The organism is Paenibacillus oenotherae (genome assembly GCF_019443105.1).
Lineage (GTDB): Bacteria > Bacillota > Bacilli > Paenibacillales > Paenibacillaceae > Paenibacillus_Z > Paenibacillus_Z oenotherae.
In genome coordinates this window covers 288,356-346,026 of sequence record NZ_JAHZIJ010000002.1, presented here as the reverse complement: position 1 = coordinate 346,026, position 57,671 = coordinate 288,356, and the positions used below count along the sequence as shown (strand labels likewise).

Sequence of the window (57,671 nt, the reverse complement as noted above, 5' to 3'; positions counted from 1 at the left end):
TTAATGAAAAAGGGTATTATCGCTTTGAAACCATTTCAGGTTTATATGCTGGGGACTATGAGGTTTGGGACGGAAAGAAATTGTTTCAGTATACTAAAATTATAAATGACTTAACAATTAGGAATTTTGAGGATAATGGTTCAAATGGTCTAGTTATTCCACATAGTTATTTTTCAAGCCGTGCGTTTGAATTAGTTAAGAAGGATGAAAAAACGGGTAAATTAAAGAAAATTGAAAAAGATGGTATTCAGGAATATACAAAAAAGGAAGGAGAAAAAGTAATTTCTTACACATTTAATGACGAAAATCTACTTTTAGAATCTAAATTAGAGAATTCTAACGAAGTGCTTCATAATCAAAAGTTAGTTAAAATGGATGAAATTATAAACTTCGATGAAAATATTTTATTCATTGATACTAACAATGTAAATGTAACTTATATGAAATGAAAATGAGACAGGGTCCTGGAAAGGACCCTATTAACTTTGAATAAAAGGAGGGTCAAAATGAAAGCGTGGTTATGTTTAATATCGATGATAATTATTTCTCTTTTATCGGGATGCACCGGTCCGCAAGCCATCACTGACACGAGGACTTCTCAGGAAATTGGCAGCATACAGAAGATGGATGACAATATTGTTATCCATTACAGCAGCGATGGTATGGCAAGAAAGAATCTTGAGTTTGTGGATAAAGATATTGTGATCGTTCCCAATTATTACACCGACAACGATCTACAACGGGGGGATATTATTTACTTTAGGCCGCCGACAACACATGCTGATGAAGGTGATCAAACTGCAAATGAGATCTCCAGAGTTATCGCACTGGAAGGCGAAAGGATTTCCATAAGCAGTGGCCAAATCTATATTAATGGCAGTAGATTGGAAACATTTTACGGTAAACTCCTTGCCAGCGGCATGGATGCGGAAGCGTTTCAAGATTTAACGAATATTCACTGTGATGAACAATGCAGAGACACCCACAAGGAATATTTTGACACGGATATGGAGGAATTTGAAATCCCGTCGGGCTCCGTGTTCGTATTGGGCGATAATGTATTAAGAAGCTTAGGGAGCCTGAACTTCGGTACGCTGCCTAAAGAACAGATAATAGGCAAAGTAACGGGATATTTGGCTCCATAGCATCTAGCTGTGCACATCAACATTTGCCGTGCTGACGCGATTGCGCCCGCCTCTCTTGGCTTCGTACAACGCAGCATCTGCATCGCGCAGCAAGGATTCGAGTGTATCATCGGGCCTGAAGGATTGTGCGGCACCGAAGCTGGACGTAGTACGGATCTCTCCGTGCACCGTCTCCAACGGCGTGCGTTCTAATGACGTCCGAATCCGCTCTGCCAGCTCGCCGGCTTCGCGAAGTGTGGCGGACGGCAGAGCAAGGACGAATTCTTCACCGCCGTAGCGGGCGAAAAGCATATCCGGCTCGATAATCCGCTGGCACACGGCTACGACATGCACGATTACCTGGTCGCCTGTTTCATGTCCATAGGTATCGTTGATCCGTTTGAAGTAATCAATATCGAACAGTATAAACGACACTGGGTCGCCCTGCTGCTCCGCTTGCTGCAGCATCTCTTTGCTCCGGTGGATAAATTGCGTGCGATTATAGATTTTCGTCAGGCCATCATAGTAGGCCAGCTGCTTGAGTTGATTCTGGAGCTGTGTTTGCTCTGTCACATCAATTAACATCAGAAGGCTGCCCGCCAGCTCCCCGTTCCTGCCTCTTACAAGGGATGAACGGATCTGATAGCAGGCGGCGGCTCCGGCCGTATGTTCGATTCGAATCTCCTGCATACTGTCCGGGCGCCGGACATCCGGGAAAGGAGCACCGGTCAAATGCGGCCAGCACTCTTCGAGCTTTCTGCCAATCCATCCCGTATGAAGGCCGGGAAGCATTCTGCTGACCGCTCTATTGAAGTCAATGAGCCGATCCGCAGAATCAAGGACGATTACCCCTTCTCTCATGCTTTCAAAAATGTGTTCCTTGGCGATCGGCACGATAGTCAGCAACCGGGTCGTCAGAATGGCCCAAATGTACATGGCGGAGGTGATGCACATGACATAAGGCACGGGATCCATCCCGCCCGGCGAAAGTCCCATCAGATAGATAAAGGCGGAGATCATCGGGATGAATTGACCGCAGATAAGCGTGACCAACTGCTTGCGATAAGCTTTCTTGGTCTTGTTCCACTGCATGGAGAGCAGGATGACGCCTGCCAGCAAGCAGCTGAACGTGAAAGTGCCGTGCACGATATACCATTCCCCGATGACGACTTCGGTTGAGAGGAGCAGTGTGTTTTCCCTTAATTCCAATGATTTGTAGAACAAATGATGCCAATCATTTGTGATTACCATCACCATGGTTATGCTGGGAATAACGAACATGGCTGTCAAGACGAGCCGTGAGACCTGCTTGCCGATGTATCGCAAGATGAGCTTCAAGCCAAGCACGGGAGCGAAGGCGATGCCGATATATTCCGCAACAGTCCAGCGTTTGATTTCTTCAAGGGTATCGCTGGATAGCTGGAAAGCATAAGCGAATATATAAATCGCTTGCACAGCGATATAGATCATAAATGTGCGGGCTCCCGGGATTTCTTTCCTCCTGAAATAAGCATAGAAACCAAGGAAAGAGCAGAGGACGCCCGAGACTGCTACAAGTGAAATGTACATTGTTACCTGGGAACCCATCGTAACTTCCTCACGATCATGTAAGATTGTTTGTCATGAATTGTTGTAGTTGTTGATGTGACGTTAAATCCAATTGTAACATTTCTGCCACTATTCCTGATAGCTGAAGAACATACTCCTTCTCTAAAAGAGGATCGTTAACTATGCGTACGCCCGGCATGGGCGTCATCTATAAGGGGAAAGTGTTGAATGGGGCTGGCGAACGCTTGCCATTAGCCAAGAGCAAGGGCGTCCCGCCGCGAGGCAGAATTTGAAGGAAACTGGAGGCAATTGCACGAGCCAAGGTATACGAACTGAACTCGAGGCAGGTAAGGAGAGAGGAAACCGATTCATTCGTATGAAGAGCACAGACAGCAGAATATTTCACGAGAGAGCTCGCGGCATAGAGAAGCGGTGAAGCCGTCAGGGTATGCCGGAGCGCCGAGTTCTTCCTTATTATTCAGCTTTTATAACCGCAGCTTTGCCGAATGACCAGTTCGGTACCAACGGTGACATGCAGAGGGACGGTCCGTCCTTCAAACCGATCCAGCAAGAGCTGAACCGCTGAGCGACCCAGCTGTTCCGTGAATACTTTCACTGTGGTTAGCGGAGGGTTCACATAGGCCGAGACTTCAATGTCGTCGAAACCAATTATTGCCATATCATCCGGACCTTTATTCCGTTCTCACTTAATGCTCTGAGCGCTCCGATAGCCATGGGGTCACTCCCGACAAAACATGCAGTGGGCTTGTCCGGCTGACTGAGCAGCTTCAGCATCATTTCATATCCGCCGGAAGTCGACCACTCGCCAACATGAATATAGGAAGGGTTAAAGAGGTTCTTTTCTTTCAGGATGCTTTCAAAATACGCTGACCGTGGATCTTTAAGCTTACTTGTTGTATTAGCAGGTTCCTTCAGCTTATAAACGTATTCTGATCCGCCAATAAAACCGATGGAAGTATGATTCAGTTGAAGGAGATGGGTCAAAACATCCGTCATGGATTGTCTAAAATCAAGATGCACGGTATCACAGCAAAAATGAGGCAGCAAATTGTTAATCAAAACGATATTATTGCTCAGATCATAATAGTGGCGTATATCCTCAATATCTATTGTGCCAACAACAATCAATCCCTCAATCTCCTGCAATGATACATTTTGAATATGACTTCCACGAATAATAGGGGACAAAACCAACCCCAATTCCCCACAAACCTTCTCAACCCCATCCCTTACTTGTTTGATATAAGGGTCCAGCAGCTCATCTTCGTCCGATGCGGTGATCAGCAATGCGATTTGTTTATTGGACAGTTGGCTTTCTTTCTTCAGACGCTGGACTCTGACAGGCTTGTATTGCATCTGTTCTGCAATTGAAAAGATCCGTTCACGCGTCTCGTGGCTGACAGATAACGTCTTATCGTTGTTCAACACTCTCGACACTGTGGCCTGGGAGACTCCAGCGTGTTTCGCAATATCTTTAATGGTAGCCATATGCCGCTCCTAACGATCCTTAATAAAATTCAAGCTATCACTCCTGGCGATTCTATGGCAATATTACCATAATGGCAAACGAAAAAGAAAGACCCGGGAAGGGAGCCCCGGGACTTGCAGGATAGAAGGTGTGCAGCTTTATAGCACTTCTTGAAAAACGAATAATTGACTTTGAAAATCACCTTTTAGATCCCCAAGAGGGAGGCCATAGTGGATCAATGTGTCTCCTCCGTATATGTCCCCGGTTTCAATCAATCGGTATACTTTGGAGGGATCCAACCCTTTAAATTTGAGTCTGCGCAGCGGCGCATTAGGTTCACTGAGCACCTTGAAATAAGCGGCAAAGGCTTCTTGCTTATTCTCCGAGACAAACATCCATGCTGTAACGTTCCCCTCGAATGGGCTCAACAACCGGTAAAAGTCCCCAAATTGAATCAGGTTTCTTAATTCTTTATATTGCTTGGTCTGTGCCATCACGATCGATTTTTCACTCTCGCTCAGCTTGGTTAAGTCAAGCTCATAGCCGAAATTTCCAGACATAGCAACGTGACCGCGCATTTCAATGGAAGTGATCCGGTCTACCTGATGGTTCGGCACTGCGGATACATGAGCTCCCATGGCGCTAGCTGGATACACAATACTTGTTCCATACTGGATCTTCAATCTTTCCACAGCGTCTGTATCGTCGCTGGTCCAGGTTTGAGGCATATAATACAGCATTCCAGGGTCAAAGCGACCCCCGCCCCCGGAACAGCTCTCAAACAAAATATGCGGGAATTGAGCTGTAATCCGTTCTAACACATCGTAAAGTCCCAGCATATAACGATGCGCTGTTTCCCGTTGGCGATGCGCGGGCAATAGAGCCGATCCAATTTCGGTCATATTACGGTTCATGTCCCATTTGACATAGCTGATTGGCGCGGAAGAAAGCACCTTGCCCAGCGCATCCACGATATAATCACATACGTCCTTACGGGATAAATCCAGAATGAGCTGTTCTCTAGCCACGGTCCGATTCCGCTCCGCCACATGCAGGCACCAATCGGGATGTCTTCTATACAGGTCGCTGTCGGGCGAAACCATTTCAGGTTCAAACCAGAGCCCAAACTTCATCCCGGTTGACGTAATTTTGCGGCCTAATCCTTCCAGTCCGTCAGGGAGCTTATGTCTGTTCTCGATCCAATCCCCAAGAGAGCAGTCGTCATGATTCCGTTTGCCAAACCAGCCATCATCCAGAACAAATAATTCGATTCCCAGCTCACGACCTGCAAGCGAGATGGCTTCAATCGTTTCGGAATTAAAGTCAAAATAAGTAGCTTCCCAGTTATTAATTAGTATAGGACGCGCTTGATCCCTATATTCTCCTCTGCAAAGTCTCGTACGGTATAAACGGTGATAAATGCGAGACATTCCGCCCAATCCTTCACCGGATCGAACCAGTACTGCTTCTGGCGCTTGAAGGGACTGGCCCGGTTCCAACGTCCAATTAAAATCGAAGGGCTGAATTCCGATACCCACTCGAGCGGTACCATATTGATCCACCTCGGCTTGAGCGAGAAAGCTGCCGCTATAAACCAAGCTGAATCCATATACCTCGCCATTGTCTTCAGATGCACCCTTGGACAGCAGCGCCAAGAAGGGATTTTGTTGATGGCTGCTCGAACCGCGTTTACTGTCTATGCGGTGGATGCCCGGGGTCAAGGAGCTCTTATAAAGATGACGTTCCCGGGCCCATGCGCCGGATAGCTGAAGCATATCATAATCCGAAGAATGAAAGTCGATACTGCTGCTTAATATCCGATTCAAAATAATGTTTTCTTCTCCGCTATTTTCTACGTGGACGGTACGCGTAACCGCGTCCATATTGTTATAAACACTATAGATCAAAGTCACTTTCAGACCGCTTTTTTCATCCAGCATATGCAATTCCAGCGTATCGGCTTCGAGATCGCTTTCCACGTAGGTGGAGGGTAAGCCTTGCAAACTCTGCTTGCCTTTCTTAATAGCATGATGCTGATATTTCAGGTCCATGACCGTCGAACCGTCTTGAAACTGCACTTCAATAGCAGGCTCGCGGTAATCCCCTGTTCCGTAAGAAGGATATTCCTGGGGCAGGGTATCAAAAGAGAAGGAGCGATCTTCTTTAATAAAATTCGGGCTGAACGAACCTCGTTCCACACGATGCAGTTGCTCTTTAAAGAGAGAAGTGTTTAATCGGGGGCCCCAGTACAGGTGGGCCGGGTACGCCGATTTTACAAGCTGAATGATATAACTGGAATCCTTGGACTGCAAATGGAACAACTGCTGCTCTGAAATATAATGGATAGCCATTGCTCTCTCTCCTCCAAAATTCTCATAATGTGCCGATCTTTGTGCTTTCTTACTTCACAGCTCCTTGAACGACTCCATTAATAATCCAACGCTGCGCAACAAGATAAACCAGAACCATAGGCAACAACGCCATTAAATAGGAGGCAAAGGCAACATTGTAATTCACGCTGAACCGGGATTGAAAGATGTACTGAGCCAGCGGCAGCGTCGCCATATCCGGTTTGCTTAATATGATTAGCGGCAGCAGGAAGTCGTTCCAGGCCCATATACAGGTCAAAATACCGACTGTTGCATTAATGGGGCCGAGCAGCGGGAAAATCACTTTCCAGAACGTTTGCCATACGCTCGCACCATCAATCATAGCTGCCTCATCTAGCTCGGTCGGGAGGCTCCTTAAATAACCGACATACAAAAACATGTTAAAGGCAATCCCGTAAACGACGTATAAAACAATAAGTCCGGTATGGTTATTCAGATTGAAATAAGCCATCTCTTTCACGATAGGCAACATAATGATGGGAAAGGGGACAAACAACGCGCTCACAAAATAATAGTATAAAAATTTGAAAAACCTTTTCTTTATATTTCTTGCAACGGCATACCCGACAAATGAATTCGTAAGGATCGTTAACACAACGGCAAGCGACGTAATAATAAAACTATTTTTAAACACATGTCCAAAATTCGTCATCCGCACCGCTTCGGCAAAGTTGCTCCAATGCCATTCTGCAGGGATAGCCAGTACAGATTCGGCGATCTGTGCAGGACTTTTTACAGCAATCATGACCGTCATGTAGAGTGGAAACAGGACAATCAGAGAGCCGGCTGCAATCAATAGCGTGATCGTCCAATTGGCCGTTTTGGCTCGTGTTATCATTACAGATTCATCTCCCTTCTCTGCAGGTATTTGAGTTGGACAATCGAGATGATTACGATCACAACAAAATAAATAACAGAGTTAGCAGACTGATAGGCGAACGAACCCCCGGAGAAACCATCGGTATAGATTAAATAAGAGATCGACATGGTCGATTTCGCTGGCCCGCCGCTTGTCAAAGCTACAATTTGATCGAATACCATCAAGAAGTTTTTCATCGAAAGCACCATGTTAATCGTAAAAAATGGCGCGATCATGGGGAACGTGATATGCCAAAATTCCTTCCATTTGCTTGCCCCGTCGATGCTGGATGCTTCATACATATCGGTCGGTATCGTCTGCAGTCCTGCCAGGTACAAAATAATATTGAAAGCCGTAGCCTGCCATACAGTTACGATTACGATACCTAACCAGGCCCATTCGGTGGTGCCTAGTATGTTAAAGGCCCAATCCTTCATCTGAATGTTTTGAAAAAAATTCGGAAGCATATTGGAGAAGATGTAGTTAAAGATATAACCGACAATCAGAAGGCTTAATACATTCGGAAGAAAATAGACGCCTCTGAAAAAGTTTTTAAATTTGATTCTCGCGTTGAGCCCCATAGCTATCGTTAAACTGACCACATTCACAATAACGGTTGTTAGAATGGCAAATTGAAAGGTGAAGCCATAGGCCGCATAAATGGACTCGTCCTTAAAAACATGGAGATAATTTTTAAATCCTACAAAATCGTAATTTTGGGCGAAGCCGTTCCAATTTGTAAAACTATAAAAGATTCCAAGCAAAACGGGAAACGTATGGAAAGCGAAGAACATTACAAATGCAGGGATGACCATCATATAAAATGTTCGTGCGTTCTTTTTCATAATCCAAACTCCTTTATTAATTAAAAGGATAAATCGGATGAACCGGACGAGGGGCCCGATTCATCCTTTTTTCAAAGCGTTTATCTATTTAGCGAATTGTCGTATGCTTCATCCATCGACTGCAGGAACGGCTCGGTTTTTTGTTTGAGGATTAGTTCTTGAAGCAATTGATCCAGTTTCATGCTGCTTGGAATATAATGATCCGGGAAGTCGGACACGAGTCCTTTCTCAAAGACCGGAATCAATTCCGCTACAGATGGATCGTCCTGAGTGACCCCTTTGATCGCGGAAAAAGTGTTCACTCCTTGAACATAGTTTTTGGCGTTGTCAGGATTCATCAGAAAACGAATAAACAGCTTTGCTTCATCAGGATGTTCGCTCTTCGCTGATATAGACAGGAGCTGATCCACGCCGGAAATCAATTTGTTCTGGTCAGGATCATTCGTTACCGGATAAGGGAAGACCCCTAACTCGATCTCGGGATTTATCTTCTTGATCTCGCTGATCGCCCAGACCCCTTGAGCGTACATGACAGACTCTCCGTTAGCGAAAGCCGCATTGCCGTCGTTATACCCTTTTCCAAAGCTGTCCTTTTGACCAAACGAGATGAATTGCAAGTATTTCTCCGCAGCTTCTTTATACCCTTCCGCAAAACTGGTCTGCTTTTCTTTCCGTTTGGCAAAGTATTGATCTCCTTGCGTGCTTGCTCCAAAGGCATTAAAGGAAGGCAAGGTCGTCCATGAATCTTTAAAAGTGAAATAGAATGGAAGGCGGCCGGCTTCTTGAATGGTTTGGCTTAGCTTCACAAATTCGTCCCATGTCGCAGGAACAGTAAGTCCGAGCTCTTTAAACAAGGCCTTGTTATAAATTACACCATTGGCGTTAACGCCATAAGGGATTGCGTACACTTCATCGGTTCCAGTAATGTCTTTAAGAATTTGAATGTAGCTCTCCGTAATATTTTTCAATTCCGGTGCGGCACTCAAATCAGCAAGCACGCCGGATGTAGCGAGCATAGCGTGAACATTGTCTCCGCCATTGGCGATCACATCTGGAATCTCGCCCGCAGCGATCTTAGTTTTCAAAACCGTAGAAGCATCCGGCGGGTTATCCTGAACCACCTTAATATGGGGATATTGTTCTTCGAATTTGGCAATTAACTTATCGAACGTATCTCTGGCTTCAGGTTTATATTGGAAAAACTGCAATTCGACCTGCTGAGCATCTTTTGTTTCGCCGCTCTTATTGGAGTTAGAACTTGAAGCACAACCGGCTAAGATCGAAATCATAAGTACGGCAACCATGAGAATAAACAACGTTTTCTTCATTGGAAAATCCCCCTAATCGTTTAGTGTTGCCCGAAATCCCTCACTACTTTTGCAATTACTGCAAAAAGCTACGCCTCTCCTTTTTAGTAAATTTATTAACTAAATAAAATGTATCATAGCGCTTTCATTTTTACAATAACCAAATTTATGTAGTGTCATTTCTATCGAAAAACGTCCCTGTGAATGACTGAAATACTGATTATTTCAGTATTTTAAGATCAAGAGGAAGGGTGGGGGCAATCATGCATATATTATTCAGTCATTCTTTTTAAACAAGTAAATTTATTAACTAAAAAATGAAGTAGTTAGAGGGAGCTGATCGCCTTCGTTTATTGTAAATTCAATATGTCGGCCCATACACGCCAGAAGGGGCTGTCCCCAAAGTCTTTTTTTGTTTTCAGAGTCCCCGCTAAGCCCCCATACGAGGAAAAAGATGCGCCCAGCCCCACTTTTATCGTGGTTTTGGCGGCATCTTTTCACATCATTTGGGACTGACTCATTGGATAGTGGACTTTAACTGTACGCCAGAAACCGGCCTTGCGTTTGCAAGGCCGGTCTCTGTATCGTATTATGCGATTTAGAAAATACCAGCACGAAGAACAATTACGAGCAAAATGTAGAGAACAAGAATGACGCCCGCACTAGTCCACAAGCCGCAGCCTATGCCCACGCCGCCAACGGCCGGTCCGCAGCCTGCACCGCCGACACCACCTGGTAGGTATCCCACTGAACATACCTCCTGAAAGGTTGATTTTTGTGATGTTGTATATCACATTATTAATGTATGACGGGGTCTGCAAATCGTTTGGACGTTTGTACCGGGTCATTTGTGATTTGCGCATCCGCCTAATCGGGAATGCCGACTCTATAAGGGGGCATACACGGATCCGCGTCAATGGCCCGTCTTGCAAATTGCCGGATGTTGCTGATGCGGGATTCTGCGGTAGCTGTGCTGCCAAGACCGATTAGCATTAATGCTGTACCGCTCATAGCAAGCACTTTAATGCCTCCTACACGAATGCAAGGGGCAAAATTCTGCTTGCGGATCACAACGCTATTGTCTTCAGCGGGTGATTCGATCAGGCTGGGGAGAGGCCGATCGAAGATCGCATAGGATTCGAAATAAACATCGCCGCCCTCCGTATGAGGGACTTCCCGCTGTACGGCAAGACCGAGAAGCTTTGCGGCCACTTCCTTGCGGTCTCCGAGCTGGATGATAGAAGAACCTGAGATGCTGTTCACGATAAGCGCTCCCAGCTCTGAAGTGCGAATCGGATAATGCTCGCTGTCATACGGTTCCGCATCGCTTGCCGGGAGCTGAGTGGGGTACGTATCGTCAGTCCGTTTGGGCTTCAACCTCTGATTCCCCCTCTCCCTCCGGAATACCAAGCGGAACTAGCGGGCCAACGATGACGGATTCCGGCGGAGTATCGAACATCGAGTAGAGTGTAATCTGCTCCGAATCCCCGACCTGCAGCATGGATGCACTTGCTATCGCCGTCATCTGGATACAGCCCACTTGAAGACCATAGTTCACAAGATTGAATTGAATCACAATGAGAGACCTCCTTTGAAAACGGTTGTTAACCGCTGCTCTTCAGTTTCGTTACATATCCGCGCAGCGCGGTATCAATATCTCTGGTCGTCTTCGCAACGACATCGGAATGGATTTGCTCGATAGTTGGCTCATTCGATATACCGCCAGATTTTTCTTTCTTGGAAGCGGCTTGAATGTAAAAGTTGATTCGCGTGCTTATTTGTCTGCGAATATCTTCGATAATAAGGTTGCGATGATGCTGGTCAAGGGTCAGTCCAAGCTCCGCTTCGAGCTGAGCTAATTTTGCAGGAGCAGCTGTCGTTAAGTATAGATCCACATCCCGCCGGATTTCGGGGTAGGGGGGCTGAGACAATGCGCCGTCCGCCCCGGTGGAAGCATTCATGCCAAGAAACGGGGCTGCATCGCCCGATTGCTTGTTGTGGTCAGTTAATCCAAGTGGCGCTTGTTGATTGCCGCCGGGGATCACAACCTGGCCGATTTCTTTGAACTGCTCTTCATTTGGCGGTGTCATACCGATATTGAGCGTGCCGTCGAGCTTCTCTACCTTTAGTTGGTCAAAATTGTATTCCAATCGCTCAATGTTATACATCGGCTTGGATTCGGCGGATGTGACGCGCTCTGTGAGCATGCTCACCTCACGGCTCAGTTTCATCAGCGCGGCCTGCTGCTGCTCAAGCATGCCTGTCAACTGCTGAATTTGCTGCGACATCGCTTTGCACATGTCCCATGGTGAGTAGCTGTAACCATTCGTTGGCTGCATTCTCATTCACCTCAATCCTTATGTGGGGTTCGGGAGCGGTACAAAGGAGAGTGGATTCTCTTCTGTCATCGCGCCAAGCTGGGGGGCTGGTTCTGTGAATCCCCCCGTATTGTAGAGCTGCGACAATGAGCGAATGGAGCCGGCTGCACCGACCTGCAGCACGGAAGAATTCGTAACACTGTCCACCCGAAGCTGGTGGATCGTAATTTGCTGATGAACGGTCAGGCTCATATAACACCACCAACTCCACTGTTCCCCACATTGTTCTCCGTGCTGTCCTGAACATCCTGATCGCTTGTGTTCGTCGCACTGGCCCCGGTATTGGAATTTGCGAGGCTGCCAGTAAGAAAGGATCCTGAACCGGCATAGGTTTTGGAAGTGCTCGATGGCGACAGTTGAAGGGAATCGCCGAATTGTACGATGGAGCTGGAGCCGACGCTAATTATTTTGACGAAACCGACAATAGAAGGCATAACGTATCGCACTCCTTCACGTTGATGCGCAAGGCTGATGTTACATCGTATGCGGCATTCGCCTATAGGTTCCACAGCGATGGCGGTGAGATCCTTCGAGAGGATTTGTCACTAATTTGTCCGACTTTCCAGCCGTAAACTTATGGTTAACGGGTAGGCTTATCGTTTATAATAGGAGAAAAGACTTGTTCGCAAGGGAGTGTTTGACTTGTCAGTTGTAGATGTAAGTAACGTTTCCGCGGGCTTATTCATTACGGGCGCCGTGTTCATTTTGCTCATCTTCTCATTGCTGAGCCTAGGGATTCTGAAGATGTTCCAACAGCAGTCGCGCGCAGGCTGGTACAGCTTTGCAGGCGCTGTTGTAAGCAGTGTTGTGTTCGGATTAGTATTGAATGAATGGTTTGTTTGACCATTCCATTAGACACGAGATGCTATTCATTTATACGAGATGCGAGGAACTGCCTGCGGGCAGTTTCTTTTTTTTTCTGCACATGCCCCAAAGCGAGCTTATCGAAAGGTCTGCCAGGTCATGCCGATTCGGCAGCCATCACCGGCTGCACTGAATAGGCGGGTGCTGAATAAACTGTCATAGAGGTGGTGATTGCTTTGAGCAATGATGATTTTGACCCGTTCGCATCTATCGAATTCGACAAGTTCTTTAATGGCAAAGTTCCATTCCCGCTTGATCCCGGCAATCCATCCAGTTGGTTGAATGATTATGTACGCGATATGTTGATTAAACCGGCAAAGGCTGCTAGTTCCAGCGCAAAAGGGTCGCTGCCGACCGAAATATTCGAAACGCATCATTTTCTCATCGTACGGATCAAGCTGCCGGGATCGGCAGATATAAACAATGTCAGAATAATGGCAAGCAACTTCAGCATTAAGCTGAGCGGGTTGTCCGATTCGAAGAAGCACACGATCAAGCTGCCCAAATTAGTCGAGCCCCGCAGCGGCAAGGCCCTTCTCAAGGAGCAGGTGCTGCAGATCAAATTGCGCAAGCGCAAATCCGGCGAGCAGTATTATGAGCTGTTTATACGGGAATAAAGAAGAGACCGCCCGGCACGTAGCGCTGGATGGTCTCTTTTTTTTGTGACGACTAGCAGAGAATGGAGCGGCTGATGATAACCAGCAGAATGAAGAGTACGAGAATGACGCCCGCGCTGGTGAAAGCACCGCCCACTACTGGATATCCGCCTTTACATTTATCGTAAGCTCCGCCAACACCGCCATAACCATATGACAATGGAATCAGCTCCTTTTGGTTTGAATTCTCTACATACTATGAGTGTGCGATGGCGGATGACTGTGCTCCTGTACGGACAGTGAATTAGCCCATTATGGAGCGATATTGTTCAATTGCCTCATTCAGGGTTAAAAATAGTCAATAAACCAAGTTGCCATTACATAAGATGGAGTATAAGATAATAATATGAGGGAATATTCAGAACATTTCGCCAATCACTAAGTACAGGGAGGGATTGCCGATGAACAAGAGCTATGAAGTAGAATATTGCAACCTGGAGCTGCGATTCGACCGCCGGCAAATCCAGAATCTGATTAGGGATTTAATTCAGGAAGGGTATTCACTTTATTGGAGCGAAACAGATGTATTTTTCCTCATATCGGTTCGAAGCGGTCGCAAGCTCGTGAAGCTCCGGTTTCAACGGGTGCGCAACCGATACAAAATTATAGGCGACTACATTATTAAGGATGAGAAGCTGTCAGAGCTGCTGGAGAAGCTGATTAATGATTCACGCGGCCATGCCGTGGTTAAACGGTTCAAAGACCGTCAAATCGTAATTGAGAGCATCATGTTTGGCGAAATCATTCGACTCGTGGAGGTGTCTGGTATGGAGCATCGCATCATTTATCAAAAGAAGCCGCTGGTAACATTAGAAGAAGTTATGCAGGCGTTTCAGTCGAAACGGGCAGAGGAGCGGGCGATTGTTCTCCGCTATGAGCTGGACTATGAATTGTCTGTTCTGCATGAGGCAGTGACGGATGGCCGCGAAGAGGATGCCGCCTTATCCAAGGAACGTCTAAATACGTTGAGAACTGAGATGATACAGCTTGAGTTGTAAAGGATTGAATCGAATACGTGCAAGTGCATGAGCTTCCGGTAGTAAGTGGACCGGGAGCTTATTTGTTTAAGCACTGGGCCATAAATCTCCATCTGCGCGATACATGCAAGTTTTCTGCTCTTTACAGCCTGCTGAGAGCGAATGCCTGCCAACGTGCAGGAATATACTTCTTCTGGTTTACTGAAGACCGAATGCCTGCTAAAGCGCAGGAATTTCGCCGCATATCCGCTCTATCCGTCAATTCCGCCCTATAGGCCTGCGCTATTGCAGGCATTCGGTCAAATCAAGCTTTTTTCACCAAAATTCCTGCACTTTCGCAGGCTTCCAACCTGCTTGCCACGTTGAAGTCACAGCAAGTTAAGAGATCCACACACGTTAGAAACGGGATGTTCTCACTCTGCGCGAACTTTTTTGGCAGGCCATTTGGCGACCCTGCTTTTGCTGCTTAAGCATCGAACGTAACTTTTTATGACATAATGGTTTTCATTCCCGAGCAAAAGGAGTAAAATAGGGATATTGTGTGCGTGGAGTATTTTGTCGCATGAGAGAAGTAATCACAATAACGAGAAAAGGGATGGAAGAACTGTATGTCTAAACAGCAAATCGGTGTAATTGGCTTGGCCGTAATGGGCAAGAACCTCGCGCTTAACATTGAGAGCAGAGGGTTTACTGTCTCGGTATTCAACCGCTCGCGGGAGAAGACTGACGACCTGCTTCAAGAAGCTGCAGGCAAGAACCTTGTTGGTACATATACCATTGAAGAGTTCGTTCAATCGCTCGAAACGCCACGCAAAATTCTGATCATGGTTCAAGCGGGCGCTGGTACTGATGCTACAATCGATTCACTCGTTCCGCACCTTGATGAAGGCGATATTATTATCGACGGCGGCAACGCCTATTTCCCTGATACACAACGCCGCAGCAAAGATCTGGAAGCCAAAAAAATCCGCTTTATCGGTACAGGCGTATCCGGCGGCGAAGAAGGCGCATTGAAAGGACCGTCCATTATGCCGGGCGGCCAGCAATCCGCATATGAGCTTGTGGAGCCGATTCTCAAGGCGATCTCCGCTAAAGTCGGCGACGATGCTTGCTGTACGTACATCGGACCGGACGGCGCAGGCCACTACGTGAAGATGGTTCACAACGGCATCGAATATGGCGACATGCAGCTGATTTGCGAAGCTTACGACCTGCTCAAGAATGTTCTTGGCGTTAATACGGAAGAACTGCACAATATATTCACGGAATGGAACAAAGGCGAGCTCGATAGCTACCTGATCGAGATTACAGCTGATATCTTCTCCAAGTACGATCCAGAAACAGGCAAGCCGATGGTAGACGTGATTCTTGACTCTGCCGGACAGAAGGGTACAGGCAAATGGACAAGCCAAAGCGCGCTCGATCTTGGCGTGCCGCTGTCCATCATTACGGAATCGGTATTCTCGCGTTTCCTCTCTGCCCTCAAGGAAGAGCGCATAACGGCAAGCAAGCTGCTCAAAGGGCCGCAACCTGCTCCGTTCCAAGGCGACAAAGCTGCTTTCATCGAATCCGTTCGCAAAGCGCTGTTCGCGAGCAAAATTTGCTCCTACGCGCAAGGCTTCGCACAAATGCGCGCAGCTTCCGACGAGTACGGCTGGGATCTTCGCTACGGCGACATCGCGATGATCTTCCGCGGCGGCTGCATCATTCGTGCACGCTTCCTGCAGAACATCAAGGATGCATACGACCGCAATGCAGCGCTCCCGAACCTGCTGCTCGATTCCTACTTCCAGGAGATCGTGCAATCGTACCAAGGCGCATGGCGTGAAGTGGTAGCAACGGCAGTGCAGCAAGGAATTCCGGTTCCTGGATTCTCCAGCGCATTGTCCTACTACGACAGCTACCGGACAGAGCGTCTGCCGGCTAACCTGCTGCAAGCGCAGCGTGATTACTTCGGTGCACACACGTTCAAGCGTGTGGACAAAGAAGGCTCGTTCCACTTCAACTGGATGCAATCCTAATTGCGGCTAGTCTGGAGCAGGATGAAGGCCATCCACCGCTTCTAACAGGCAGTTTCGCAGGCGGTCGGCCTCATGGCCGCATCCGCCGCGCTGCTTGATGAGAATCATAGATGCTTCGGCGAAGCATTGGAAGTTACGCAATAATCGTGGCTGGGAGAGACTGAGCAATTCAGGCGCTTCGTCAGCCACTTTCTTTTTTATATACTCTAATATCCAGACCACATCATCACGGCATAGCGGATAATCGGGATTCAAGATTCTGCTTATTCGGTCTGCTGCCGGCCGGGGCTCGCGATTGGAGGGCATGAGAATCACTCCTGCACAGGAAGGTTGTGATAACCGTACATTATCATCTCTACGGCAAAATCAACTTTTTTATACCCCTAAATACGTAATAATGGTATGATATTTCAATATGAACACAAATTACGCTTGCTCAGTGTAAGAAGGAGTATGCCAAGCAATGAAGGACAATCTACAATCACATATTGTACTTATCGGCTTCATGGGTACGGGCAAATCCACCGTGAGTCAGTTGTTGGCGGAGCGTCTTGGCTGTGAGGCTGTTGATGTTGATGCCGTCATTATTGATCGTGCTGGAATGCCGATTCCGGAGATATTCGCAACAAAGGGTGAAGCGGCATTTCGCGAAGCGGAGACGGAGGCGCTCTCAGAGGTTCTTGGGCGTGAGCGGCTTCAAGTGATTGCGACCGGCGGCGGGGCAGTGCTTGCCCAACAGAACCGGGAGCTTATGCTGAAATTCGGCTTTGTCGTCAACCTGTATGCCTCTGCGGATCTGATCGTTTCCCGTGTCAGTCAGGATACTTCAAGGCCGCTGCTGCAAGGTGATGTCAGAGGCCGGGTGTACAAGCTGCTGGAGGATCGCAAGCATGCGTATGATTTTGCACATTGCACAATCGATACGGAACAGCTGACTCCTTCCGAGGTTGCCGATGCCATCGCTACGGAATGGCGGCTGCAGCGTTGAAGGTTTGGGCCGCGGTCGTCATCTTTGGCGCACTTGGAGCCATATCAAGGTATGGCATCAGTGTGTGGATGCCTCAATCGGGCTCGGACGGATGGCCATGGGCGACTTTTGTCATTAATGTTCTTGGCAGTCTCGCTTTGGGAATCATACTTGCGCTTGCTGCACGTTACAAGCTTGGCGCGGTGTGGAGAGAGGGTATTGGAACCGGGTTTCTGGGCGCATTCACGACATTCTCTGCTTACAGCGTCGAGACGGTTCGGCTCGTACAAGCCGGAAACGCAAGCTTCGCGGTTGCATACGCAGCCTCCAGTATTATTCTCGGTGTTGGAGCGGCGTTAGCTGGAACTGTTGCTGCATCGGGGACGAGGAGCGGACAGGGATGATGATGCTAATGGTTGCCCTAGGCGGAGCGCTTGGCGCTTCGGCGCGCTATGGCATCGGTCTCTATATGGCGCATATCGGCAGGAAGCCTTACTGGGGGACGTTATTTATTAACGCCGTTGGTGCGCTGCTGCTGGGCATGATCGCTGGCTGGGGCTGGAATGACCGTTACAGCGCTCTGTATCATTTTGCTGGCATCGGCTTTCTTGGCGGGTTTACTACCTTTTCGACACTGTCAGTTCAATTGGCAGGCATGCTCTCTCAGCGCAAATACGGCGAAGGATTGCTGTATTTGGCTCTGACGCTCGGGCTTGGCCTCGCGCTTGCTTCAATCGGATACATAATGACTCAATAAATACAGATACTTTATTTATAAAGGAGAAGGAAATAATGGACGTTATTGTTACCCCTACCCCCCGTCTTCAAGGTGAAATTCAAGCGCTCTCCTCCAAAAATTACACGACCCGCTATCTGCTGGTCGCAGCGCTTGCGGAAGGCACAAGCACGATTTACTATCCGGCTCATAGCGAGGACAGCGATGCGATGCGCCGTTGTATTCGCGATCTTGGCGCCACCATCGAAGAAGATGAGGAGAAAATCGTCATCACTGGCTTCGGACGCAATCCGAAGGATGTGAAGGAGCTGGATGTAGGCAACGCGGGCGCCGTTCTTCGATTCTTGATGGCGATTGCTGCACTGAGCCCTGAGGTGACATTCATCAACCGTTACCCGGATTCACTGGGCAAACGTCCGCATGATGACTTGATCGATGCACTTGGCCAGCTAGGCGTTGAGGTTACCCATCGGGAGGGCAAGCTGCCGATCACGATTCGTGGCGGCAAGCCGCGCGGCGGCAAAATTACAGTATCCGGCAGCGTAAGCTCCCAATTCCTTAGCGCGCTCCTGTTCCTGACTCCACTGCTGGAAGAGGATAGCGAGATCGAAGTGCTGCATGATCTGAAATCCAAGGTCGTTGTGGGCCAGACGCTTGAGGTGCTGGAGCAGGCAGGCATCGTGATCGAAGCAAGCGAGGATCTGATGCATTATCGTATCGCGGGACGTCAGCGCTATGAAGCGAAGAAATATATCGTGCAGGGCGATTATCCGGGCTCCGCGGCCATTCTTGCTGCTGCGGCTGTTACGAATTCGGATATTATCGTTCATCGCCTGGAAGAGAAGAGCAAGCAGGGAGAACGGGCAATCATCGACGTTCTGCGCGCAATGGAGGTTCCGTTGACACATGAGAACGGCATCGTTCACGTACAGGGCAACGGCAATCTCAAGGCGCTTGAATTCGACGGTGACAAAGCGACCGACGCAGTGCTTGCGATGGTTGCGGCAGCCGTGTTCGCGGAAGGCACTTCGCGCTTCTATGATGTAGAGAATTTGCGGTATAAGGAATGCGACCGTATTACCGATTATTTGAACGAACTTCGCAAAGCAGGCGCGAACGTGGAAGAGCGCCGCAGCGAAATTATTGTTCACGGCCGTCCGGAAGGCGTGGAAGGCGGAGTGGAAATTAACGCACACTATGACCATCGGGTTATTATGGCGCTCACAGTCGTAGGGCTTCGCGCGAAGCAGCCGCTGCGAATTCGCGATGCGCATCATGTCGCCAAGTCATACCCGATCTTCTTTGATCACCTCAAGGCATTGGGTGCCAATGTCGAGTGGGTGGAATAAACAGAACACAGCAGTTGCTGAAAGGATGTGTGGAACCACATGGCATACGAGAATCCATCACGCGAAGAGATTAAACGGTTGCTCGAAAACACGCATACCATTGCAGTAGTCGGCTTGTCCGATAAGCCGGACCGGGTATCCTATATGGTAGCTGAGGCGATGCAGGCGAAGGGATACCGGATTATTCCCGTCAATCCCAATGCTGACCAGATTTTGGGGGAGAAGAGTTACGCCTCTCTCAAAGATATCCCGGAGAAGGTAGACATTGTTAATGTTTTTCGCCGCAGCGAGCATACGCCTCCAGTCGCCGAGGAAGCAGCAGCTATTGGCGCAGGAGCCATCTGGCTGCAGCTTGGAATTGCCAATGACGAGACAGCGGCAATTGCAGAGCGGGGCGGTCTTCAAGTGGTTATGGATCGCTGTATCAAGGTAGAGGATGCCATCCTCTTGCCTCAAGGGAAATCCAAATCCTGACGGTTATAAAAAAGGGTTGTCTTCCTCAAACTAAGAGAGGCTTGGAAGTGGACACAGCGCAGTGCTGGCCATAAGGAGCCTACATCTTGCCATTTCAAGGAGGACAACCCGTGAACCCGATGTCGAATCAGCAAGGCCAATTTCAGAACCAACAGCTGTTCAACCAGCAGCAGTCGAACTTTCAGAACCGATACCAGCCCGCTGGTTATGTACAATCGCATTATCAAGGACTGCCTAAGAATGCTTTTGCAGGCAGCAGCCCGGTGATTGCCCATACAGGTTATTCCGCGGCGCCTCAGCAAAGCTATGGCAGCACCTCCTCCACTCATGCATTTGCACAGAACAATGCATATGGCAATGCGAACAGCAATGTTGGTCCTGTCATCTCCCATGTCGGGTATCAGGCAGGTCAGGATTTCTACCCGACGGGAACGACGACATCGATCAGTTCGAGCTATACCAATCAAGCAAGACCGATTGGATCACAGCAACAGCAGCAGCCGGTTATTTCCCATGTGGGATATTCGGTTGGGCAGGATTATCATGCAGCTGGTTCCCAATACGGACAGCAATTTCAACAACCGCAGCAGCAGAGCTATAGCTTCAATCAGAACCAGCAGAGCGGGCAATCCTTCGGCACGAGCAGCTTCGCTGGAAACGCACATGCTGCAACGCCTTACAATCCTGTTTACCAAGCTACGAATTCGGCAGCCAACAGCGGTCCGGTACTCTCGAAGCTTGGTTACAGCGCAGGCTCGCAGCAGAGCGGCGGCCAATTCCAGTCCGCCCAGCAAGGCGGCTACGGCATGAACAGCGGATTTCTGCAACGTTTCTAGGGCGGCGTCTGAGCCCGGCTCGGAGGACAAGCGGCGGACTATTGAGGTCCGCCGTTTTCTTTTGACAAAGGAGAATGAAAACCTTACTCTTTAATTAGAGTTCATAGAGCGGAGTAGGAGAGGAGGAATGCGAATGAACATAATGGGTCACCTGCAGCAGTTGGGACGCTCTATGATGCTGCCGATGATTGTGCTGCCTGGAGCGGCTATATTCCTGTGCTTGAGCGTGCTGCCTTGGGCGGAGTTCGGAATGCCGGAGATACCGGGACATCTTCAAACGGCGGGAGAAGCGTTATTCGCGTTTTTGCCTTATTTGTTCGCGTTCGGCATCGCCATGGGGATGACGAGCAATGCTGGCGCAGCAGGGCTTGCGGCGCTGGCAGGAATGTTTATATATACGGGCATTATCAATTCCAGTCATTATGAGCTTGAACCGACCGTATTTACCGGTGTTGTTATCGGTCTTGTAACGAGTATCTTCCATGAGCAGTTCAAGTCGATCAAATTCCCTGAATACATACAATTTTTCGGCGGTCCCCGTTTCGTGCCGCTTGTCGTAAGTGTGTTTTCCGTCATCTGGGGCATTGTGATGGTGAAGCAAGCGCCCAATTTGCATCATGCACTGATCGAACTTGGCGATGTTGTTTCGTCCGGAGGCGGTTTTGGCGTCTTCTTATTCGGGTTCGTCCTGCGCATATTGGTCGTATTCGGACTGCATCATCTTGTCAGCCATGTATTCTGGTTCCAGGTTGGCGGCTATGAGACGGATGGAGGCATGGTATTCGGTGATTTGCCTCGCTTCTTCGCGGGTGATCCATCTGCGGGCGCATTCATGGCAGGCTTGTATCCGACGATGATGTTCGCTCTTCCGGCGATCGCATTTGCGATTATCCATGAAGCGAGAGAGGATCTGAAGCCCAAGATACGCAAAACTTTTCTGACTGCGGCGCTTGCGTCATTCCTGACAGGGGTGACGGAGCCTGTTGAGTTTGCGTTCCTGTTCGTTGCGCCTTATCTCTTTGTCGTTCACGCCCTGCTTTCGGGCTTTATGATGTGGCTGACCTATGAGCTGGGCATCCGGCACGGCTTCTCCTTCTCGGCGGGAGCGATTGATTTCTCAATTAACGAGCATCTCGCTACAAAAGGATGGCTGCTCATACCGATAGGCATTATTTTTGGACTGGTCTATTACGTTCTGTTCCGCTGGGCGATACGCAGGTTCCGCATCCCGACGCCAGGCCGCGAGGAAGGCTCGCATCTGGACGAATGGGCGGGCGATATTCCCTACCGGGCACCGCTTATTCTGCAGGCAATCGGCGGCAAGGAGAACATTCACAAGATGGAGGCTTGCATAACGCGCCTCAGGCTGAAGGTGGTCAACGACAAAAGAATCGACATCAAAGCGCTCAAGCATCTGGGAGCAGCGGGCGTTATCAGGCTGGGCGGGGGCAATGTGCAGATCGTATTCGGCACCTATTCGGAGCTGATACGCGAGGAGATGCACAAGGTGATACAGCGTGACATATCGCGGGTATCCTTCAGCTCGCCGATGCAGGGAAGGATGATTGCGCTGAGCGAGGTGCCGGATCCGATTTTTGCCGGCAAGCTTGTTGGTGAAGGTGTCGCGTTTATGCCGGACAGGGGAGAGCTTGTGTCGCCGGTAAGCGGCAAAGTGATCCACGTATACCCGTCCATGCATGCAATCGGCATTCGAACACCGGAGGGGCTTGAGGTTCTGCTGCATATCGGAATCGACACGTCCCAGATGAAAGGCAAGGGATTCGCCGCAGCCGTCAAAGAGGGCGACGAGGTCGTTCCAGGCCAGCTGCTGATTAAGTTTGACCTGCAGCTTATACGTCAAAGCGGCAAGTCGCTGGCTACGCCAATGGTCATTACGAATGCGGACCGGATTCAGTCTTGGAGCTATGCGCCGTTCAAAAGCGTCAATCGCGGCCAAACCTCGGTAATGTCAGTCGTTCTGAAAGAGAGAAGCGTTGGAGGGGATACGGAGTGATTCAAGGAATAGGAGCCTCAGTCGGTATTGCAATAGGGAAAGCGTTCGTACTGCCGAACTGGGAATGGGATTTACCGGAGCAAAAAATCGACGTGGCCGATTTGGCGCGCGAGTTTGATCGTTTGTATGAAGGTATTCGCACTTCCAAGGTTGAGATTGAGCAGATGAAGGATGAGCTGCGGGAAGTAGTCGGAACAGAAGAAAGCTATATTTTCGACGCTCACCTGGCCATATTGGAAGATCCTGTTTTTATGAATGAAATTCAAGGTATTATCCAGCGTCAATATAAAGCAGCTGAAGTAGCGGTCAAGGAAGCGATCGATCATTTTGTTACAATGTTCGATCTGCTCGATGATGAGTATATGAAGGAACGTGCGCTTGACATTAAAGATGTGGGCAATCGGCTGCTCAAGCACTTGCTTGGTGCGCCCGAAATTACGCTCCCATCCGATACACAGCCCTTCATCCTGGTGGCGAAGGAACTGTCTCCATCGCAACTGGCCCATCTCAATCCCAATCATGTGCTGGGCATTGCGACGCTCGCGGGAAGTACGACCTCGCATTCTTCCATCATGGCTCGGGCGCTCGGCATTCCGCTTGTTGTAGGTCTTGAGTCCAAGCTGGAGGACACCTTCATCCAGACAGGCGACTATCTCATACTGGACGGCGCGACAGGTGTTGTGCACCTGGAGCCGGATGAGAAGCTGACCAGGCAATATTCCGAGCTGCAATCCCGTCATCAGGAAGCGACGCAGCGGCTCAAAGATATTATTGATATTAAGCCGATGACCAAGGATGGCAAGGAGATGGAGCTGGCTGCCAATATCAGCTCGCTCAAGGAGCTGGATGTCGCTCTTAGCAGCGGTACTGATGGCGTCGGCTTGTTCCGGACAGAGTTTCTGTACATGGATCGCAACCGGCTGCCGCAGGAGGAGGAGCAGTTCGAGGTTTACCGAAGTGTAGCCGAGAAGCTGGAGGGCAAGCCGCTTATTATCCGGACGCTGGATATAGGCGGGGACAAACATCTGGATTATTTCGAGCTGCCGGAGGAAGAGAATCCGTTCCTGGGCTATCGGGCGATAAGGATCTGTCTGGACAAAACCGATCTGTTCAAAACGCAATTGAGAGCTATCCTGCGCGCCAGCTGCTATGGAGAGGTCAAGATCATGTACCCGCTTATTTCCTCTATTGATGAGGTTCGCGCGGCCAATGCGCTGCTTGATGAAGCGAAGCGTGAGCTGGCGGAGACGGGTCACCGTTATCGGGACAATATCGAGGTCGGCATCATGATTGAGCTGCCGGCAGCGGTTATGATTGCTGATCTGCTAGCGGAGGAAGTCGATTTCTTCAGTATCGGGACGAATGATCTCGTTCAATTCACATTGGCAGTGGATCGCATGAATGATCAAATCTCGCATATGTATGAGCCTTTCCATCCGGCTGTAATCAGAATGCTGAAGCAAACGGTTGAAGCGGCGAAGCGCGCGAACATTCATGTTGGGGTATGCGGGGAGATGGCAGGAGATCTGCGTGCGCTACCGATCTGGCTTGCGCTTGATGTCGATGAGCTCAGCATGTCATCCAATGCAATTCTGCCAATAAAAGAACGGCTGCTCTGCCTGGAGCAGGAAGACAGCCGTTCCACATTTCAACAAATTCTGGCTTGCAGTACTAGTACAGCAATACATGAGGTGCTTGCAAAAGGCTACGATTCGCGCAGCGCGTCAACAAATGCCTTGGCATAAGGCGGGAGATCCGGCGGCCGGCGCGAAGAGACAATATTGCCATCAACAACAACCGGCTCATCGATCCAGGTAGCGCCCGCATTCTCCATGTCATCCCGGATGCCTGGCGTTGAAGTAACCTTGCGGCCATCCAATATTTTCGCCGATATGAGCACCCAGCCTGCGTGGCAGATTTGCCCGATTGGCTTGCGCGCGCTATCCAGCTCCTTTACTACCTCCAGAACCTTGGGGTAACGGCGCAGCTTGTCTGGCGCCCAGCCGCCCGGCACGAGGAGGCCGTCGATCGCATTGCTGTCTATCTCGTCGAACGACATGTCCGCTTTGGCAGGCACGCCGTATTTGCCGATATGGGTACGGTTCTTCTCCGGTCCTGCGAATCGTACAGTCGCGCCTTCTTCACGAACGCGGTATACCGGATACCAGAGCTCTAAATCTTCAAATTCATCGTCCAACAGACAGATGACTACTTTGCCTTGCAATGTCATGGTCATAACCCTCCTTATAATGGCCTATCACATTAATTGTATCGAAGGAGAATGAATGAAGCAAACCTATTCTAACAACCTTTCTAAGCAAGCTGGGAGCAGACGGAGCAAATGGCGGTTTATACCGGCGCTTGCGGTAATGGCAACGATTTATATGTTCTCATCGCGTTCAGGCGATGACCTCAATTCGGTGCTGCCCTGGTTTCAGAAGTTATTCCCCGCTATGCAGAGCTTTGATTGGGGGCATTTTGTCGCTTATTTTGGGCTTGCGCTTGCTCTGGATTACGGCTTTGGCGCCAGGGGGGACAGCTGGAAGGGCAAGCTGTTGATTGTGGCTATCTGCGGCATCTATGGCGTTACCGATGAATATCATCAATCGTTCGTGGGGGGGCGCTCGCCTGATCTATGGGATATTCGCAATGATTGCATCGGTGCGGCCATAGCTGTTCTCGTAATCGCCATACCCGCTATCAGGAGGAGATGGAGAAGACTGGCATATTAAGTTCATCGGTGTAAATAATTACATAATTATACGAAGAAGGACTTTGTCTGGAATGGGTCGAATACCTTATCTTCGAGCAGGTCTGTCTTTGCAATAAAAGACAGTTGTTGAAGCCTGAAGCGGCTGGCAGAACCTGCTTGCGATGCTAGTTTTATAAGGAGTGACCATACTTGCACAAACGTTGTTCTTGCGGTGATATGATGCCGATAAAACTGCGTACAGTCATCTATTCAGGCAAAGTAGAGATTGATAATGTTCCTGTCTATTCTTGTTCTTCTTGCAATAAGAGCGAGGTGTTTCCCGAGGCTAAGCTTGATTTGACGGGGTTGATCGGCAAACTTGGGGCTAAGCCAGTGAAGCAGACCTATCTGTTTAACGAGTGGAACGAATGGGCTAATTTGTTGGTAGAGGCTTACCACGACCGCAAGCGATATGATCTTGCTGTCGTCAGACGGCTTACCGAGGATCGCATAAATATGCTGCTTGATCTATATAGTGTTGCCAAATCTCTTAACGATGAGGCTTGGCTTAGCGATATACATAAGCGATTAGGCCAATTGAGCCGTACGGTTCTTCAGCCATAGTCACTAAGATAGCGTGGAAGGGGAGATGATCATGATTGGAATCCCTTCTTTGAAGCTGGTGGAGCAATGGGCTGGCGCCTATGAGGCGACTTGGGAGAGGCCTCTGCTTCTGTTCAAGCATAGCACCCGCTGTCCCGTTAGCGCAGGCGCTTATGACGAGCTTGCCAATTGGATTGAAGATGCCAGCAGTCTTCTTGTTGATTGTGCGTTTGTATATGTTGTGGAAGAGCGTCCTGTTTCAGATGCGGTAGCCGTTACACTGGGGCTGAAGCATGAATCGCCGCAAGCGATTCTGGTGGATAAAGGGAAAATTGTCTGGCATGCTTCACATTGGAGCATTACCTACTCTGCATTGGATGAACATCTCGGGAATTATTGCGAAAAGTAATATTTTGTCGTATCATTAGCGGTACAGTAATACGGCGCGAGATTAAAATTTGAGCTAATGGAGAGAAGGCCGTGACAGTAACCATTTATGATGTAGCAAGAGAAGCTGGCGTGTCGATGGCCACGGTATCCCGGGTCGTTAACAACAACCCTAACGTCAAACCGCAAACTCGCAAGAAAGTGTTCGAAGCGATCGAACGGCTTGGCTATCGTCCTAATGCAGTGGCGCGTGGATTGGCAAGCAAGAAGACGACTACTGTCGGAGTTGTCATTCCCGACATATCCAACGCTATTTTTGCTGAAGTAGCGCGGGGAATAGAAGATATAGCGAACATGTATCATTACAACATTATTTTGTGTAATGCGGACAAGAAGAAGGATAAGGAAATTCGGGTTATCAATACGCTGCTGGAGAAGCAGGTAGACGGCTTGCTGTTTATGGGCGGCGCGGTTACGGACGAGCATCTTCAGGCATTCCGCACGTCGAATGTTCCCATTGTTCTATGTGCAACAACGGATGAGAACGGTACGATTCCTTCTGTTGATATTGACCATGAGGCTGCCGCGTTCGACGCGGTGCAAACGTTAATCAAACAAGGACATAAGACGATTGCGATGATCGGTGGAACGCTGCAGGATCCAGCTAATGGATATTCGCGTTTCCAAGGCTACAGACGTGCGCTGGAAACGGCCGGATTGCCTTACGATGAGAATCTGGTGCGGATCGGCAACTACCGCTACGAATCCGGCGTGGAAGCGATGAAGCATTTCCTTGAGCTTCCTAATCGGCCTACCGCTGTATTCTCGGCAACGGATGAGATGGCGATTGGAGCGATCCACTGTATCCAGGACAACGGCTTGAAGGTTCCTGCTGATTTTTCTGTCATTAGTGTAGACAACAGCCGCATGGCCTCGATGGTTCGTCCACAGCTGAGTGCCGTGGCGCAGCCGATGTATGATATCGGTGCGGTATCCATGCGACTGCTTACGAAATTAATGAAGAAAGAAACGGTTGAGCAAGCCAAGGTTGTGCTTCCACATGAAGTTGTCATGCGTCAATCCGTTGGTAGCCTATAATGAAACCATCGTATTCAAGAATTGGCATTATTGGAGCAATGGTTGAAGAGATCGAGCTGCTTCACGAGCATGTAGAGCAGAGCAGTACATTCGTCAAGGCAGGCATTACATATGTGGAAGGCACACTGCACGGGCGTGAGGTCGTATTCTGCAAATCCGGTGTAGGTAAAGTAAATGCGGCGGTATGCACACAGATTCTTATTGATGCAGGCGTGGATTGCGTATTGTTCACTGGTGTTGCCGGAGCGCTTGATCCTAAGCTTAGCATTGGCGATATCGTCATCTCGACATCATGCCTTCAGCATGATATGGATTGCTCGCCGCTTGGCTTCGCAAGAGGACAAATTCCGTTCCAGGAGACGTCTGAATTCACTGCTGATCCTTCACTGATTGATCTCGCCGACAAGGCTTGCAATCTATTGTTTCCCGGTCGTGGCATCAAGGGCAAGGTTCTGTCGGGTGATCAATTCATCGCCTCCAGAGATGTAGTGCGCCAGCTGCATGAAGATCTCAATGGCGCTTGCACCGAGATGGAGGGAGCAGCTCTGGCGCAGGTCTGTGCGATGAACGATGTTCCATACGTAGTGATCCGTTCCATGTCCGACAAGGCTGATGGTTCAGCAGATGTTAATTTTGCTGAATTTACTAAGGAAGCTTCGGTTAACTCGCATCGTATTATCGATGAAATGATCCAGCATATGTAATTCATATCATACAATAAGGCTGCCGTATGTTATCCGTCTCAAGAGGGAATAACATGCGGCAGCCTTTCGTATTCTCGGGGATTAAATTTCTTGAATGGCAATTGCTGTAGTCTGGCGATTCCGTTCGTCAATAATTGCTCGTCTCGGCATGGGCGGCCACGCTGATGTGTCGTCCAGCCAATGAGCTGGCAGGGGATCCGGACTTTGAGCTCCCCACCGTTCCAGCCATGCCGCTGGCAAAGGCTCATTATCCTCGCTGTCAGCGAGCTTGGCTGCGAGCGGATGATCCGTCATCTCCAGCCATACAAGCGCCCAGGCACGCGGCACAACGCGCCAGATGTCATACCCGCCGCCGCCGACAGCTACCCATCGTCCCCCGGCATAAGTGTGGGCGAGCTGATGGATTATGGCAGGCATCGCTTGGTAGATCCGCATACTGCAATGAATGTTGGAGAGCGGATCGAAGGCGTGGGCATCGCAGCCATGCTGGCTGACAATAACATCGGGCTTGAAGGCGGCAGCTACCTTCGCAATCGAGATCGTGAAGCTCTCCAGCCAGGATTCATCCTCTGTATAAGGCTCCAGCGGAACATTGAAGCTTGTGCCAAATCCGAGCTCATTCCCGCGCTCATGGACGAAGCCGGTTCCTGGGAACAGATATTTGCCCGTCTCATGAATCGAATATGTACATACCTCCGGATCATTGTAGAACGCCCATTGGACGCCGTCCCCATGATGAACGTCAGTATCGATGTATAAGACACGCGCTCCATACTGCCTTCTAATGTTGGCGATAGCAATCGCTGCATCATTGTAGATGCAGAATCCTGAAGCATGGTCAGGAAACGCATGGTGAAGACCGCCTGCCATATGATAGGCATGCTTATATTGGCCGGACATGACCAGATCGGCAGCTAGAGTGGATCCGCCTGCGATGGCGGCAGCCGCATTGTGCATGCCGGGGAAGAATGGCGTGTCTTCAGTGGACAGCCCGTACCGCGGGGCTTGATTGGCCCAGTAGGGAGACGGGGCTTCTTCACTCAGCTGGCGTACGGCTTCAATATAATCATATCTATGGATGAGTGATAGCATATGCTCATCAGCAAGGCTTGGAGCTATGCGCTGTCCATCATTTAACGCTCCGACTGCATCCAGCAGATCAACGGTTAATGATAACCGTCTTGGATCGAACGGATGCGCGTCACTGAACTTGTAACGGGCAGCGCCCGGATGAAGTATAAATACGGCATTGGCCGACATCCTCGTCATCGTCCTTCCTAATCTAGTCAATACATGAACCGCTGTCTGAAGCGAACCTGATCGAACTGCTCGACAGAAGAGAGGGGAACCTCCCTGCCGATGCGTACCATCAAGCAATTAGCGGGGTGGGCGCAAATCTCCGGATCGTCAGTGGCAAACCAGACCATCCCGACAGCTTTCATCAAGTTCTCCATCATGGTACGGTATTCCCATACATTAAGTCCTGTCGCTTCCAGATCCCAATGCCAATAATACTCCGTCGTGTAGACGATAGCGTTCTCCAATTGATCGCCGGCAAAAGCGGTCTGTATCATTCGTTTGCCAAGGCCGAGCGAACGATACTCATCCGCAACCTCAACAGCCCCGAGCTCGATCAGATCCTTCATGCCGCCCTCTGACCAACGCTCCAACTCATCGGGGTAATGGAAAGTTACATATCCAACGATTGTCTCTCCGTCTCTTGCTGCAATGATGCGTCCTTCTTCTAGCTCAGAGATTTCGATTAATGCCTTGTGCTGTTCAAGCGGACGGCGGAATGCGTCCAAATCATGGTGCAGCGTTAATCGTGACAATACATCCGCTGGAATCGGGCCTTCTATGACGAGTTCCCGATCCTTGTAGGGCAGACGCTCCGCATGCATCATTTTACGATGTTCCACGGCCTTGTCTCCTTTCGGGGTGCTATCCTACTTATAACAAAATATTAGGGAGAAGGGAAGTGAATGGTTGAACGACAACGTCTGATGATGTAAGATGAAAGCGTATTCTGATAAGTTTGTGTGGAATTGTTTGACAATGGGTAGGAGGATGATGATTTATGGCTGATTTACATCAAGAACGGGTCTCGGTTTCGGCATCCGGCTCCAACATGACCAATTACGAAGAAACCGTACAGAATTTTAACTTTGAACAACTGGAGCAGCGTTTCTCCTGGCAAGAAACCGGTAAAGTCAACATGGCTTACGAGGCAATTGACCGTCATGTGGAGCAGGGACGAGGCGGCAAAATTGCGCTTTACTATAGCGATAAGGATCGTGACGAATCTTATACCTTCCAGCAGATGTCAGAGCAGTCGAACCGTTTTGCCAATGTGCTCCGCAAGCTCGGAGTTGCAAAGGGAGAGCGGGTATTTATATTTATGCCGCGCACGCCGGAGCTTTACTTCAGCTTGCTCGGCACGTTGAAGGTTGGCGCTGTTGTAGGCCCGCTCTTCGAAGCATTCATGGAGACGGCGGTAAGGGACCGCCTGCAGGATAGCGAGGCCGTAGCGATCGTAACGACACCTTCGCTGCTCTCCCGTATTCCTAAGGATGAACTGCCGCAGCTCAAGCATATTATTGTGTTCGGCGATGAGATTGAGCCGGGTGATCGAATTGTAGACTACAAGGCCGAGATGGCAGCTGTATCCGAACAATCCGATATTGAGTGGCTGGGCCGGGAAGACGGGCTGATCATTCACTATACGTCGGGTTCGACCGGCAAGCCGAAAGGCATCTTCCATGTCCAGAATGCGATGATTCAGCATTATTATACAGGACATGTAGTTCTTGATCTGAAGCCGGATGATATCTACTGGTGTACAGCTGATCCCGGCTGGGTAACAGGCACCTCATACGGCATCTTTGCTCCATGGCTGAATGGAGCAACCAACGTCATTCGCGGAGGGCGCTTCAGCCCGCAGGACTGGTATGCAACAATTGAGAAATACCGCGTTACGGTCTGGTACAGCGCGCCGACCGCATTCCGCATGCTGATGGGGGCTGGCGATGATGTCGTGAACGGCTATGATCTGACAAGTCTGAGGCATGTACTCAGTGTCGGCGAGCCGCTTAACCCAGAGGTGGTTAGATGGGGGCTGAAAGTCTACAAGCAGCGTATTCACGATACATGGTGGATGACAGAGACAGGCGCTCAGCTGATCTGCAACTATCCTTGCATGGAGATTAAGCCTGGCTCTATGGGACGGCCGCTGCCTGGCATTGAGGCCGCTATTATCGATGACAGCGGGAATGTATTGCCGCCCTATCGGATGGGCAATCTGGCCATTAAGACACCGTGGCCATCCATGATGCGCAAAGTATGGAACAATCCGGCCAAGTTCGAGGAATATTTGCGCATTCCTGGCTGGTACATTTCCGGAGATTCTGCTTACATGGACGAAGACGGCTATTTCTGGTTCCAAGGCAGAATTGATGATGTAATCAATACAGCAGGAGAGCGCGTAGGACCATTCGAGGTGGAGAGCAAGCTCGTGGAGCATCCGGCTATTGCTGAGGCAGGCGTAATCGGCAAGCCGGATCCTATGCGCGGCGAGATTATTAAAGCCTTTATAGCGCTTAGAGAAGGCTATTCGCCTTCCGAGGAGCTCAAGGCGGATATAGCGAAGTTCGTCAAGGAAGGGCTGTCCGCGCATGCTTCGCCACGCGAGATTGAATTCAGGGATAAACTGCCCAAGACCCGCAGCGGCAAGATTATGCGCCGCGTTCTGAAGGCATGGGAGCTTAACCTGCCGACAGGGGATCTCTCTACGATTGAGGATTAACATATTAGAAAAGGCTTCCGCCGATATGCTGCGACCCAGTCGCTGCATATCGGCAGGAAGCCTTTCTGCTATTCATTCACTTGAACTGTAACGGAGAAAGGAGACTCTCCAGCCTCGTTAACCGCTGTTACACGGAATGATCCCGCAGATTGCGGAGATTCATATTCCGAGGTTGCAGACGAGCCGATAAGCTGAAAGTCATTATCTGCAGCTGATTGATAATAGATGTTATAGCCCGTTACCTGCTCAGAGACGGCATTCGCGACCCAGGACAGCTTGATTCCGACGCCCGATGCTTCGGTCTTGACATCCCATGGAGCAGAAGGAACGGTTAAGTCAAGCTCACCGGGATTCGGTATTACCTCACCATTGCCCTCGCCCTGCTGGCCTGTTGTAGAACCATTCGTTCCTGGTGGCGTTGCAGTTCCTGCATTATTGCCTCCAATAGTGACGGTAGCACTCGGTGATGACTCATGGCCGCCAATATCGACTGCTGTTACATAGTAGCTGTAAGTGCCAGCAGCGCCGAGGTGAACCGTAAATTTCGTATCATCGCCAGCGAGAACAGGAGCTCCCGAGACGGTGTAAGAGGCCCCGTTAACGGAGCGGTATAAGCGATAGCCGGCAACATCCTTTTGCTTCGATGCCGAGAAAGTGATCCGATACGCACGATTGCTGGATATCGTCTCAAGCCGCACGTTCGATGGAGCAGAAGGGGCAGCTCCGTCATCGACACGAGGGTCGAGCTTGGAAGGGGCATCCCTTCCGGCGTCAGCTGGCAGATAGGCGCTCATTGCCCGTCTGCTTGAGCCCGGCAGCTTGGATTGTGCTGCAGCAATCTCTTCCATTAATTCATCAAGCGGCTTCTCACGCTTAATCACGATCTGCTCCTTCAGCATATCCGAAGGTGTCGATTCATGCGGAAGATAGTTGATTCCGTTATAGGTGATATAAGCGACTTTAACCAGTGCGTCATCTTGTTTCTTCGGTAGATACTTCTTGTTGAACCAATCGGTAACACTCATGCCCATTTGCCTTGTCAGACTGCTTGGCAGCTTGCCGCTGACACTAGAGACAGTAGCTTTCACGATACCGGATGGCATCTCGAATTTCTTCGTCGGGAACAGCTCTGCACGTTCTGCAGTAACTTCATTCATAATCATCGTCCAGATCGACCTTGCCCTGGTTCGTCCATTCTTGGAGAGCGTGTGGGCCTGCTTCTCATATCCGGCCCATACGCCAAGCGTAATATCAGGGGTATAGCCCATAAACCAGACATCCCCATAGCTCTGGGTAGAGCCCGTCTTGCCGACAATCGGGATTTCCCCATACTTCTTGAACTGCGACGCAATCGCGTGCCCCGTTCCGCTGCCATCGGAAATTACAGTGCGAAGCATGTCCGTCATAAGGAAGGCGGTTTGCTCCGAGAAGACGCGCAGCGGCTTGCTCTTGTGCTCATAGACGATATTGCCTTCGCCGTCCGTAATTTTGCTGATCATATAAGCATCGTTGAGGATTCCCTTGTTGGCAATGGAGCCATAGGCATTGGTAAGCTCTTCCACCGTAACGCCTTTGCTTAGACCGCCGATTACGCCGGTTTGAGCGCCATCATCCTCGGGCTGCAGAGTCGTAATGCCGAGCTTGCGTGTAAATTTCCATGCTTCCTCGATTTTGACCATCTCATTGAACACTTTGAGTGCGGGCAGATTCAGCGAGCGGTTCAATGCTTCACGCGCTGTAACCAATCCATAGAACTTCTTGTTGGAGTTCATCGGGATATGGAAGCCCTTCTGGCCATCCTTGAACACCATTGGCGCATCGTCAATGATGCTGCCCGGCTGCACAAGCCCGCTCTCAATCGCAGGCAGATAGGCGGCAATCGGTTTCATGGTGGAACCCGGCTGACGAGTCATCTGCGTGGCATGATTCATCTGCTCCTCATAGAAATCACGGCCTTCCAGCATGCTGAGAATGGCGCCGGTCTTATGGTCCAGCATGATGGCCGCGATCTGTTCGATCCCTTTCTCTTCACTTCTCGGAGTGAAATTGTTCTCATCCGATCCGATCTTCTTCATCATATTGTAGATGCGTTTATCGATTGTAGTATAAATATGATAGCCGCCGCGCAGCAGATGCTCGCGTGCTTCCTCGATAAGAGGAGCAGTCTCCTTCTTTCTCATGTCAGCGAGTGTTAGCGTCGTGTCTTTCTGCATCAATAAAATTTCGGCCGCTTGGCGCTCCGCTTCCAGCATCAAATACGGGAAAGTGGAGTAAGCCTTCTCTGATGGCTTGGCCAGCGAGCCGGAGATGTCGAACTGCAGCGCCTCATCATATTGAGATCTGCTGATTCGGCCGGTGTCGAGCATCCGCTTCAGCACGTTCTGCTGCCGTTCAACGGCGAGCTTGAACCCTTTTTCATTGAACTTCCCTTTGCTTGTGAAAGCCGTATAAGCGGAAGGACGCTGCGGCAATCCGGCGAGATAGGCAGCCTGCGCAATGTTCAGCTGGTTAAGATCATTTACATTAAAAATGCCTTTGGCCGCTGCTTTGATTCCGAACAGGTTATAGCCATTGGCTCCTGTCCCGAAGGGCACCTTATTCAGGTAAGCGGTCAATATTTGCTTCTTCGTCAGAAAGCGCTCCAGCCGCAGGGAGAGGAAAATCTCCTTTACTTTCCGGCTGTCTGTCTTGTCCAGGCTTAGAAATACCCGCCGGGCAAGCTGTTGCGTCAGCGTGCTGCCCCCGGTCTGCGTATCCTCATTGAACAGCTTCTGCTTGGCTGCGCGTCCGAGACCGTTCATGTCAACGCCGATGTGGCTCTCGAAATTGTTGTCTTCGATGGCAAGCACGGCATTGATGACATGCTGAGGCAAATCCTCATACTTGATCAAACGGCGGTCTTCTTCGGTCCGAAGCTGGCCTACCGGAGTTTGGCCATCGTTGAAATAGACAAAGCCGGTGATGGCGTTTTCATTGATCTTCGATTCAATTTCCGCTCTGGAGCGAATCGGCTCGTCGGTAACGAATGAGGCAACGTAGCCTGTCATGATGCCGCCAATAAACAACCCGAACATGACAGCGAAGATTACAATCCATTTAACAGTTATGTACGATACGAGCCCGAATGTCCGCCATCGGCTATATCCATTCTTGTTCAGATCGCGGTCTTGATCCATATGGTCATACTCTCCTCCTCTGATTAACAGAAGTATTATAGCATAAATCGACATTGAATTGCAGAAAAGAGGCCTATTTTTGCCCAAACTTTAGGCGAAATGGTGCGATATGCTGCAATCTGCGGAGGATGGAATTATTGACTTCTCTTACATGGCTGTGGTATAAACGAACAAGATAAATGCATAAGAAAAACAGTGCTGACAGGCATGCAGTAGATCTGCGGATAGACGTTACAGAGAGCCGGTGGATGGTGTGAACCGGTACGAGCCGAAGATTGAATTACCGCCTCGAGCTGAATGGATGAACGGCCGCAGTCTATGCGAGTGCCAGTAGTCTGTTCCGGATCTAATCCGTTATGATAATGAAGTGAGAGCCGCTTCTATGGGACGCAAGGCAGATGTCGCCAGAGGAGGGTTCTAATTAGGGTGGTACCGCGAGCAAATCCTTCTCGTCCCTTGTGACGAAAGGATTTTTTTCTATTTCCGGACAGGAGTGAATGTGAATGGTTAAATGGGAAGAGCTTACACCCGAGCAGCAGCAAGAGGTAGAGCGTCAGATGAGCGTCATTCGCCGGGGCGTTGTAGAAATTGTGCCGGAGGATGAATTAAAGGCGAAGGTAGCCAGCGCAGTGGCCACTGGCAAGCCGCTGAAAGTAAAGCTGGGGCTTGATCCGTCGGCTCCGGATATTCATATCGGGCATACGGTTGTGCTTCACAAGCTGCGCCAATTTCAAGAAATGGGCCATGAGGTTCAACTGCTTATCGGCGATTTCACGGGCAGAATCGGTGATCCAACGGGCAAATCCGAGACACGCAAGCAGCTGACAGAGGAAGATGTGAAGCGGAATGCCGAAACGTACCAGAAACAAATATACAAGCTGCTGGATCCGGCAAAAACGAAGCTTTACTACAATTCGGAATGGCTGGCGCCGCTGAATTTCTCAGATGTGGTCACGTTATCCGCGAAGGTAACAGTAGCTCGCATGCTGGAACGGGATGATTTCACGAAACGCTACCAATCCGGTCAGCCGATCAGTATTCATGAGTTCTTCTACCCGTTGATGCAGGGCTATGATTCCGTTGCGCTTGAGAGTGATGTTGAGCTTGGAGGCACGGATCAGAAGTTCAACCTGCTTATGGGCCGGACGCTGCAGAAGGAATACGGCAAGCCGACACAAGCGGCGATTATGACGCCATTGCTGGAAGGACTGGATGGCGTTCAGAAGATGAGCAAAAGTCTCGGCAACTACATCGGGATCGATGAGGAGCCTAATCAGATATACGGCAAAGCAATGTCGATACCCGATGAGCTGATGGTGAAATATTATGAGCTGGCAACGGATATCGGCAACGATGAGCTCGAAGCGCTTCGCCAGGGCATTGCTGATGGGACGAAGCATCCGCGGGATACGAAGATGCGGCTGGCAGCAACGCTGGTGCGCATGTTCCACGGAGACGAGGCTGCGGCAGCAGCAGAGCAGCACTTTGTAACGGTATTCCAGCAGCGTGCACTGCCTGATGATATCGAAGTGGTCACGCTTGCATCGTCGGAGCTGGAGGAAGGCCGCATTCGCATCGTGAAGCTGCTGACGACGCTTGGTCTGCAGGCATCCGGCAGCGAGGCGAAGAGGAGCGTTCAGCAGGGTGCGGTGAAGATTAACGAAGAGAAGGTCGATGATCCCAATGCCGAGATTACACCTGCCGATGGCGATGTCATTCAGGTGGGCAAGCGTAAATTCGTCAAGCTGAGCATAGAGTAGAACAGGGTTCGTATAGAGGAGGGGCATCGCTTGCAGCTTGCGAGTGATGCTCCTTTTGCTGCATAGCGCAAGCAGCGCATAAAAAAACAGTCCGGGGATATCCCCGGACTGCGGACTTATTAACGGCTGTAGAACTCAACGATTTGTTTCTCGTCGATTTCTTGCGGGAGCTCAGCGCGATCTGGCAGGCGAAGGAATTTGCCTTCGAATGCAGCATCGTTGTACTCCAGGTAGTTAGGAAGGTAGTTGCGGCCTTCCAAAGCTTCTTTGATGGATTTCATCGTGCGGCTGCGCTCGCGAAGACCGATTACGTCGCCGATGGAAACCGTGTAGGAAGCGATATCGACTTTCTTGCCATTAACGGTAACGTGACCGTGCGATACAAGCTGACGAGCGCCTGCACGGGAGTTAGCGAATCCAAGACGGTAAACCAGGTTGTCCAGACGGCTCTCAAGCAGGGCCATGAAGTTCTCACCGGCAATACCTTTTTGCTTGGATGCTTTGTCAAACAGGTTGCGGAATTGTTTCTCGTTCATTCCGTACATGTGACGCAGCTTTTGCTTCTCTTGCAATTGAATGCCGTAACCGCTCATTTTTTTGCGTTGTCCTGGACCGTGTTGTCCTGGTGGAAATGCGCGTTTCAATTCTTTGCCTGTACCGCTCAAAGAAATTCCAAGGCGGCGGCTCAATTTAAACTTAGGACCCGTATATCTTGACATGTGTCGTAAAACTCCTTCTTCAAATGGGATGTTTGAAAATGGGTGTTTCGCCGAGTGTTGTCTGCGCTTGATTGCAGTGCAATTCAAGACTTGACAGGAATGTTCAGCCGCAGTCCTGTCAGCGACAGCCTCCGTGAGGGTGACACAAAACCGTTCCCAATATTCAACTATAAATATTATATAAATTCTGCTACACTTGTCAAGGGGATTGGACGTCTTAATATTCGCTTTCATCCGTTGCAACTAAAGGCCTAACTTATTGCTCCTTAAGTGGTGCATAATCTTTTGAACTACAGTATGATATTCATGTGGTGCATATCGCATAAGTAAAGAGAGGTGATGCTGTGTGAAAAAACAAATGATTCATCATGATGAGCAACTGGCAGATAGCAATTGTTCGGAAGCCCGGCATGAACCGATTTGGCTTGCGAATGCAGATATGAATGATATGGACGAGTTATATACAGCGAATATATTGGAGATCTCCTTCCGTCAATGGCTTAAGGAAGCGGAGGAGCTCGACATTTTTGATAACGCGCTCATTCTCTGCAATGCGCAAGGGCGGATTCTTCGTTTGGCGGGTAGAAGCACAATTAGCGGTGGAGAGAGCGAGAGCGTCCAAAGCTTGGCTGGACAAGCATGCCGCACATTGCAGCAGCAATCGGATCACGGCATCACTGCGCTCCCCATTATGAAGCGCTCGGAGAAGGGGGTGCTGGCTGTTCTGGCGATTGTCCGGCCGGACAGCCATTCTGGAACTGCGGTATCCATGAAAGCGGCAGCATTGTTGTATAGGAGCATTGTATATCGCAATTTCGAGCTGTCTCTAGCACAGGAACAGCTGCATCAACAGCAGCTGATCGAGAAGGAAGCAGGGCGGAGAGAAACTCTGTTCGAGGTGGCGAGGCGCCTCCACGACCAGAATGATGTCAATGAGGTTCTGAATGTGCTTCTTATGGATGTTGAAGATTTGTATCCGCATGCTGAATTCGATCTCTATTTGTCCCAGGATCATGTCAATGGAGATGAGCGCATCAAGCCGCTGTACTTCCGGCATGCGGATCACGATATCCATGCACAGGCTTTTCTGGCGGGCAATCCGATCATCGCACATGATGAAGCAGGCATGGTTCAACTAGCCATTCCAATGAGCGGCAAACAAGCAGTATACGGTGTACTCAGCATTGCAATGCGGTCGGGGCTCTGGGAGGAATCCGAGATGAGCGCCTTCATTATGCTGGCGGATACAGCAGGTTCTGCATTCGAGAGTGGCAAGCTGTTCGAGCAGTCGAATGCCTTGATCAGAGAGCTGCAGATCATTAATGAGATTACGAAGAGGCTGAACCAGTCGCTGAGACTGGATGAAATATTCCAGTTCGCGATGAATGAGCTGCTGACTATTTTTAAAGCGGATTACTGTGCGGTTCTGCAGCTTGACAAGGATACGGATCATTTTCATATTATGTCCACTAATTTGCGCGAGGGGATTGAGGAAGTCTTCTCGACTGATTACGGATTTTGCGGCATTGTCTATGATACAAAGGAGCCGTTGATCATATCCGATTATGCGGTTACCCGTGTCGTGGATTCACAGCTTATGGATGTTACTGCCTCGCGCTCGATGATCGCTGCTCCGATCATGGCGGGCACAGAAGTTGCCGGGGTCATCATGGTGATGCACCAGAGCCCGAACTTCTTCTCCTATGGCAACTACAAGCTGCTGCAAATGCTGTCCACTCACATTGGCCTTGCAATATCCAACGCCTCTCTCCATGCCGAGGTGCGTCGTATGGTAATTACAGATAATTTGACCGGACTGCATGCGCGGCATTATCTGAACAAGCAAATCCAGTCCAGGCAGCGGAAGGATCCGTGCGGCTCGCTGGTGCTTGTCGATCTTGACCACTTCAAGAAGGTCAACGACACCTACGGGCATCTGATTGGCGACCGCATTCTGGTTGCTGTAAGCGACGTTATCCGCAGCTGTATTCGCGAAACGGACATTGCTGCGAGGTGGGGCGGGGAAGAGCTTGCTGTCTATTTGCCGCAGATTCGTTCAGAGCAGGCATACCGGATTGCTGAACGGATAAGAAGCAGAGTGGAGCAGGACACGCACCCCCCTGTGACCGTATCTTGCGGGATCTCGGAATGGACGTATGACGATGAGAAAGTAAGTGTAGAAACGCTGTTCAACCGCGCCGATGTGGCGCTGTATGAAGCGAAGAACAACGGCAGGAACCGGATTGTTGTCGGTTAAGCTGTTGCATATATCGAAGTGGAGCACGGCTGCTTGCAGCCGTGTTTTTTACTGCCCGGAGCGCCATCGCATAAAGAAACAGTTTGCAACAGAGGATACAGGTGACGCGGTTTTCACTTCGAGACAAGCGGGAGGAACATGAAATGAGAAAATGGATTGTAGCAGTGCTCGCCATTATAGCTGGCTGTGGCGCTCCTTCAGACGACAAAACTGCGGAGGAGCTTCTATCCCTGTCGATTGCCGGACTGTCCGGTATCGACCACTATACTTTCTCCGGTGTTACAGGAATAGCTATAGCAGACGGCAGCATGCCGAAGCCGACAACCTTCGAAGGGACTGTAGAGGAACATCATCGGATCCAGATGAAGAGGGGCCGGGAACCGGGAACGGCGCCGATGGGTTCTCCATACGAGCTGCTGGAGCAAATTCAAGCCGGGGCATCCAGCGTTGTGGTCGTCCCGTCCAAGTCGGGCAGCCGGACGGCAGTGCTTCGTGTGGAGATGGATCGCACTGCGGCCCTCAGAGAGTGGAGGGAGCGGCTCAGAAGCGATTTTGACAAGGTGATTCATGGGACGGGGACGGGCATGTCCGCAGAGGGCAAAGCAGCGCGTATGATGCAAGCTAATAAAGGAGCGGTGCTGGAGCGTGAATGGCAAAGAGAAATTAACCGTTCGCGCAGAAAGCTGGAGGAGATGCTGCGAACGTTGGATGTCCAAACCGCTTATACGCTAGTTATCGACCGGAAGAGAATGGTCCCGCTGCGTCTGCAGGAGCAGACAGTACTTCACTATGAAGCAGGCGGGGAGGGGCACCAGGAATCGCGGGAGACGGACATAACGCTCCGAATGCTGCCGGATGGCAAGCGCTAAGCCGTGCAACATGACTGAAAAGATGGTAGGATAATACTGCTGTCCGTCTGAAATGTGAGTTACAAACATTCAATGTCTGGGAGGCTGTATCATGCGTGATCCTCGTTTACAGGTATTAGCGTCTAATTTGGTTGGTTATTCGATTGATGTGCAGCCAGGCGAGAACATTCTTATCGATATGATTGGTTCAGAGCGTGAATTGGCCAAATGTCTGATCGAAGAAGTGGCGAAGCGGGGCGGACGTCCCTTTGTCGAGACGAGCGACCGGTCTATATTGCGCACGATGCTCATGCATGCAACGAAGGAGCAGATTGAGCTGTGGGCTTCGTTTGACCTGAGAAGAATGGAGGCTATGCACGGCTACATTGGCATTCGGGCTGGCGAGAATGCCAATGAGCTGGCAGATGTGCCGAGCGAGAACATGCGTCTCTATGAATCGCTGCACCGTCATCCTGTCCATATCGAGCGGCGGGTGAAGCATACGAAATGGGTGGTGCTGCGTTATCCCAATGCCTCCATGGCCCAGCTTGCCAACAAGAGCACGGAGGCTTTCGAGGATTTTTATTTTGATGTGTGCAATCTCGATTATGCCAAGATGGATCGGGCTATGGACCCGCTGCAGCAGCTGATGAGCACGACGGATCGTGTGCGCATTGTCGCGCCGGGGACGGATCTGACCTTCTCCATTAAAGGCATTGGAGCGAAAAAATGCTCCGGCCACCGCAATATTCCTGATGGCGAGGTGTTCTCGGCGCCTGTTCGCGATTCTGTTAATGGCACCATTACATACAATACCCCATCTGTCTATTCCGGCATTACGTTCGAGAATATATCGTTTACCTTCAGGGACGGCCAAATCGTCGAAGCAACGAGCAACCATACAGAAAAGCTGAATGAGATTCTTGATATGGATGCGGGTTCGCGTTATATCGGGGAATTCAGTTTGGGCTTCAACCCGTACATTCTGCATCCGATGAAGGATATACTGTTCGATGAGAAGATCGCAGGCAGTCTGCACTTTACTCCGGGGCAAGCCTATGAGGAAACGGACAACGGGAACCGCTCTGCCGTTCATTGGGATTTGGTGCTCATACAACGTGAGGAATATGGCGGCGGCGAGGTTTATTTTGATGATCGCTTGATTCGCCAGAACGGACTGTTTGTAGTCCCGGAGCTGGAAGCTTTGAATCCGGAAAATTTGAAGTAATAGCCCCTTGAACAGGAAGAGAAATCGGGTTATGATGGAGGAAAGCTTTTCTAGACCCTGTATCTAAATACTGGAGGTATCTGACATGTCCAATAATGCTGCAATCGTAGACATTTCCCAAACAGCCAACAAATTCCGGTCGTCCATCGTTCTCCAAGCCGAGAACAAATATATCGATGTTAAGAGTATTCTTGGTCTCTTCACTACATTGGTTGGCGGACAATCTTATGAACTGCATGTGCATGGCCCAGATGCTGAAGAAGCTAAAGCCGCAATGGCGGAAGTATTTGTGAAGCATAGCCTGGACATCAAGATCGTTTCCGAGTAATTCGGGACAATATCGGGCCTAAAGCGTCTCGACGAAGAATTCGTCGGGGCGCTTTATTGTTTTGACCTTGTACAATCCTTTGTTTTCGTCTAATATAGAGTTTATAGAAGACGGCGAGCAATACGCACAAGGGGGAGTACGATGTCTTCATCCGATGTTCTCATCCATTTGCATCAAAAAGCGCTCAATCTCCTTCAGGACGATGCCACCAAAATCGAGAAGCTGATCGAAGTACAAATGGAAAATTTGACGACGAGAAAATGTCCGCTCTACGAAGAGGTGTTGGACACGCAAATATATGGCTTTTCCAGAGAGGTCGATTTTGCGATTCGAGCTGGCCTAGTAGCTGAAGTGGTTGGCAAAGAGATTATTAGCAGGCTGGAACGGAACTTAGCCCAGCTTTATGAAGCGCTGAATAAATAAGAAGAGCACTCCTTCAAGCAGATCGTTCTCACTGCTTGAAGGAGTGCTCTTCTTTTACTGCGGTTGCCGTACATCAGACGAGATAGAAGGCAAAGCCGAGGATAATATAGACCATCAGAAGCAAGGCGCCTTCGTACCAGTTGGTGGTTCCGTCCTTGGATATGGACTTCGCTATAAAGACAGAGACACCGATGGCTGCAAGCTCGATGGGGGTGAACAGGATATCCATCGTGTTGCCGGACAAGGCGCTGATGAAGATCAGCACAGGAGCGACGAACAAGGCGATCTGCAAGCTGCTGCCGACCGCGATCTCTACAGCAGCGCCGATCTTGTTCTTCATCGCGAGCATAACCGCGGCGCTATGCTCTGCCGCATTGCCTACGATAGCGATGACGAACGCGCCTACAAACAGCTCAGAGAGCCCGAAATCAGTTGTGAACGTATGCAGAGTGCCAACCAGCCATTCGCTCACGAGTGCCGTCATAGCGGTCGCTACAACGAGAAATGTAATGGACAGCCCCTTGGACCATGCTGGCTCCTCGCCGTGATCTGCTGAGGTCTCTTCCATCTCGGCAAGTACATCCTTATGAGTGATCATGGAGAAGACGAGCCACAAAATATAGGCCACGATCAAGATGCCGGCGACAGTCAAGCTGAGGAACTCGTCCTGCTCCTTCGTGAAGTGCTCGGACGTTACGAAGATCGCGGGAATGAAGAGACCGATCACCGCCAGGATCATCAGGGAGGCGTTATGGCCGGCTAATTGAATGTTGAAGCGCTGTTCCTTGAATTTGAGACCTCCAAGCAAGACGCTAAGTCCCAGAACAAGAAGCAGGTTTCCGATGATGGCGCCTGTTAAGCTTGCCTTCACCATATCGAACAACCCTTCGCGGACGAGGAATATAGCGATGATCAGCTCAGCGGCATTGCCGAATGTGGCATTCAGAAATCCGCCCAGTCGCTGGCCGGCATAGTGAGCGACACTTTCTGTCGCTTTGCCAAGAAATCCGGCGACGAACAATATGGCAATAGCCGAGAATATAAACTCGATGATTGGACCGAAGCCTGCGTAGTGGCTAATGCCGCTTAATGCAAACGTAACGATCAGAATGGTAAAGAATAGTTTCTGTTTCAAGTGTTTAACACCTCAGTTTTAGTTATTCTATGGAATCTGTTACCACTATATCGGAATTTTTTGGGTCTGTAAACTTTCTCTTTGTTCGGCTCATGCCTTGCTTCGAGGTAACACATCCAGTACAATGGAAGCATAAGGCGAAAAGGAGTGTGTGGCATGACAGAGGACCTTCAAACAGGCATTATTCGTATTTCAGATGACGTAGTCGCCACCATCGCGGGACTGGCTGCGCTAGAGACTCCGGGAATTGCCGCGATGTCAGGCGGAATTTCGGAAGGTCTGGCGAAGAAGCTTAGTGGTAAAAATGCGCAGAAGGGTGTCTCCGTTGAAGTGGGACAGCTGGAAGCAGCGATTGATTTGCGTATTATTGTAAAGTATGGCATTCCGATTCAGGAAGTATGCCGGCAGCTTCAGGAGAATGTCCGTGAAGCGGTTGAGAATATGACGGGTCTTAATGTCGTTGAAGTTAATGTTAAGGTAGAAGGCGTAGCCTTCAAGGAAGAAGAAGTCGAAGAAGTTGCACGGCTGAAATAAGGAAGGGATCTCGCCGCTCTAACCGCACAAGGCAACGGGAGATATCGATGTTGAACAAGCAAGAAGGGGACTGTCGGGTAGATTCAGTATCCAAAGAGTCAGTCCCAAAAGATGTGAAAAGATGCCTCCAACCCACTATAAAGTGGAGCTGGAAGCATCTTTTTTCATTATATATGGGGACAAACTGTTTTGAAGGCAGAGTGACCGAGTGAGAAGCCTGCGAATGTGCATGAATTTCGGTTACAAGACGCCATAATGGTACAATTCCTGCGATCAGGCATGAGTTTTGGGGGGAGATCGGCCGTTAATGAGAAACGAAGGTGAAACACCTGCATTCTGGCAGGCATTTCACCTTCATGGGGCCGGAAACGAGCGAATAAATGCTGTTTCGCATGTTTACCTGGCTCGCATCTCGTATTCGGACTTTCTGGATAAGCTCCATCTTCGTGATTATTTGCGAACGATGTCCGGTCGGTTATTGTCACGTGAAATACTAAGGAGTACTCCCATGCTGGCAAGAGTTACGAGCAGTGACGAGCCGCCGTGGCTGACGAATGGAAGGGTAACGCCAGTAATTGGCATTGCTCCAATGACGCCGCCTATATTGATAATGGACTGGATGGCGATCATGCCGACTATTCCGACGCCGACGATCGTCCCATAGTTGTCTGAACAGCGCAGAGCGACAATAAGGCCCCGCCACAGAAACAATAGAAGGAAGAGCAGAAACAGAACACTTCCGATAAAACCGAATTCCTCGGCGATAATGGAGAAAATAAAGTCACTGTAGGCATAAGGCAAATATTTGAGCTTTTGCACACTGTGACCGAAGCCGGCTCCCGAAATGCCGCCATGCCCCAAAGCTTGCAGGGAGCGGGATATATGGTAGGTCGTATCGAGCTCATCGGCCTGCGGATCCATGAAAGCGGTGAACCTGTGAATGCGATAATTCCAAGAATCGGGATCACTCATAATAGATATGCTGGCCAAGGCCGAAACGATAGCGGCAATAATAAATCCGGACAGAAACAACTGCTTTAAATTAGCTCCTCCGGCAACAATAATAATCAGCGCACAGGAGGCCAGTACAATACAGGAGCCAAGATCCGGCTGCAGCATAATAAGCCCACAGATGATAGCAACGATTACAAAGACAGGCAGCAGGCCCTTCTTGAAATCTCTAAACTTCTCGCCTTTCTTGGCGATCAGCGAGCCTAGATAGAGAATGAGGCCAAGCTTTGCGAATTCTGTTGGCTGAATGCCGAGCCCACCGATACCAAACCAGCTTCGTGCACCGTTTCTAACCTCACCGATAAAGGGAACGAGAATGAGCAGAATCATGACGGGGATAAAGTACAAAATGAACCCCTTCTTGAAAGCGGGATAGGGGATATTCATAATGACCATCATCATAGCAATGCCCAGTAAAGCAAAAATCACTTGGCGCTTGGTGAAGAAGAGGGCATCATAGTTGTAGGTCTCCGAAATGACGGCAGTACTGGAGCTGGCACTGAATACCATAACGATGCCAAAGCCAACAAGCATCAATGTAAGGACGAGTAATAAAAAATCCGGCCTGCCGCGCAGGCCGTTCGTCTTGTTCTTCATCTGTGCGGACTGCTAACTAAGTCAGCAGCTTCTTCAATTCTTGTAATCGTTGTGTTGCAGCATTGAGGATCGGCTGCGGCACAGGTGAATCATAATCAAGGCCGTGAGGGAATGTAGCGCGTCCAATGTAGACGGATTCCACTTGAAGCACGGCGTGTGAGGATTCCAGCTTGCCTTCCACTGCGCGGACGTTGAAACGCAAGAAGTATTCCTCACGATTGGTGCGGTCTTCCAGTTTCAGATCGTATGTAGCCCGGTAGTATTCCCACTGCCAGCGCACGAAGCCCAGCTTGTCTGCGGATTCGTCCAAATGCGCCAGATCGCTTGTAACGCCGTTAAGACCTGTATTTTCAATAATCATTGTGATCCTCCTAAAAGTTTTCTGCTACTTTAATTGTAATTAGCTTCTGCATCATCAGAAAACGAGATCGGAGCATACGCTCACTTTTCTGCTAAGCAGATCCTGCTTCATATAGAAGAACCAAGCTTCATACAGGCATGTTCTCTTTTCATGATAGTATGTTTCCCCTGCCAGCGCAAGCCTTACTCCACCTGTGCCCGACGTTCAAAAGTGACATTTTTACGAAAAATTGAGGTGCCTTCAGATGAAAGAACTTTCGGGAACTTCCCGCATTCTGGTACAATAGGCAGAAGAAGAAGACCGAAAGCGAGGAGAGTGCACCAATGGGTGGCAAAGATGACATGAAGGCACTGCTGCAATCCGTATATCCGGACATGGTACAGTGGCGCAGATATTTGCACCGACATCCCGAGCTTTCGTTTCATGAGAAGGAAACCTCGCGATGGATTGCAGAGCAGCTTCAAGAAATGGGCTGCGAGGTTGAGACAGGTGTCGGAGGCCATGGTCTTATTGCGAAGATCAAGGGTGAAAGCAAGGGCCCGACAGTGGCTCTGCGTGCAGATATTGATGCGCTGCCTATCCAGGATGAGAAATCATGCGAGTATACTTCAACGGTTCCCGGAGTGATGCATGCTTGCGGACATGATGCACATACTGCCACTATGCTTGGCATCGCCAAATACTATCGTTCGCAGAGACATGCTTTCTCCGGGGAACGCAGGCTGCTGTTTCAGCCTGCAGAGGAGCTGACACCTGGCGGTGCGCTCGGAATGATCAGGGATGGCGCGCTTAGAGGCGTTGATGCGATATATGGTGTTCATCTGTGGACTCCGATTCCGTACGGTATCGTTTCGTCCAAGGAAGGGCCGTTCATGGCGGCTCCGGATGAAATTCAGATCGATATTACGGGCCAAGGCGGGCATGGCGGGATGCCGCATGATACGATTGATTCCATTGTAGTGGGCGCCGCTCTGGTGCAGGGAATTCAGTCTATCGTCAGCAGGAATGTGGATCCGCTTCAGCCTGCTGTCGTCTCGATTGGTTCTTTCCATGCGGGAACAATCGGCAATGGCATTGCAGAACGATGCCAATTGCTTGGAACGGTGCGCACCTTTAATGAAGAGACGAGAGACAGGATTCGGGAACGGCTGGAAACGATAGTTAATCAAACAGCGGCGATGTATGGGGCCGCCGCGAAGCTGGAATACCGGCTGGGCTATCCGCCTGTCGTCAATGACGAGGAGGAGGCGCGGCGCTTCTTCCGGGTCGCTGCGGAGCAGTTCGGCGGAGGCGCGGTGCAGCGGTCAGAACCGATCATGATCGGCGAGGACTTTTCTTATTATTTGCGTGAAAAACCAGGCTGCTTCATGTTCGTCGGTGCGGGCAATGAAGCGTGCGGTGCGGTGTATCCGCATCATCATCCCAAGTTCGACCTGGACGAGAGGGCGATGCTGCAATCGGCTGCATTGATGATTGCTATGGCAGAGGACTATGCCGCCAATCATTGCAGCCTGTCATCAAATGCCAGTCCCGGGACAGAATGAACCTATGCGCAATCGGCTATTCTAATCGATGGAATAACGCACAACGGCATGCCATTCCGCTCTTTTGTGCAATTTTGAAACCATCGAGGAGGAAACGGTGATGAAAACGGTCAAAGACATCATGTCCACGGATTGTGTCACTGCTACAACGAAGGATAATATTTATGAGCTCGCAGTACTTATGAAGCAGCATGATATCGGATTTGTTCCTATCGTGGAAGGCAAGAAGCTGATCGGCGTAGTTACAGACCGGGATTTGGTAACACGCGGCTATGCGGAGAAGCATTCCGGCTCCACCTCCGCTACTGAGGTGCTGACCAATGATATTAAGACCATTGAGTCTTCTACATCAGTTGACGATGCTGCGAAGATAATGGCGAGCAACCAGATTCGCCGGCTGCCCGTCGTTGATAATGGCAACTTGATCGGTGTTGTTGCAATTGGCGACCTTGCGGTGAGAGAAATCTTCGTCAATGAAGCCGGAGACGCGCTAAGCAGCATCTCAGAGCAGGACCATCGCGAGCTGGCATCGAGTACCCATTAATAAAGCGGGCGCGGTTCGGTGAAGACCGGATCGCGCTTATTTGCTGCTGTACATAGGGAGAGGGAAGTGACATGGACATCAAGAGTAATTCGCGCTGTCTGCGCATGATAATGGTTATTGCACTTTTAGCAGTTATAACAATTATTGCGGGTTGTTCAACAACAACAGTTGCAGAGAATGATCCGCTCGTACACGCCATTATGCAGCAATATCCGGAGCTGTCCGGCAAAAAATATGAGCTGGAGAGTGTCGGGCGGATTGTTGACGGGGATACGTTAGTTACAGAATCAGGCCATAAGATCCGGCTGATCGGTGTTAATACACCTGAGGTCAAGGGGGAGAGCAGACCCTTGGGCTTGAAAGCCAGTGAATATACGGCAAGCAAGCTGGAGGGCAAGCGCGTTATTCTGTTCCCGGATACAGGCGATACGGACCGGTACGGAAGGCTGCTGCGCTATCTCTTTATTGAAGGCGAAATGGTGATGTTCAATGAGATGCTGCTGCGTGACGGATATGCATCTGTAATGACGATACCGCCCAATGTTACATATGCAGACCGCTTTGTGGAGATGGAGCAAGCGGCAAGAGCTGCCGGTACGGGATTGTGGGGCGGCGGGCTGAATGCGGATCAAGAGGCGGAACCGGAGGATCATGCAGCCGGCAGCAATGGGCAAATAAACGAGGCGGCCGGCTCTTGCAGCAATCCGCTGATTAAAGGCAATATTCGCGGAACAACGAAGATTTATCATCTGCCGGAGTCGCGTTCCTATAATCAAACGAAGGCCGAGCAGATGTTCTGTACAGAGCAGGATGCCGAAGCTGCAGGTTTCCGCAAAGCGAAGTAAGGCGGCTTGTGAAGCATAAAAGCGGTTCTTTTATTTCATACTGTTTAGATAGACAGCGCCTGCATGACGGTGCTTATATTGCTGACAGGAGATGATGGAATGTTGAACCGGGGAAGTGGGCCGATTGTTGTGCAGGCTGACTTGACCGTATTGCTGGATGACCGCCATCTGCACGCTGCTGCTGCACGAGAGAAGCTGTCGCAATTTGCGGATTTGATTAAACGCCCAGGAGATATTCATACCTATCGAATAACGCCATTATCGCTATGGAATGCGGCTGCTGCCGGAATGGCAGCCGAGGATATTCTCGGCTGTCTGCAATGCTATAGCGGCTGTGAGCTGCCTCTTAAAGCTAGAAGCCGCATTCATATGCTGGCAGACAGGTACGGCAAGCTCCAGCTTCAATGTTCGCCGGAGGGTGAGCTGCTGCTCTACGGGAATGAAGCTTTATTGCAATCACTGGCTGAGCTGCCTGCTATCCGTTTGTTTGTATCGGAGGGAGGGGCAGAGGGACAGAGAACGATCAGACCAGAGGGCCGTGGATTGCTCAAGCAGGAGCTTGTAAGACTGGGATACCCTGTCGTTGATGAGGCAGGGTATCGACGGGGAGAGGCTCTCGCAGTGGAGCTTCGGAATAGTAGTGGCACCGGCAATGATTTTGGGCTGCGCGATTATCAAGAGCAGGCGGTTGATATGTTCTACAGGGCGGGACGGCAAGATGGCGGCAGCGGTGTGCTTGTGCTGCCCTGCGGAGCGGGGAAGACTGTCATCGGCATAGCAGCGCTGGCCAGGCTGGCCTGTGACACACTCATTCTCACCTCGAATGTAACCTCTGTGAAGCAATGGAAGCAAGAGCTGCTGGACAAGACGACGCTGACGGAAGCGGAAATCGGCGAATATGCGGCTTCCAGCAAGCAAGTGCGGCCTGTCACGATAGCCACCTACCAGATTTTGACGCACAAGCGGCCGCGTACAGATGAATATAGCCACATGAAGCTCTTTCAGGAACGGAACTGGGGTCTCATTATCTATGATGAGGTTCATCTGCTGCCAGCGCCGGTCTTCCGCATGACGGCTGATCTTCAGGCGACCAGGCGGCTTGGATTGACAGCCACTCTTATTCGCGAGGATGGAAGAGAAGAGGATGTGTTCTCTCTTATTGGACCCAAGAGATTCGACATGCCTTGGCGGATGCTGGAATCCCGCCGCTGGATTGCGCGGGTGGAATGTACCGAGATCCGCGTGCCTCTGGCCTTGGATGAAGGGGACGCCTATGCGAATGCGGAGCCTAAAGCAAGGGCGCGCATAGCCGGTGAGAATACGGAGAAGCTGCAAACGGTGAAACGGCTGATCGAGAAACATCCGGGCAAGCAAGTGCTCGTAATCGGCCAATATTTGCAGCAGCTGCATGCGGCTGCCTGTGCGCTGCGCGCACCACTGTTAACAGGCGAGCTGCCGCATCATGAGCGGGAGAAGCTGTATGAATTGTTCAAGCGAGGGGAAGTCCCCGTTCTTGTCGTGTCCAAGGTCGCTAATTTCGCAGTTGATCTGCCAGATGCGGCTGTAGCCATCCAAATTTCGGGAAGCTACGGCTCAAGACAAGAGGAAGCCCAGCGTATCGGACGGATTCTGCGGCCCAAGAGAGAGGATAACCGGGCATGGTTCTACACGCTTGTATCCGAGGGGACAAGCGAGGTTGCTTATGCCCGCAAGAGGCAGCTGTTCATGCTTGAGCAGGGCTACCGCTATGACATTTGCCGCTGGAATTCTTCGGCTGCAGCTGCGGAAGCAGCGTCGCTGCTGCATATCAGGGAGACGGCGCAATGAACTTTGCAGATCTGATAGGCAAGCTAGGCCATTCCCGGATCGAACGTTATTCCGCTCATCCTCTGTGGTCACACATGGACAAGGAGAGCTGGTTCCAAAATTCGCCGCTTAAGCTGGAGGCAGTAAGGGAGTCCTGGTCCAAGCTGCCGAGCGAAGCGGCGCGGGTGCTCGCAATGATTGTGAATCGATTCGGCGCAGCGCCGTTTCAGGAGGAAGGGCTCCTGCAGGGGGCTGACCGGAGTATAGCAGGCTCGCTGCATCGGCTCGGCCTGCTTTATCTTGTGGAAGCGGGAATTGTATTCGCTGTCCGCAGAGGGTGGGGAGAAAAGCTGTATTTTGTGCCTGGCGATATGTTCTTCCATTGGCATCGTTCCATCTATGAGAGGGGGGCAAGTCCGCTGCCGGACAATGCTGATGTCTGGAGTGAGGAGGCGGCCCGATCCCCGCTCAGTTTGCAATTGCTGCATATGCTGGCCGAGCTCAAGAGAACGGGGATGAAACGAACGGCGAAAGGTCTTCTTGCCAAACGGGTTATAGACAAATGCGCCGCGCAAATTGAGCTTCAGCCAAGCGAAGCCATGTTTCTCAAGCTGGCCTTGTCCGATCCGTCTTATACAGCCTACCCGCTGCATGTCGGGATGATGTTGGATCTGGCAATGAAATTCCAGCTGCTCGGGACCGCTCCCGATTCATTCCTGTTTCATGAGGACAATTGGAATTTGTGGCTTCGCGCTTCTTCAGGGCTTGAACAGGAGCAGGCTCTGCTGCGAATTGTGATGGAGCAATATGCGCTGGGCAGCAGCACTGCGATAGCAACTGCGGCAGCCGCGCTAAGCGGATTGGAGTTCATGAAATGGTATGCAATTGAGGACAGCGCTGCCCGGCAATGGTGCCAGTTGATGGTTGGCCTGGGATGGATGGAGCGGGCGGAGTGTGCGAAGGACATTGAGGGTATGCAAAGTATTGAGAGTATACAAAGAATGCAGAGTACGCAGAGTGTGAAGGGTGTAGAGGTATATCGGTGGCTTATTCCGCCATGGCCTTACGGTGGGAGCACCGATGCTGCCGAAGGAACCAGCGGCGAAGCGGGTATTATGATCGCCACGGACGGTGATATCTATGTTCCGCCGCATGTTCCGGCAGCAGTCAGATGGCAGCTGGAGATGGTTGCTGCCCGCAAGCAGAGTGATGCTGTTGCCGTATACCGGATCAATGAGCAATCACTTGCGAAGGCGCTTGAGCTTGGTTATACGGGGCCGCAAGTTGTTCAGCTTCTGGAGGCTGCATCGGGTAAGCCTCTTCCGTCCCCTGTCTATGTTGGCATATCCGGCATGATGGAGGATCAATGGGATGCAGCAGCAACCAAATTATCCTCAGCGCCTGCATTGTCAGAGCGAGAGCGATCAGAGCCGCTGGATTGCTCGGCAGCTCTGTTCCATGCTCCCGGCTCCTTCCTGGCACAGTATGATCCGATCGTTGAGGTACCCGCGCCGCAATCGCTGTTCAGTGGATTGGAGGCCATCCCGTCTGCGTGGCTGAAGGGGCTGCGCCGCTATCATCCGACAACGCGCAGGGAGCTGCTGGAACAGGCTTTGCGCTGGCGGATATCGGTTACACTAAAGTGTGGCGACAGTCTGATGCCATTCGTTCCTGAGCGGATCGAATCGGATAAGGAAAACTGGGCTGTATTCGGTTATGAGCAGGGGAATGAGGAGGCCGCATTAGTGAGGCTGACGCCGGACATGTGGCAGGAGATGATGCTCCAGCTTCCACAGCTGCAATGATGGGGCGGCAATTGAGGGCAGGAGGAGGCGGCTGCAACGCTACTCTACCTTTTTTAACCCTTCATATGGTATGATAGTGTGTGGGCAGAGGTTTAATTCAGTAGTAAAGGGGTGGATGCAGTGCAAGCAATGTCAGCGACAGGACAAGCAGAATTCACTTGGAATGAATGGAATGGGTTGCCGCTTGAAGGTGACGGAGCTTTATCTTCAACCATCGATATGGGCACACTGCTCCTTAACGCTTATGAGCTGGGCGATATGATCAACCAATCGGCTGAAGTTGCCGAATATGCATATTGGAAGAGAATCGTAGATGGGGATGCCACCGTTCATTCACTTGTGCGGCAGTTCGACAAGGCCAAAGAGCTGTTCACAGAGTGTGAGCGATTCGGACGATTTCATCCCGATTATCATTCGGCCAAGGATAAAGTGAAAGCAATTGAGCTTCAGCTGAATGAAATCGAATGTGTCAGCCGGTTCAAGGCGGCTGAGCAAGCAGTCGACGATTTGCTATTCAGTATTGCGAGCGAGATCGCAGGTTCAGTATCGGATACCATCAAGGTGCCCAGCAATGACCCGCTTGCCAAAGGCGGAGGGGGATGCGGCAGCGGTGGTTCATGCGGCTGCAGCAGCGGCGGCTGCGGATAAGAGGGAGACGGACGGAGGGCTTATATGTTTTCGGAGCGCGTTGGTTACATTGTTTGGGTCAGCGATCTCAAAGCGGCCCGGTCATTAGATAAATACGGAACGGTTCATTACATGTCCCGCAAGATGCATTATGTAGTCATGTATATGAATGCAGACCGAGCAGATGAAATTGTGCGCAACATTCAGCGGTTTTCTTTCGTTAAGAAGGTTGAACGTTCGTATCGCAATGAGATTAAGACCGAGTACAGCAGCAATGAGCCGGACAAGTCTCGGTTTTACAGTTTGTGATCATACAGGCGCCCGAAGCCGGTAGGAACGGGAGCCTGTTTTTTTTTGTTATTTCCAATCCAAAATGTTACAATAATGGGGTGAGTTTATTTTACTGTTGAAAAATCGGACAGGCATGCTACAATGAAAGCGTATATAGATATATGGTATAGATAGTTAGACCTATTTTTCACCGGAAAGGGGAGGTTCGTGTTGAAAGACAAAATGACGGAAAGGTGGAACACTTACGAGTCGTTTCACATCGTGTTAGGCGACAAGAAAGTGGCGGATATCGTCATCACGAACCATGCCAAAATCCGTTGGTCGGACCGTGTGGAAAGCGAAAAAACCGGCTTTGAGGATATTGCGGATTTTATGTGGCAAAGCTTGAAGCAAGGGCGAATTGAGCCCTACTACCGCAATGAAGAGGATGTATATTTAATTGATGACGATCTCGTCTTTGTTGCTGAGTTCTCCGCTCTGGAGAAGGAAACCGATCTGGCTGGAAATCCTCTTCACAAAATGATCGTCGTGACCTTTCTAGGACGGATGTCAGAGACTATAGAACTACGGGATTTAAAGTCCTATTATTCGTGGCTTCGACATTCAAGAAGGATGACGCTTATTAAAAATAGCAGAAAAAGGAAATGATCCGCTGATTTATTTCCTTTTCCTGTATGTATAATGGACGGCGCCCAGACAGGGCCCCAGTTCTTGGTTCACTAATACGCGTGCACGTATAAAAATGAGTATGAAAGAGGCGCCTGCAGCGCGCTTTTTTCATACTCATTTTTTTTATTGGCCGTAAATGAACAAGCCTTTCGGGGAAATACATAAATTTCTCAATTATTGCAAATAATACGGTTCATTAAAAAGCGGTGAAGGGAAGGTGATGGCAGCATGAATGCAGCCAAGTCCTCCAATGCGCAACCAACTCCGATTTCTTGCAAGCTTGAGGAGAATAGAGAACGGATGGAGCAGATATTGGGCGATTGCCATGACCTGTCTATTTTACCGTGGCAATATGGACCGGATATGTCGCGCAGCGCAGTGTCCTATTATTTTGATACGATCGTGATGAACAAGCAAGTGAACTATATGAAGAGTGTACTTCAGGATATGGTCATTCATGAGGTTGGTCCTGGAACAGAGGTAACGACGGAAAGCATCATCCATTTCTTCGAGCAGAAGGGAGTAAACGCACAATCGGCAGAGCTCGTAAACAATCTGGACGCTGCCGTTAACAGAGTGCTCGATGGGTATGTCGTCATCCTGTATGATGGCTGGAACAAAGCGCTCTGCTTCCCGGCGACCGGTGTGGAGACAAGGCAAATCTCCGAGCCCGTGAACGAGGCGGTCGTGCAGGGGCCGCGTGAGAGCACAGTTGAAAATTTGCAGAAAAATATTGCCCTCCTCCGAATCCGGCTGAAAAGCTCCAAGCTCAAGCTGGTCATGCTTGAAGGCGGCGGGGAGACGCGGACAACGATTGCTTATCTCTACCTGAAGGGCGTCGTTAATGAGGAACTGCTGGCGGAGTTCAAGAGCAGAATCGGCAGAGTGAAGGAACTGGATATTATGGAGACCTCCTATATTGAGGAATTGATTCAGGACTCCTTGTACTCGCCATTCCCGCAGTATCGCATCACAGAGCGTCCGGATGTCGCGGTCGCTTCATTGATAGACGGTAAAATTGTTGTGTTGGCGCAGGGCAGCGGCTCCATGCTGATATGTCCTGGTTTATTCGTCGAGATGCTTCAAGCCTCTGAAGATTACTACCAGCGGACCTTGGGTGCTACGATGATCCGATGGGTGCGAATAGTGGCTTTTTTCCTGGCGCTGACATTGCCCAGCATCTACATCGCATTGACAACCTTTCATCCGGAGATGATCCCCACCGTGCTTCTGCTGGCCATTCTCGACGCTCGTGAAGGCATCCCTTTCCCGGCTTTTGTAGAGGCATTGATAATGGAATTTTTCTTCGAGCTATTGCGGGAAGCCGGAATCCGGCTGCCTCGGCCAGTCGGGTCTGCCGTCAGCATTGTTGGAGCGCTTGTCATTGGTGAAGCGGCGATCAACGCAGGGATCGCCTCTCCTATAATGGTGGTTATGGTAGCGTTGACCGGCATTGCTTCCTTTTCTATCCCCCAATACAATATGGCAATCGCGCTGCGAATTATCCGATTCCCGATGATGGTAATGGCCTCCTTCATGGGGGGCTTCGGAATACTGATCGGCTTGTTAGTTATTCTGTGGCATATGATGACGCTGCGAACGCTAGGACAGAATTATATTAGCACCATCCATTGGTCAGGTCCTCAGCAGCTATTGAATGTATTTATTCGAGCCCCTATCCAATATTTGAACCGTGCTTCCCAGCGAAAGCAAGGAACGGGTCAAGCGCCGCAGTCTAATGAATGATGAGACGGGCGATTATGAAGAAACAGCTCTTGCTAATTATCCTTGCCGGCCTTGCTGCGACCCTTCTGTCCGGGTGCTGGAATCGGGCTGAATTACCGGAGAAAGGGTTTGTAATGGGTGTTGCCATCGACAAAACGAAAGGGAACAAGTACAAGCTTACGACCCAGATCTATAAGCCAGCGCAGAAAACCAGCACACAAGGAGGAGGTTCCACTTTGTCTTACGTCATTATTGAGACAGAGGATGAAACGCTCTTCGAGGCTGTTCGGGACATTACGATTCAGGTTGGGCGTCGTGCGCAATGGGCGCATATGCGGGTGATTCTGCTTGGCGAGGATGTGGCGAGGAAGGAGGATATCGGGTCAGTGCTGGAATATTTCTACCGGGATCATGAGGCCCGGTTAACAACGAAGGTTCAGGTCACGCGGGGCAAAGCTGGCGGCTACTTGAAGGTGAAGCCCAAAATCGAACAGACCGTCAGCCAGCAACTGAACCGGATTCAGCAGGCGGTGGCAAGGAATGCAGGCAAAACGGCGGATATTAACCTATTGAGTCTGGCTCACTATCTCAGGAGCGAGGTGCCGAATGTTGCGATTCCCCTCGCCAGCCGCGCGAAGGGCAGTTCATCCTCGATACCAATCGCTGGCGCAGCAATGATCAAGGAAGGGAAAATGGTCGGCAGCCTGAACGGAAAGCAAATGGAAAGTTTGACGATATTGACCAATCAATATCGGAAGGGCGTGCTTCAATTTCTGTCTGTCCCCTCCGAAAATGAACAACGCCGGGGCTTTGAGAACATTGAGGTTGAGAAGGTGCGTACGAATTGGAAGCTTGCAGTTAAAGGCGGCGCCATCCATGCTGTGCTGAAGGTTAAAGTTACGGGCAATATCGGAACATTGAAGTACACGAAACTTGAAACGCGTGAGGATGAGTTGAAGCTTAGACGGGAAGTACAGCAGTCGGTAAAAGATCAGCTTCATGAGATTATTTCTCTGCTGCAGAAGAAAGGGATCGATTTGCTCGGGCTCGGCAACCGAATTTATCGGGAAAAACCCCAACTTTGGAAGAAATGGAAACCGGATTGGGAACGCCGGTTTGCGGAAAGCACGTTTGATATCCAGGTTTCTGTTGATCTGAAGAGTACACTGACAACGGTCGGCAAATCCTTTCAAACGAAGTAGGAGCGTGTACCATTGATAGAGAAGTTGCTGGTTCTGATGACGATCTGCAGCATTGCGCTTCTTACCGATCTGCGAAAGCTGATGGAGATGACGTCCCGCTCGAAGCTGGTGTATGC

Annotated in this window: 59 protein-coding genes, 1 pseudogene and 1 other annotated feature (1 of these 61 cut by a window edge); of the genes and pseudogenes, 38 read left to right on the top strand and 22 right to left on the bottom strand. The window is 50.1% G+C overall.

Annotation, left to right across the window (positions count from 1 at the left end):
- Positions 1-80: 80 nt before the first annotated feature.
- Together K0T92_RS05765 and lepB are read left to right on the top strand one after the other, a co-directional pair.
- Positions 81-449, top strand: a complete 369-nt coding sequence (locus tag K0T92_RS05765; protein ID WP_219871472.1) for a hypothetical protein — start codon at positions 81-83, stop codon at positions 447-449.
- 57 nt (positions 450-506) lie between these two features.
- On the top strand, positions 507-1,145 hold the full coding sequence (gene lepB, locus K0T92_RS05760; RefSeq protein ID WP_219871471.1) for a signal peptidase I: 639 nt from the start codon (positions 507-509) through the stop codon (positions 1,143-1,145).
- Positions 1,146-1,148: 3 nt separating this feature from the next.
- Here lepB and K0T92_RS05755 read toward each other — a convergent pair whose 3' ends face one another.
- The 12 genes and pseudogenes from K0T92_RS05755 to K0T92_RS05700 all read right to left on the bottom strand — a co-directional run bounded on the left by K0T92_RS05755 (position 1,149) and on the right by K0T92_RS05700 (position 12,374).
- On the bottom strand, positions 1,149-2,693 hold the full coding sequence (locus tag K0T92_RS05755; RefSeq protein WP_246627926.1) for a histidine kinase N-terminal 7TM domain-containing diguanylate cyclase: 1,545 nt from the start codon (positions 2,691-2,693) through the stop codon (positions 1,149-1,151).
- Positions 2,694-3,150: 457 nt separating this feature from the next.
- A pseudogene (locus K0T92_RS05750) lies at positions 3,151-4,181 on the bottom strand (LacI family DNA-binding transcriptional regulator).
- A gap of 138 nt (positions 4,182-4,319) precedes the next feature.
- The gene (locus K0T92_RS05745; protein ID WP_219871469.1) at positions 4,320-6,512 is read right to left on the bottom strand and encodes an alpha-galactosidase; all 2,193 of its coding nucleotides are present in this window, start codon (positions 6,510-6,512) and stop codon (positions 4,320-4,322) included.
- Between the two features lie 49 nt (positions 6,513-6,561).
- Positions 6,562-7,389 carry a carbohydrate ABC transporter permease gene (locus K0T92_RS05740; RefSeq protein WP_219871468.1) on the bottom strand — a complete coding sequence of 276 codons (828 nt, stop codon included), beginning with the start codon at positions 7,387-7,389 and terminating at the stop codon, positions 6,562-6,564.
- Positions 7,389-8,255: a carbohydrate ABC transporter permease gene (locus K0T92_RS05735; protein WP_219871467.1), complete on the bottom strand. Its 867-nt coding sequence runs from the start codon at positions 8,253-8,255 to the stop codon at positions 7,389-7,391. The genes K0T92_RS05740 and K0T92_RS05735 overlap by 1 nt, the downstream gene beginning before the upstream one ends.
- An 80-nt stretch (positions 8,256-8,335) precedes the next feature.
- Positions 8,336-9,583, bottom strand: coding sequence for an ABC transporter substrate-binding protein (locus tag K0T92_RS05730; protein WP_219871466.1), 1,248 nt, complete (start codon positions 9,581-9,583; stop codon positions 8,336-8,338).
- 577 nt (positions 9,584-10,160) lie between these two features.
- Complete coding sequence (locus K0T92_RS05725; RefSeq protein WP_219871465.1) at positions 10,161-10,310, bottom strand: hypothetical protein; 150 nt, start codon at positions 10,308-10,310, stop codon at positions 10,161-10,163.
- Positions 10,311-10,429: 119 nt separating this feature from the next.
- On the bottom strand, positions 10,430-10,939 hold the full coding sequence (locus K0T92_RS05720; protein ID WP_219871464.1) for a spore germination protein GerPE: 510 nt from the start codon (positions 10,937-10,939) through the stop codon (positions 10,430-10,432).
- Complete coding sequence (locus K0T92_RS05715; protein ID WP_425517622.1) at positions 10,920-11,138, bottom strand: hypothetical protein; 219 nt, start codon at positions 11,136-11,138, stop codon at positions 10,920-10,922. The genes K0T92_RS05720 and K0T92_RS05715 overlap by 20 nt, the downstream gene beginning before the upstream one ends.
- Before the next feature lie 28 nt (positions 11,139-11,166).
- Positions 11,167-11,901 (bottom strand): spore germination protein GerPC, encoded by a 735-nt coding sequence (gene gerPC / locus K0T92_RS05710; protein ID WP_219871463.1) that lies wholly within the window; start codon positions 11,899-11,901, stop codon positions 11,167-11,169.
- A gap of 18 nt (positions 11,902-11,919) precedes the next feature.
- Positions 11,920-12,132 (bottom strand): spore germination protein GerPB, encoded by a 213-nt coding sequence (locus K0T92_RS05705; protein WP_219871462.1) that lies wholly within the window; start codon positions 12,130-12,132, stop codon positions 11,920-11,922.
- Positions 12,129-12,374, bottom strand: coding sequence for a spore germination protein (locus tag K0T92_RS05700; RefSeq protein ID WP_219871461.1), 246 nt, complete (start codon positions 12,372-12,374; stop codon positions 12,129-12,131). Before K0T92_RS05700 ends, K0T92_RS05705 begins: the two co-directional genes overlap by 4 nt.
- A 208-nt stretch (positions 12,375-12,582) precedes the next feature.
- Between K0T92_RS05700 and K0T92_RS05695 the strand changes: the two genes are divergently transcribed.
- Complete coding sequence (locus K0T92_RS05695; RefSeq protein ID WP_219871460.1) at positions 12,583-12,783, top strand: hypothetical protein; 201 nt, start codon at positions 12,583-12,585, stop codon at positions 12,781-12,783.
- A 197-nt stretch (positions 12,784-12,980) separates the two neighbouring features.
- Positions 12,981-13,421: an alpha-crystallin domain-containing protein gene (locus K0T92_RS05690; RefSeq protein WP_219871459.1), complete on the top strand. Its 441-nt coding sequence runs from the start codon at positions 12,981-12,983 to the stop codon at positions 13,419-13,421.
- A 52-nt stretch (positions 13,422-13,473) separates the two neighbouring features.
- Here K0T92_RS05690 and K0T92_RS24890 read toward each other — a convergent pair whose 3' ends face one another.
- Positions 13,474-13,620, bottom strand: coding sequence for a YjcZ family sporulation protein (locus K0T92_RS24890; protein ID WP_246627900.1), 147 nt, complete (start codon positions 13,618-13,620; stop codon positions 13,474-13,476).
- Between the two features lie 241 nt (positions 13,621-13,861).
- Here K0T92_RS24890 and K0T92_RS05680 point away from each other — a divergent pair, with 241 nt between their 5' ends.
- Together K0T92_RS05680 and gndA are read left to right on the top strand one after the other, a co-directional pair.
- Positions 13,862-14,458: a hypothetical protein gene (locus K0T92_RS05680; protein WP_219871458.1), complete on the top strand. Its 597-nt coding sequence runs from the start codon at positions 13,862-13,864 to the stop codon at positions 14,456-14,458.
- Positions 14,459-15,045: 587 nt separating this feature from the next.
- Positions 15,046-16,458: an NADP-dependent phosphogluconate dehydrogenase gene (gndA, locus tag K0T92_RS05675; RefSeq protein WP_219871457.1), complete on the top strand. Its 1,413-nt coding sequence runs from the start codon at positions 15,046-15,048 to the stop codon at positions 16,456-16,458.
- A 6-nt stretch (positions 16,459-16,464) separates the two neighbouring features.
- On the opposite strand, the gene K0T92_RS05670 is transcribed toward gndA, so the two are convergent.
- Complete coding sequence (locus K0T92_RS05670; RefSeq protein ID WP_219871456.1) at positions 16,465-16,764, bottom strand: hypothetical protein; 300 nt, start codon at positions 16,762-16,764, stop codon at positions 16,465-16,467.
- A gap of 157 nt (positions 16,765-16,921) precedes the next feature.
- Between K0T92_RS05670 and K0T92_RS05665 the strand changes: the two genes are divergently transcribed.
- The 8 genes from K0T92_RS05665 to ptsP all read left to right on the top strand — a co-directional run bounded on the left by K0T92_RS05665 (position 16,922) and on the right by ptsP (position 24,579).
- Complete coding sequence (locus K0T92_RS05665; protein WP_219871455.1) at positions 16,922-17,446, top strand: shikimate kinase; 525 nt, start codon at positions 16,922-16,924, stop codon at positions 17,444-17,446.
- Complete coding sequence (gene crcB / locus K0T92_RS05660; RefSeq protein WP_219871454.1) at positions 17,443-17,829, top strand: fluoride efflux transporter CrcB; 387 nt, start codon at positions 17,443-17,445, stop codon at positions 17,827-17,829. Before K0T92_RS05665 ends, crcB begins: the two co-directional genes overlap by 4 nt.
- Positions 17,826-18,182, top strand: a complete 357-nt coding sequence (locus K0T92_RS05655; RefSeq protein WP_219871453.1) for a fluoride efflux transporter FluC — start codon at positions 17,826-17,828, stop codon at positions 18,180-18,182. The genes crcB and K0T92_RS05655 overlap by 4 nt, the downstream gene beginning before the upstream one ends.
- 35 nt (positions 18,183-18,217) lie before the next feature.
- Entirely contained in the window at positions 18,218-19,510 is a 1,293-nt protein-coding gene (aroA, locus tag K0T92_RS05650; protein WP_219871452.1) for a 3-phosphoshikimate 1-carboxyvinyltransferase, read from the top strand.
- A gap of 39 nt (positions 19,511-19,549) precedes the next feature.
- Positions 19,550-19,984 carry a CoA-binding protein gene (locus K0T92_RS05645; RefSeq protein ID WP_219871451.1) on the top strand — a complete coding sequence of 145 codons (435 nt, stop codon included), beginning with the start codon at positions 19,550-19,552 and terminating at the stop codon, positions 19,982-19,984.
- A 110-nt stretch (positions 19,985-20,094) separates the two neighbouring features.
- Positions 20,095-20,820: a hypothetical protein gene (locus K0T92_RS05640; RefSeq protein WP_219871450.1), complete on the top strand. Its 726-nt coding sequence runs from the start codon at positions 20,095-20,097 to the stop codon at positions 20,818-20,820.
- 133 nt (positions 20,821-20,953) lie between these two features.
- Positions 20,954-22,834, top strand: a complete 1,881-nt coding sequence (locus K0T92_RS05635; RefSeq protein ID WP_219871449.1) for a glucose PTS transporter subunit IIA — start codon at positions 20,954-20,956, stop codon at positions 22,832-22,834.
- Positions 22,831-24,579, top strand: coding sequence for a phosphoenolpyruvate--protein phosphotransferase (gene ptsP / locus K0T92_RS05630; RefSeq protein ID WP_219871448.1), 1,749 nt, complete (start codon positions 22,831-22,833; stop codon positions 24,577-24,579). The genes K0T92_RS05635 and ptsP overlap by 4 nt, the downstream gene beginning before the upstream one ends.
- On the opposite strand, the gene K0T92_RS05625 is transcribed toward ptsP, so the two are convergent.
- Positions 24,540-25,064 (bottom strand): type 1 glutamine amidotransferase domain-containing protein, encoded by a 525-nt coding sequence (locus K0T92_RS05625; protein WP_219871447.1) that lies wholly within the window; start codon positions 25,062-25,064, stop codon positions 24,540-24,542. The two genes, ptsP and K0T92_RS05625, sit on opposite strands and share 40 nt — an antisense overlap.
- Before the next feature lie 55 nt (positions 25,065-25,119).
- Here K0T92_RS05625 and K0T92_RS05620 point away from each other — a divergent pair, with 55 nt between their 5' ends.
- The 5 genes from K0T92_RS05620 to K0T92_RS05600 all read left to right on the top strand — a co-directional run bounded on the left by K0T92_RS05620 (position 25,120) and on the right by K0T92_RS05600 (position 28,318).
- Complete coding sequence (locus K0T92_RS05620) at positions 25,120-25,566, top strand: VanZ family protein (RefSeq protein WP_219871446.1); 447 nt, start codon at positions 25,120-25,122, stop codon at positions 25,564-25,566.
- Positions 25,567-25,736: 170 nt separating this feature from the next.
- A complete protein-coding gene (locus K0T92_RS05615) occupies positions 25,737-26,150 on the top strand; it encodes a YgiT-type zinc finger protein (protein WP_219871445.1) in 414 nt (137 codons plus the stop codon).
- Between the two features lie 31 nt (positions 26,151-26,181).
- On the top strand, positions 26,182-26,538 hold the full coding sequence (gene ytxJ, locus K0T92_RS05610) for a bacillithiol system redox-active protein YtxJ (protein WP_219871444.1): 357 nt from the start codon (positions 26,182-26,184) through the stop codon (positions 26,536-26,538).
- Between the two features lie 71 nt (positions 26,539-26,609).
- Positions 26,610-27,614, top strand: coding sequence for a catabolite control protein A (ccpA, locus tag K0T92_RS05605; RefSeq protein ID WP_219871443.1), 1,005 nt, complete (start codon positions 26,610-26,612; stop codon positions 27,612-27,614).
- Positions 27,614-28,318, top strand: a complete 705-nt coding sequence (locus tag K0T92_RS05600; RefSeq protein ID WP_219871442.1) for a 5'-methylthioadenosine/adenosylhomocysteine nucleosidase — start codon at positions 27,614-27,616, stop codon at positions 28,316-28,318. The genes ccpA and K0T92_RS05600 overlap by 1 nt, the downstream gene beginning before the upstream one ends.
- Positions 28,319-28,399: 81 nt before the next feature.
- Here K0T92_RS05600 and K0T92_RS05595 read toward each other — a convergent pair whose 3' ends face one another.
- The gene (locus K0T92_RS05595) at positions 28,400-29,578 is read right to left on the bottom strand and encodes an acetoin utilization protein AcuC (RefSeq protein ID WP_219871577.1); all 1,179 of its coding nucleotides are present in this window, start codon (positions 29,576-29,578) and stop codon (positions 28,400-28,402) included.
- Between the two features lie 26 nt (positions 29,579-29,604).
- Positions 29,605-30,237 (bottom strand): GNAT family N-acetyltransferase, encoded by a 633-nt coding sequence (locus tag K0T92_RS05590; RefSeq protein ID WP_343223630.1) that lies wholly within the window; start codon positions 30,235-30,237, stop codon positions 29,605-29,607.
- Between the two features lie 158 nt (positions 30,238-30,395).
- Between K0T92_RS05590 and acsA the strand changes: the two genes are divergently transcribed.
- Positions 30,396-32,120, top strand: a complete 1,725-nt coding sequence (gene acsA, locus K0T92_RS05585) for an acetate--CoA ligase (RefSeq protein WP_219871441.1) — start codon at positions 30,396-30,398, stop codon at positions 32,118-32,120.
- A gap of 68 nt (positions 32,121-32,188) precedes the next feature.
- Here acsA and K0T92_RS05580 read toward each other — a convergent pair whose 3' ends face one another.
- Entirely contained in the window at positions 32,189-35,296 is a 3,108-nt protein-coding gene (locus K0T92_RS05580; protein WP_219871440.1) for a transglycosylase domain-containing protein, read from the bottom strand.
- Between the two features lie 189 nt (positions 35,297-35,485).
- Positions 35,486-35,756 (top strand) — a binding site (T-box leader).
- Between the two features lie 43 nt (positions 35,757-35,799).
- Between K0T92_RS05580 and tyrS the strand changes: the two genes are divergently transcribed.
- Positions 35,800-37,056, top strand: a complete 1,257-nt coding sequence (gene tyrS, locus K0T92_RS05575; RefSeq protein WP_219871439.1) for a tyrosine--tRNA ligase — start codon at positions 35,800-35,802, stop codon at positions 37,054-37,056.
- A 119-nt stretch (positions 37,057-37,175) separates the two neighbouring features.
- Here the strand turns inward: tyrS and rpsD are convergent, their stop codons facing one another.
- The gene (gene rpsD, locus K0T92_RS05570; RefSeq protein ID WP_219871438.1) at positions 37,176-37,775 is read right to left on the bottom strand and encodes a 30S ribosomal protein S4; all 600 of its coding nucleotides are present in this window, start codon (positions 37,773-37,775) and stop codon (positions 37,176-37,178) included.
- Between the two features lie 346 nt (positions 37,776-38,121).
- Here rpsD and K0T92_RS05565 point away from each other — a divergent pair, with 346 nt between their 5' ends.
- From K0T92_RS05565 to K0T92_RS05545, 5 genes are all read left to right on the top strand, one after another.
- Positions 38,122-40,032: a sensor domain-containing diguanylate cyclase gene (locus K0T92_RS05565; protein ID WP_343223629.1), complete on the top strand. Its 1,911-nt coding sequence runs from the start codon at positions 38,122-38,124 to the stop codon at positions 40,030-40,032.
- Between the two features lie 143 nt (positions 40,033-40,175).
- Positions 40,176-40,901 carry a hypothetical protein gene (locus K0T92_RS05560; RefSeq protein ID WP_219871437.1) on the top strand — a complete coding sequence of 242 codons (726 nt, stop codon included), beginning with the start codon at positions 40,176-40,178 and terminating at the stop codon, positions 40,899-40,901.
- Positions 40,902-40,992: 91 nt separating this feature from the next.
- Positions 40,993-42,108: an aminopeptidase gene (locus tag K0T92_RS05555; protein ID WP_219871436.1), complete on the top strand. Its 1,116-nt coding sequence runs from the start codon at positions 40,993-40,995 to the stop codon at positions 42,106-42,108.
- 85 nt (positions 42,109-42,193) lie between these two features.
- The gene (locus K0T92_RS05550; RefSeq protein ID WP_219871435.1) at positions 42,194-42,436 is read left to right on the top strand and encodes an HPr family phosphocarrier protein; all 243 of its coding nucleotides are present in this window, start codon (positions 42,194-42,196) and stop codon (positions 42,434-42,436) included.
- A 141-nt stretch (positions 42,437-42,577) separates the two neighbouring features.
- Positions 42,578-42,859 (top strand): Fpa/YlaN family protein, encoded by a 282-nt coding sequence (locus K0T92_RS05545; RefSeq protein ID WP_219871434.1) that lies wholly within the window; start codon positions 42,578-42,580, stop codon positions 42,857-42,859.
- Between the two features lie 73 nt (positions 42,860-42,932).
- Here K0T92_RS05545 and cax read toward each other — a convergent pair whose 3' ends face one another.
- Positions 42,933-43,994 (bottom strand): calcium/proton exchanger, encoded by a 1,062-nt coding sequence (gene cax, locus K0T92_RS05540; protein ID WP_219871433.1) that lies wholly within the window; start codon positions 43,992-43,994, stop codon positions 42,933-42,935.
- Between the two features lie 156 nt (positions 43,995-44,150).
- On the opposite strand from cax, the gene K0T92_RS05535 reads away from it, so the two are divergent.
- The gene (locus tag K0T92_RS05535) at positions 44,151-44,528 is read left to right on the top strand and encodes an Asp23/Gls24 family envelope stress response protein (protein WP_219871432.1); all 378 of its coding nucleotides are present in this window, start codon (positions 44,151-44,153) and stop codon (positions 44,526-44,528) included.
- Positions 44,529-44,978: 450 nt separating this feature from the next.
- On the opposite strand, the gene ftsW is transcribed toward K0T92_RS05535, so the two are convergent.
- Both ftsW and K0T92_RS05525 read right to left on the bottom strand, forming a co-directional pair.
- The gene (gene ftsW, locus K0T92_RS05530; protein ID WP_219871431.1) at positions 44,979-46,136 is read right to left on the bottom strand and encodes a putative lipid II flippase FtsW; all 1,158 of its coding nucleotides are present in this window, start codon (positions 46,134-46,136) and stop codon (positions 44,979-44,981) included.
- 16 nt (positions 46,137-46,152) lie between these two features.
- On the bottom strand, positions 46,153-46,497 hold the full coding sequence (locus K0T92_RS05525) for a YugN family protein (protein WP_219871430.1): 345 nt from the start codon (positions 46,495-46,497) through the stop codon (positions 46,153-46,155).
- Between the two features lie 323 nt (positions 46,498-46,820).
- Here K0T92_RS05525 and K0T92_RS05520 point away from each other — a divergent pair, with 323 nt between their 5' ends.
- From K0T92_RS05520 to K0T92_RS05470, 11 genes are all read left to right on the top strand, one after another.
- Complete coding sequence (locus K0T92_RS05520) at positions 46,821-48,041, top strand: M20 metallopeptidase family protein (RefSeq protein WP_246627899.1); 1,221 nt, start codon at positions 46,821-46,823, stop codon at positions 48,039-48,041.
- 100 nt (positions 48,042-48,141) lie between these two features.
- Positions 48,142-48,585, top strand: a complete 444-nt coding sequence (locus K0T92_RS05515; RefSeq protein WP_219871429.1) for a CBS domain-containing protein — start codon at positions 48,142-48,144, stop codon at positions 48,583-48,585.
- Positions 48,586-48,656: 71 nt separating this feature from the next.
- Entirely contained in the window at positions 48,657-49,430 is a 774-nt protein-coding gene (locus K0T92_RS05510; protein WP_219871428.1) for a thermonuclease family protein, read from the top strand.
- 99 nt (positions 49,431-49,529) lie between these two features.
- Positions 49,530-51,257 (top strand): DNA repair helicase XPB, encoded by a 1,728-nt coding sequence (locus K0T92_RS05505; protein WP_219871427.1) that lies wholly within the window; start codon positions 49,530-49,532, stop codon positions 51,255-51,257.
- Entirely contained in the window at positions 51,254-53,041 is a 1,788-nt protein-coding gene (locus tag K0T92_RS05500) for a helicase-associated domain-containing protein (RefSeq protein ID WP_219871426.1), read from the top strand. Before K0T92_RS05505 ends, K0T92_RS05500 begins: the two co-directional genes overlap by 4 nt.
- 219 nt (positions 53,042-53,260) lie before the next feature.
- A complete protein-coding gene (locus tag K0T92_RS05495) occupies positions 53,261-53,689 on the top strand; it encodes a YlbF/YmcA family competence regulator (RefSeq protein ID WP_246627921.1) in 429 nt (142 codons plus the stop codon).
- Positions 53,690-53,713: 24 nt separating this feature from the next.
- Positions 53,714-53,977 carry a YlbG family protein gene (locus K0T92_RS05490; protein WP_219871425.1) on the top strand — a complete coding sequence of 88 codons (264 nt, stop codon included), beginning with the start codon at positions 53,714-53,716 and terminating at the stop codon, positions 53,975-53,977.
- A gap of 192 nt (positions 53,978-54,169) precedes the next feature.
- The gene (locus K0T92_RS05485; RefSeq protein ID WP_219871424.1) at positions 54,170-54,607 is read left to right on the top strand and encodes a hypothetical protein; all 438 of its coding nucleotides are present in this window, start codon (positions 54,170-54,172) and stop codon (positions 54,605-54,607) included.
- A gap of 249 nt (positions 54,608-54,856) precedes the next feature.
- The gene (locus K0T92_RS05480) at positions 54,857-56,374 is read left to right on the top strand and encodes a spore germination protein (protein ID WP_219871423.1); all 1,518 of its coding nucleotides are present in this window, start codon (positions 54,857-54,859) and stop codon (positions 56,372-56,374) included.
- Between the two features lie 14 nt (positions 56,375-56,388).
- Complete coding sequence (locus K0T92_RS05475; RefSeq protein ID WP_219871422.1) at positions 56,389-57,555, top strand: Ger(x)C family spore germination protein; 1,167 nt, start codon at positions 56,389-56,391, stop codon at positions 57,553-57,555.
- Positions 57,556-57,567: 12 nt separating this feature from the next.
- Positions 57,568-57,671 carry the beginning of a hypothetical protein gene (locus tag K0T92_RS05470; protein WP_219871421.1) on the top strand. 133 nt of this gene lie beyond the right edge of the window, so 104 of the gene's 237 nt are visible here — the first part of the coding sequence; it begins with the start codon at positions 57,568-57,570; its stop codon lies off the right edge, out of view.

Bases quoted from the DNA above. Each gene is read 5' to 3' on its own strand.
- lepB (WP_219871471.1), top strand. From the start codon at position 507: ATGAAAGCGTGGTTATGTTTAATATCGATGATAATTATTTCTCTTTTA.
- K0T92_RS05745 (WP_219871469.1), bottom strand. From the start codon at position 6,512: ATGGCTATCCATTATATTTCAGAGCAGCAGTTGTTCCATTTGCAGTCC.
- rpsD (WP_219871438.1), bottom strand. From the start codon at position 37,775: ATGTCAAGATATACGGGTCCTAAGTTTAAATTGAGCCGCCGCCTTGGA.
- K0T92_RS05665 (WP_219871455.1), top strand. From the start codon at position 16,922: ATGAAGGACAATCTACAATCACATATTGTACTTATCGGCTTCATGGGT.
- K0T92_RS05535 (WP_219871432.1), top strand. From the start codon at position 44,151: ATGACAGAGGACCTTCAAACAGGCATTATTCGTATTTCAGATGACGTA.
- ftsW (WP_219871431.1), bottom strand. From the start codon at position 46,136: ATGAAGAACAAGACGAACGGCCTGCGCGGCAGGCCGGATTTTTTATTA.
- K0T92_RS05735 (WP_219871467.1), bottom strand. From the start codon at position 8,255: ATGAAAAAGAACGCACGAACATTTTATATGATGGTCATCCCTGCATTT.
- K0T92_RS05500 (WP_219871426.1), top strand. From the start codon at position 51,254: ATGAACTTTGCAGATCTGATAGGCAAGCTAGGCCATTCCCGGATCGAA.
- K0T92_RS05555 (WP_219871436.1), top strand. From the start codon at position 40,993: ATGCGTGATCCTCGTTTACAGGTATTAGCGTCTAATTTGGTTGGTTAT.
- K0T92_RS05515 (WP_219871429.1), top strand. From the start codon at position 48,142: ATGAAAACGGTCAAAGACATCATGTCCACGGATTGTGTCACTGCTACA.
- K0T92_RS05505 (WP_219871427.1), top strand. From the start codon at position 49,530: ATGTTGAACCGGGGAAGTGGGCCGATTGTTGTGCAGGCTGACTTGACC.
- K0T92_RS05635 (WP_219871449.1), top strand. From the start codon at position 20,954: ATGAACATAATGGGTCACCTGCAGCAGTTGGGACGCTCTATGATGCTG.
- tyrS (WP_219871439.1), top strand. From the start codon at position 35,800: ATGGTTAAATGGGAAGAGCTTACACCCGAGCAGCAGCAAGAGGTAGAG.
- K0T92_RS05620 (WP_219871446.1), top strand. From the start codon at position 25,120: ATGAAGCAAACCTATTCTAACAACCTTTCTAAGCAAGCTGGGAGCAGA.
- K0T92_RS05755 (WP_246627926.1), bottom strand. From the start codon at position 2,693: ATGTACATTTCACTTGTAGCAGTCTCGGGCGTCCTCTGCTCTTTCCTT.
- K0T92_RS05730 (WP_219871466.1), bottom strand. From the start codon at position 9,583: ATGAAGAAAACGTTGTTTATTCTCATGGTTGCCGTACTTATGATTTCG.
- K0T92_RS05705 (WP_219871462.1), bottom strand. From the start codon at position 12,132: ATGAGCCTGACCGTTCATCAGCAAATTACGATCCACCAGCTTCGGGTG.
- K0T92_RS05625 (WP_219871447.1), bottom strand. From the start codon at position 25,064: ATGACATTGCAAGGCAAAGTAGTCATCTGTCTGTTGGACGATGAATTT.
- K0T92_RS05525 (WP_219871430.1), bottom strand. From the start codon at position 46,497: ATGATTATTGAAAATACAGGTCTTAACGGCGTTACAAGCGATCTGGCG.
- K0T92_RS05480 (WP_219871423.1), top strand. From the start codon at position 54,857: ATGAATGCAGCCAAGTCCTCCAATGCGCAACCAACTCCGATTTCTTGC.
- K0T92_RS05560 (WP_219871437.1), top strand. From the start codon at position 40,176: ATGAGAAAATGGATTGTAGCAGTGCTCGCCATTATAGCTGGCTGTGGC.
- gndA (WP_219871457.1), top strand. From the start codon at position 15,046: ATGTCTAAACAGCAAATCGGTGTAATTGGCTTGGCCGTAATGGGCAAG.
- K0T92_RS05580 (WP_219871440.1), bottom strand. From the start codon at position 35,296: ATGGATCAAGACCGCGATCTGAACAAGAATGGATATAGCCGATGGCGG.
- ytxJ (WP_219871444.1), top strand. From the start codon at position 26,182: ATGATTGGAATCCCTTCTTTGAAGCTGGTGGAGCAATGGGCTGGCGCC.
- K0T92_RS05700 (WP_219871461.1), bottom strand. From the start codon at position 12,374: ATGCCTTCTATTGTCGGTTTCGTCAAAATAATTAGCGTCGGCTCCAGC.
- K0T92_RS05740 (WP_219871468.1), bottom strand. From the start codon at position 7,389: ATGATAACACGAGCCAAAACGGCCAATTGGACGATCACGCTATTGATT.
- K0T92_RS05670 (WP_219871456.1), bottom strand. From the start codon at position 16,764: ATGCCCTCCAATCGCGAGCCCCGGCCGGCAGCAGACCGAATAAGCAGA.
- K0T92_RS05520 (WP_246627899.1), top strand. From the start codon at position 46,821: ATGGGTGGCAAAGATGACATGAAGGCACTGCTGCAATCCGTATATCCG.
- K0T92_RS05495 (WP_246627921.1), top strand. From the start codon at position 53,261: ATGGGCACACTGCTCCTTAACGCTTATGAGCTGGGCGATATGATCAAC.
- acsA (WP_219871441.1), top strand. From the start codon at position 30,396: ATGGCTGATTTACATCAAGAACGGGTCTCGGTTTCGGCATCCGGCTCC.
- K0T92_RS05595 (WP_219871577.1), bottom strand. From the start codon at position 29,578: ATGTCGGCCAATGCCGTATTTATACTTCATCCGGGCGCTGCCCGTTAC.
- K0T92_RS05655 (WP_219871453.1), top strand. From the start codon at position 17,826: ATGATGATGCTAATGGTTGCCCTAGGCGGAGCGCTTGGCGCTTCGGCG.
- K0T92_RS05680 (WP_219871458.1), top strand. From the start codon at position 13,862: ATGAACAAGAGCTATGAAGTAGAATATTGCAACCTGGAGCTGCGATTC.
- K0T92_RS05510 (WP_219871428.1), top strand. From the start codon at position 48,657: ATGGACATCAAGAGTAATTCGCGCTGTCTGCGCATGATAATGGTTATT.
- K0T92_RS05545 (WP_219871434.1), top strand. From the start codon at position 42,578: ATGTCTTCATCCGATGTTCTCATCCATTTGCATCAAAAAGCGCTCAAT.
- K0T92_RS05475 (WP_219871422.1), top strand. From the start codon at position 56,389: ATGAAGAAACAGCTCTTGCTAATTATCCTTGCCGGCCTTGCTGCGACC.
- K0T92_RS05550 (WP_219871435.1), top strand. From the start codon at position 42,194: ATGTCCAATAATGCTGCAATCGTAGACATTTCCCAAACAGCCAACAAA.
- K0T92_RS05600 (WP_219871442.1), top strand. From the start codon at position 27,614: ATGAAACCATCGTATTCAAGAATTGGCATTATTGGAGCAATGGTTGAA.
- K0T92_RS05490 (WP_219871425.1), top strand. From the start codon at position 53,714: ATGTTTTCGGAGCGCGTTGGTTACATTGTTTGGGTCAGCGATCTCAAA.
- aroA (WP_219871452.1), top strand. From the start codon at position 18,218: ATGGACGTTATTGTTACCCCTACCCCCCGTCTTCAAGGTGAAATTCAA.
- gerPC (WP_219871463.1), bottom strand. From the start codon at position 11,901: ATGCAGCCAACGAATGGTTACAGCTACTCACCATGGGACATGTGCAAA.
- K0T92_RS05645 (WP_219871451.1), top strand. From the start codon at position 19,550: ATGGCATACGAGAATCCATCACGCGAAGAGATTAAACGGTTGCTCGAA.